Below are 56729 nucleotides of genomic sequence, written 5' to 3' on the forward strand. Positions count from 1 at the left end.
GCCTCCACCCGCGTGACGGGCGAGTTGAAGAAGGACGTGTCCAGCGGGTGGGTGTTGTTGTTCAGGTCGATGCGGCTGTTCTCCAACTCCAGCACCACCGCGTTGCCCTGCTCGCTCACCGTGTAGCGCGCCGGCTCGTTGGTGCGGATGAAGACGCGCGAGACTCCCGGCTGCTGCTGGAAGCCCACCAGCGTCATCGTCTTGCGCCGCGACGACACCTCCGCGGACGAGTCCGAGCCGCTGGCCACCTCGCGACGCGGACGCGGCGTGGCGGAGGCCACCCGCTCCTGCTGGCGACGCTCGCGCTCGGCGCGGGCCTCTTCCTCACGCTGACGGCGGGCCTCGACGGCCTCGTCCGCGGCGGCCTTGGCGGCGGCCTGCTTCTCCTCGGCGGCGGCCTTCGCGGCGGCACGCGCCTCCTCCTTCTGGCGCTTCTTCTCCTCGGCGGCGGACTCGGAGGAGGCACGGCGCTCATCGGCGGCGGCCTGCGCGGAGGCACGGGCCTCCTCTTCCTGACGCTTGCGCTCGTCGGCGGCGGCCTGCGCGGAGGCACGGGCCTCCTCTTCCTGACGCTTGCGCTCGACGGCGGCGGCCTTCGCGGCGCGCTGCTCATCCTCTCGCTGGGACGTGGCGCGGGCCTCGGCCTCCTGCTGGCGCTGGCGCTCGGCATCCGCGTCCTGCTTGGCGCGGGCGCTTGCCTCGGCGGCGGCCTTCTCCTGCGCCTGACGGTCCGCTTCGGCGCGGGCGGTGGCTTCGGCGGCGGCCTTCTCCTGGGCCTGACGCTCGGTTTCGGCCGCGGCGGCGGCCTTCGCGGCGGTGCCGTCCGTGGTGGGCTGCGCGGCGGCGGGCTCCGGCTGTGTGGTGGGAGCCTGGGGAGCCTGGGCCACGGCCTGTCCGCCCCCGCCGACCACCTTGACGACGAGCTGCGTGTCGGTGGCCTGGATGTCCGTCTCCACCTCGCGCTCGAAGCCGATGAGCACGCGGGCGATGGCGGAGTCATCCGAGCCATAGCTGGCGGTGCGGATGCCCGTCACCGTGCCATTGCCCACCTGCGTCTCCTCGGGGACGCCGGAGAAGACGGCCTCCGCGATGTCGATGACGAGCCGGGGCGGGTCCGTCATGGTGAAGGTGGTGAAGTTCGCCTTCTTCGAGCCGGTGATGGTCACCGTCCCGCCATTCACCTGCACGCCGGTGATGGTGTTCAGGTTCGCCGGAGCCTGCGCGAGCGCCCAGAAGGGCACGAGCACCACACCGAGCAGCCACACCGCTGAGGCCTTCATCAACCACTCCCCTTCACGTTGACAGTGGGCGCGGATGCTAACACGCGCGCCTCACCCTCCAACTTTCCAGCCGTACGGCCCTCAGCGAAGGCGCGGCAGGGCCGGCGTGCGGTGACGGTGCGTCCGGGCGTACTCGATGAGGTTCTTGATGTCGTAGCAGATCTGCCGGATGTCGTGCCCCATCGTCAGCTCGATGTGGCTGTTGCCCTTCACCGGTCGCCAGAGGAGGTACTCGCTCTTGGCGGCGCGATACACGCTCCGGGTGGACTCCACCGACGCCAGCGGGTCCATGTCCCCGAAGATGATGGCCATGGGGATTTGAATCTTCTCGAAGCCGCGCTTGAAGTCGAAGCCGGTGCGGTAGCAGACCATCTCCCCGCGACGAATCCAGCGGGCGAACTGCTCCAGCACCTTGCGCGGCTCGCGCTCACCGCCCTCGCGCAACAACCAGCGGATGTCGTCGGAGCCCACGCGCTCCGGGTTGATGAGCCGGTTCATCCGCGTGGTGAGCTGTTGATACAGCGGCGAGTCCTCCGCCTTGCCAATCTGCCGCTCGACGAACTTGAGGATGAGGTCCACCGGCATCGCGTTGAAGCGCAGCTTGCGGCGCGCCTCGGGCTCCAGCCTCTTGCCCAGCTTCGCGTTCACCGTGCCCACGCCTCGCGCGAGCACCTTCCTGCCCAGCCCCTCCACCTCACCACCCAGATTCAGTCCCGCGAGCGTCAGGTCCACCATGCCGCCGAGCATCGGCGCGCCGCGCGCCACCATGCGCAGCAGCATGAAGCCCCGCCCCAGGTCCGCTGGAGCGCCGATGGTGATGAGGCCCTCGAAGTCGTCGTGGATGCCGGTGTAGCCGTAGCCCAGCATCCCGCCCATGGAGTGGCCGCAGTAGAAGATGCGCTCGCGACGGGTGATGCGCTTCACGCCGGAGACGGCGGCGGGCAGGTCGTAGAGGAAATAGCTGTCGATGTCCCAGCCGTAGTCCAGGTCTGGAGGCAGGGGGCGCTTGAAGCGCTCGGCCCGCTCCTTCTGGAAGGCGATGGAGCTCTTGCCGTGCCCTCGCAGCTCCAGGATGTGGATGTCCACGCCGAAGAAGAGGAGGTTCTTGACGAACTGTCCGCTCGTCCACGTGTGCCGGTTCTGGGAGAAGCCATGCACCAGCAGCAGGGGCTCACCGAACAGCGGCTGGGCGAAGGGTTGCTTCACCGGCCGGTAGCGAGTGATGACCAACGACCAGCCGTCCGCGGTCTCCACCACGTACTTCGTCTTCGAGTAAAGCGCCCGGAAGTCGACTTCATCGATGGAGGGGATGGCTGGTCCCGTGGTCGTCGCGGCTCTCCAGTCCGGCAGGCGCATATCTTGAATCTACGGCGGCTGATGCAGCGCGCCAAGGATTCAGTCCCTCTGCTCACCCGTCTTGCTCAGCGAAGACCGAAGGTCCACCCTACAAGGTCACCCCAACGAGCCTCGTCTGGTGAGCCCTGGTCCTTCTGGGTGAAACACCGTCGTCCAGGTGTCTCGCGGTGGCCCTTCAGGGCGTTCGGGTCCGGTCTTTCCGGGCTCGCACCATGCCGACCAGGAAGAGAGAACCCGTGCACAGCACGACGCCGTCCACGCCCGCTCGCCGCCGGGCTTCCGCCAGCGCGGCATCCACGTCGGGCCATGCGGCCACGTCGGCGGCCAGGGCGCGCGCTTCGTCCAGATAGGCCGCCGGTGACAACGAGCGCGGGGTGTCCAGGGGGGTGAGCTGTACGGAAGCACACGCGGGAAAGAGGGCCCGCATCATCGGCCCCCGGTCCTTGTCCGCCACCACGCCGAAGACGCAGTGGATGGGGCGACCCGCGTACAGCGCCCGCAGGGACGCCAGCAGCACCGCCACACCCGCGGGGTTGTGGGCTCCGTCCAACAGGACAGTGGGCCCCTGCCCTACTTCCTCCAGCCGTCCCGGCCAGCGCGCCGAGCCCAGGCCCGCTCGCGCCGCCTCGGGGGTGACGGCGATGCCTCGCGCGTCGAGGGCCTCCAGACAGGCCAGCGCCACTCCAGCGTTCTGGAGCTGATGCGGTCCGCGCAGCGAGGTCCGCAAACCGTCCAGCCTCCAGCCCGGTCCCCTGTAGGCCAGGCTGCCGTCGGCCTGAGTCTCGACGGAGAAGTCCCGGCCCTCCACCCAGAGCGGCACGGACAGGGCACGGGCACGGGCCTCGATCGCCTCCAGGGCTTCGGGCTCCTGACGGGCGACGACGCACGGCACGCCGGGCTTGAGGATGCCGGCCTTCTCACCGGCGATGGAGCCCAGGGTGTTGCCCAGGTACTCCATGTGGTCGAAGGAGACGGGGGTGATGGCGGTGACGAGCGACGGCGCGGCGGTGGTGGCGTCCAGCCGCCCACCCAGGCCCGTCTCCAGCACCACCACGTCCACGCCCGCTTGCGCGAAGTGCCACAGGGCGACGACGGTGCCGAACTCGAAGTACGTCATCGGCTCCGCGACGGCGGAGGGATAGCGCTCCAACACGTCGAGGATGGCGCGGCCGAAGTCCTCGTCGGAGATGTCCTCGCCGCCCACGCGGATGCGCTCGTTGACGCGCACCAGATGCGGGGACGTGTAGAGCCCCACGCGGTGGCCCGCGGCCTGGAGCGCGGTGGCGGCGAAGGCGCAGGTGCTGCCCTTGCCGTTGGTGCCCGCGACGTGGAGCACCGGATAGCGGCGCTCCGGGTGGCCCAGGGCCTCGAGCGCCTCGCGCACCCGCTCCAGCCCCAGCTTGATGCCGGAGGGGTTGAGCCGGGAGAGGAAGCCCAGGGCCTCCTCCGGTGTGCGGGGCGCGCTCATGCCAGGGACGCGAGCCGCGCGGACTCAGCCCAGCAGGCCGAGAATCTGCCCGAGCTTCGCGCGCAGGTCCTTGCGGTTGACGATGCTGTCGATCATCCCGTGCTCGAGCAGGAACTCCGAGCGCTGGAAGCCCTCCGGCAGCTTCTGGCGGATGGTCTGCTCGATAACGCGAGGGCCGGCGAAGCCGATGAGCGCCTTGGGCTCGGCGATGATGACGTCGCCCAGCCAGGAGAAGGACGCCGCCACGCCACCCGTCGTCGGGTGCAGCAGCACGGAGATGTACGGCTTGTTGCCGGTGCGGAAGCGGGCGATGGCCGCGGACGTCTTCGCCATCTGCATCAGGGAGAAGATGCCCTCCTGCATGCGAGCGCCGCCGGAGGCCGAGAAGATGAGCGCCGAGCACTTCAGCTCGTGCGCGCGCTCGAAGGTCCTCGCCACCTTCTCGCCCACCACCGAGCCCATGGAGCCGCCCATGAACTCGAAGATGAAAGCGCCCACGGAGACCTGGTGGCCGGCGATGCGGCCCACGCCCGAGACGAAGGCGTCGTTCTCCTCCAGGTTCTTGCGCGTGGACTTCAGCCGGTCCTTGTACTTCTTCGTGTCACTGAACCCGAGCGGGTCCTGCGGCTCCAGCTCCTTGTCGAACTCCTCGAAGCTGTCCGGGTCCAGCAGCGTCGCCAGCCGCGCGCGCGCGTTCCACGGATGATGGTGGTCGCAGTGCGGACACACCATCCAGTGCTTCTCCAGCTCCTGCCGGTAGATGATCTCGTCGCAGTTCTCGCACTTGGCCCACAAGCCCTCCATGCGAGACGGACCGGGCTCGGGTTGCTGCTGGGTGTCGACGGCGATGCGGGGCTTCTTCGAAAACCAGGCCATGAGGGGCCGGGGGTTAATCCGACCGTCTCCGCCCGTCAACCGTTCCGTGTGGCGCGCCGCGTCGTCCCTCTTGGGACGGGGCTAGAACTCGAAGGTGTCGTTCAGCTCCAGGACTTCCACCGGCATGCTCGCCAGCTCCTTCTTGAGCTGGGCCACGAAGGCTGGCTTGAGGTGGTAGAGCATCACGGAGGTCCCGTTGCGCTCGAACTTCTGGAGCTCCAGGCCCAGGGTGTGGGGCGTGAGGTGGCCGGAGATGTCGGCCAGCGACTGGAGGGCGTTGGGGAAGGACGTCTCCAACAGGAGCGCCTTGAGGTCGCGCGTCTGGTTGAGGGCCTTCCAGAGCTTGTCGGTGGGGCCGGTGTCGCCGCTCATGGCGAGCGACGTCTTCCCATTGGAGATGATGAAGCCGCAGGACTCCACGGGGTGGCTCACCGGCACGCTGCGCACGGTGTAGGGCCCCACCTCGAAGGTGCCGCCGGCGCGGAACGTCTTGATGCGCAGGACGGGGTTGGCCTTGGTCGGGATGCGGGTGAAGTCCGGCCAGAGCGCGTTGTTGAACATGTTGTCGCGCAGGGCCTTGGCGCACTCGCGCGAGGCGTGGATGGTGACGGGCTTGTCGCGGCGACCGATGACCAGGTCCGCCATCAGCGGCAGGTCCTTCACATGGTCGAAGTGACTGTGGCCCACGAGGACGTGGTCCACCCGACACAGCTCCTCCAACGAGAGCGTCCCCGTCAGTGCGCCCGCATCGAGCGCCAGCACGTCATCGACGAGAAAACACGTGCTCTTGCACGTGGGAAGCTCGCCACCGTGGCAGCCGAGGACTCGGAGCTTCACGCTAGAGGTCTCCGAACTTCCACTTCATCTCCAGGTATTGGAGGAAGTCGTGGAGTCTGGCCGTGTCATACACGGTGACTCTGTCACCACTGCGTGAGATGAGGCCGGCCCGGATCATCCGGTCCAGCACGTTGCGCACCGCGGGCTCGCCCACGCCAATCTGGCGGGGCATGTCGCGGACCACGAAATCCACCTCGGTGCCCTCTTCGGACGGGCGACTCCGGGTCTGGGACAGCAGGATGAGCTGGTGGACGACCCGGCTGGCCGGATCATTGTGGAGCAGGTTCTCAATCTGGGCGTCCGCCTCGGAGAGCCGCCCCGCCAGCGTCTTGATCATCCGGACGGCGATCTCGGCGTTGCCGCGGATCATCGCCTCGAACGTCTTGGGGTCGATGACCAGCAGGCGAGCGTCCTCGTTGACGACCGCGGACGCGTTGCGGGGCTTGTTGGAGATGATGGCCATCTCCCCGAAGAATTCTCCGGCGCCCAGCACGGCAAGCGTCTTCTCCACGTCGCGCACGCGCTTCGTGATGGAGACCTTGCCCGCCTGGATGACATACATCTCCCGGCCGGCCTCTCCCTCGCGGAAGAGCTCGGTGCCCTTTGAGAATTCCTTGCCGAAACGTTGAAAGAGGGTTTCCTCGGCGCCCATCCTGCGAGGAGTCAATCAGCCCCTCCCCCCCTGGTCAAATTCCATGTTGTGCGGATCAGTGGGACAGCGAGTGTGTGCAGGCGTCCGCGCCTCAAACCCGACACCCCCTTTTCGCTGGCCGAGACAACGGGCGCGCCGGCCGATAGAAGGCCGCCCGTGGGAACGACCTACAAGCAGTCCGGAGTGGATATCGAGGCCGGCGACGCCTTCGTCGACCGAATCAAGCCCTTCGCCGCGCGGACGATGCGTCCGGAGGTGTTGGCGGGCGTCGGCGGTTTCGGCGGGCTGTTCGCCCTGCCGCCGGGCAAGTACCGGGAGCCGGTGCTGGTGGCGGGCACTGACGGGGTGGGCACCAAGCTGAAGGTGGCCTTCTCCGCGGGCCGGCACGGCACGGTGGGCATCGACCTGGTGGCCATGTCGGTGAACGACATCCTCACCTGTGGCGCGGAGCCGCTGTTCTTCCTGGACTACTTCGCCACCGGGCGCCTGGAGGTGGACGCGGCGGCCGAGGTCGTCAAGGGCATCGCCCTGGGCTGCGAGCAGGCTGGCTGCGCGCTGTTGGGCGGCGAGACGGCGGAGATGCCGGGCTTCTACGCGCGGGGCGAGTACGACCTGGCGGGCTTCTGCGTGGGCGTGGTGGAGCGGTCGGCCATCATCGACGGCAAGAGCGTGAAGCCGGGTGACGCGCTCATCGGGCTGACGTCCTCGGGGCTGCACAGCAACGGGTACTCGCTGGCGCGCAAGGTGCTGCTGGAGGACTCGAAGCTCGCGCTGGACGCGACGCCCGAGGGCCTGGGGCGTCCGCTGGGCGACGCGCTGCTGGAGCCCACGCGCATCTACGTGAAGGACGCGTTGGCGCTGCTGGCCGAGGTGAAGGTGAAGGGCATGGCGCACATCACCGGCAGCGGGATTCCGGGCAACCTGCCCCGGTGCCTGCCGGATGGGACGCGCGCGGTGCTGAGCGAGAAGTCCTGGGTGAAGCCGCCCATCTTCGACCTCATCGCGAAGCTGGGCAGCGTGGCCCGGGACGAGATGTTCAACACGTTCAACATGGGCCTGGGCCTCATCGTCGTGGTGGCACAGGAGGACGTCGCGAAGGCGCTGGAGGTGCTGCGCGGACGGGGCGTGGAGGCCAGCGAGGTGGGCCGCGTGGAAGCGGGCCAGGGCGAGGCCACGGCGGTCATCGAGCCATGAGCGGACGGCGGGTCCGGCTGGGCGTGCTCGTCAGCGGCAGCGGGAGCAATCTCCAGGCGCTGCTCGACGCGTGCGCCCGGGAGGACTTCCCGGCCGAGGTGGCCTGCGTCGTTTCGAACATGCCTGGCGCCTACGCGCTCAAGCGGGCCCGCGCGGCGGGAGTTCCGGCCGTGGTGGTGGACCACAAGGCCCACGCGTCGAAGGTGGAGTTCGAGGCGGCGCTGTTGGAGGCGCTGCGCGCGGCGGGCGTGGAGTGGGTGTGCCTTGCGGGGTTCATGCGCCTGCTCAGCGCGGACTTCCTGGGGCGCTTCACGGGCAAGGTGCTGAACGTCCACCCTTCCCTGTTGCCGTCATTCCCAGGGCTGCATGCGCAGCGGCAGGCCTTGGAGCGTGGCGTGAAGGTGGCCGGGTGCACGGTGCACTTCGTGGACGCGGGCACGGACACCGGGCCCATCATCGGACAGGCGGCCGTGCCGGTGCTGCCGGATGACGATGAGAAGAGCCTGAGCGCTCGCATCCTCGTCGAGGAGCATCGGCTCTATCCGTTGGCCGTGCGGCTCGCGGTGACGGGACAGGTCGCGCTGGATGGGATGTGCACTCGCGTGACGGCGGTGGCGACGGCGGGAGAGCTGTCGCTGCGCAGCCCCGGAGCCGTGAAGTGACGGGCTCGCGAGGGCCAGGAAGCACCTGCGAGGACCCGTCAAAGGACGACAGGCGCACGGCGCTTCGCGAGGCATCCACGGTGCTCGTGAGCGCGTGCCTGCTCGGGGAAGCCTGCCGGTACGACGGTCGCTCGCAGCGCTCTGAGAGAGTGCTCGCGGCGCTGGAGGGCAAGGCCGTCGTTCCCGTCTGCCCCGAAGTGGGCTCGGGCCTTCCCATCCCTCGTCCTCCCGTGGACCTCTGCGGTGGCTCGGGTGTCGACGTCTGGGCGGGACAGGCGCGGGCGCTGGAACGAGAAGCTCGCGTCGACCGGACCGAGGACTTCAAGCGAGGCGCCCGGCTGGCCCTGGACGCCGCGCGCAACTTCGGTGCTTCGGTAGCGCTGTTGAAGGAGAAGAGCCCCTCCTGCGGAAGCCAGCGCGTCTACGAGTCCGGGACACTGCGGCCCGGTGAGGGCATCACCACGGCGCTGCTCCGCTCCGAGGGCGTCACCGTTGTCAGTGACGAGGACCTGTAGCCTGTCGCGCCAGAGCCCCTCCATGTCCGTGCTCTCGCCATGCCCCGAGGAGATTCGCCGCAGGGGCGGAGAGGTGCTCGGCGACGAGGACTTCGAGCTCGTCCGCTGCGCCTCGTGCGAGACGCAGTACCTGCACGACTCGGAAACCGAGGCGCTCTACCTCGACCCGGCGGACCTCACCGTCGTCTGGCGCAACGTCGGCGGCCTGCCTCCTCCATGCCGAGGCTGCGGCCGCCTGGACTGGGACTTCCAGGTCCTCCCCAATCCCGGCGACGAAGCCGCCCGCCAGGGCCCGTGGAGCTGGGCGCTCTCATCTAGTTCGACGACACGACGAACTCGTCACCCGCCCGTGGCGCGAAGCACGCCTCCACGTCCGCCTCGGTGACATCGCCCAGAGTGCCCGGGTGCCAGCGCGGCTTGTTGTCCTTGTCCACGAGCACCGCGCGAATGCCCTCGCGGAAGTCCGCGCGCGCCGTCATCGACTGGCTCAGCCGGTACTCCACCGCCACCATCTCGTCGTAGTCCCGCGTGCGCCCCATCCGCAGCTGGCGCAGTGACACCTTGAGACTCGTCGGACACATGCGCACCAGCGTCGCCCACGTCTCCTGGGCCCACGCCGTGCCCTCCGCCTCGAGCGCCTGCTGGATGTCCTCCACCCGCTCCGCCGCGAAGCACCGGTCCATCGCCGCGTGCTGCGTGGCGAGCACCGACGTCCCCGCGTCCGCGTGGAAGCCCGCGAGGATCCGCTCCACCACCGAGCTCGCCGGCCCCGTCCCCCACTCCGCCTTCACCAGCGCCTCCAACACCGAGGCGAGCCGCGCGGACTCCACGTGGTGCGTCCCGTAGCCGAGCCACATCGCGTCCGCCGCGCTACACCGGGCCCCGGTGAGCCCCAGATACGTCCCCGACTCACCCGGGAAGCGCGGCAGGAACCAGCCGCCCCCCACGTCCGGGAACAACCCCAGCGCGGTCTCCGGCATCGCCAACACCAGCTTCTCCGTCACGACCCGGTACGCCCCGTGGATGGAGAGCCCCACCCCGCCGCCCATGCAGACGCCGTCCACCAGCGACACGTACGGCTTGCCGAAATGGTGAATGCGGTGGTTCAGCGCGTACTCGGCGCGGAAGAACTCACGCGACACCCGCTCCTGCTCGCCCCGAGGAGACTCGGCCACGGACGCCGCCACCGCGCGCACGTCGCCTCCCGCACAGAAGGCCCGGCCACCCGCGCCCTGGATGACCACGGCCTTCACCGCCGGGTCCGCCGCCCACGCATCCAACTGGGGATGCAGCTGTCGGCACATCTCCAGATTCAGCGCGTTCAGCGCCTTCGGACGGTTCAGCGTCACCACGCCCACCGCCCCACGCGTCTCCATCAGCACGCCATCACTCATGTGGAGCCCCGAATATCAGTCATGTCGGCCTGACGCGCGCGATTCGTGGACCGCCCCGTCCCCCGCCGCGCTATGGGTGGGAAACCATGACACCTTCCGACACGCCCCTGCGCGCCGCCGTGTTCGACATGGACGGTACCCTCGTCGACAACATGGTGTTCCACAACCAGGCCTGGGTGGCGCTCGCGCGCAAGCTCGGCCTGTCCCTCACCGCCGACGACTTCCAGACCCGCTTCGCCGGCAAGAAGAACGAAGAAATCCTCCCGGAACTGCTCGGCCGCGCGCTCGCCCCCGACGAACTGGAGCGGCTCGCGGACGAGAAGGAGAACCACTACCGCACCCTCTACCGGCCCCACCTGCGGCTGCACCGGGGCGCCGAAGCCTTCATCTCCCGCCTGCGCGCGGCCGGCATCCCCATGGCCATCGCCACCGCGGCCCCCCACGGCAACCGGGAGCTGGTGATTGACGGGCTGGGCCTGCGCCCCGTCTTCCACCGCATCGTCGGCGCCGAGGAGGTCTCCCGGGGCAAGCCCTTCCCGGACATCTTCCTCGCGGCCGCCCAGGGCCTGGGCGTCGACCCCTCCCAGTGCCTGGCCTTCGAGGACGCCATCCTTGGCGTCATGTCCGCGCACGACGCTGGAATGCCCGTGGTGGGAATCACCACCACGACGTCCTCGACGCAGCTGCGACAGGCCGGCGCCCTCTGGACGCTCCCGGACTTCACCACCCTTCCGCCCGAGCTGGAGGCGCGCCTCTTCGGCGTGGGGAGCTGAGCCCGGGGCCGGGTCACTCCGCCCCCACCGGCCTTCACGGCGCGCCAAAAGGGAGCCAGCGGCGCGGGACGTTGTGTAGTGTTGCCCGCCTCATGACGTCCGCAGCCAAACTCAAGCTTCCCTCGGGTCCATCCCGGCACGTGTATGACGTCATCGTGCTGGGCAGTCAGCTGGGTGGTGCGCTCTCGGCCGCGTTGCTCGCCAAGCGCGGCCACCGCGTCCTGCTGGTGGAGCACGACGGCATGGGCCCGGGTTACGAGCACGGCGGCTACGTGCTCCCCTACGCGCCCTTCGTCGCGCCGCCCCTCAAGGCCATGCCCGCCGTGGAGGAGGCCCTCACCGAGCTGGGCCTCACCACCACCGTGCAGCGCGCGCTGCGCCCCCACTCCCCCGAGCTGCAGCTCGTCCTGCCAAGAAACCGCATGGACCTGCACTCCGACGCCACGCGCCGCAAGGCCGAGGTGACGCGCGAGCTGGGCGAGGAAGGCGAGGCGCTGCTGGGCGCGCTGGTCGGCACCACCGCGCAGCACGAGGCGAGCGACGCCTTCTTCAAGGCCCGCCCCGCCCTGCCCCCGGATGGATTCTTCGAGGGATGGGGCCTCAAGAAGCTCATCAAGGCCCACCCCGGGCTGGAGACTCCGCTCCGGCTGGCCTCGGACGCCCCCGCGGCCTCCCTGGTGCGCGGGCTGCGCCCCTTCATCAACCACCTGGAGAAGCCGGAGTCGCCGCTCGCGCTCACCCGGACCTTGTCCCAGGTGCTGGCGGCGCCCTCCTTCTTCGCCGGCGGTCACGACGGCCTGCGCGAGATGCTCACCCGGCGGCTGGCGGAGCTGGGCGGCGACGTGCTCGGACGCGACAGCCCCACCGGCTTCATCGTCGAGGAGCTATCCTTTGACGGCAGCAAGTTCGCCGGCGTGAAGCTGGTCCGCTCGGACACCATCTACCGCGCGGCCTGCCTGGTAGCCGCCACCGACTCCGGCGCGCTGCGGCGGCTGGTGACGGACAAGAAGCACCACCGTGGCCTGATGGAGCACCTGGATCAGTCCACGACCAAATCCATCCTCTTCACCGTCAACTGGGTGGTGCCGGAGACAGCGCTCCCTCGTGGCCTGGGCGAGCTGACGCTCGTGGACACCCAGGACGCGGAGCTGGGCGCCATGCTGCTCCAGCTCCACCCCGCGCGCGCCTCGGCCACGGGTGGCAAGGAGAGCAAGGACGCGGAGGCCCTGCGTGTCGTGTGCGCCGGCGTCTTCATCCCCGCGTCCGCTCGGGAGCTGGGCGAGGAGCACCTTCAGGCCCTGGCCACCCGCATCGACGCGCAGCTGGACGCCGTGATGCCCTTCACCGCGCAGCACCGGCTCTTGCGCTCCGTGCCCTACCTCGACGCCAGCGGCTCGCGCGGCACGCGGCTGATGCCGCACCCGCTCTACAGCTTCGAGTCGGAAGCAGTGCTGGGCGTCACCGGTTTGAGTCAGCGAACCCCGGTGAAGAACCTGCTGCTCGCGGGCCGCGAGGTGCTTCCCGGCCTCGGCCTGGAGGGCGAGCTGCTCGCCGGAGTGCGCGCCGCACGCCTGGTTCAGGACATGTTGAACAAGAAGGATCCGCTCAAGGGCTGATCCAAACGGCTGAAAGGCTGGATTTCCAAGCGGCTTTCTGGCAGGTTCCGCCGCTCTTTATCGGCAGGCGTCCAACGCCCCAGTTTTCAAGGAGTTAGAGGTCATGGCGTGGAAGTGTGACATCTGTGGCAAGCGTCCGCTCGTCGGCAACAACGTCAGCCACGCGAACAACAAGACCAAGAAGCGAACCCTCCCGAACCTGCAGAAGGTCCGGGCCAGCGTCGAGGGCCGCACGGAGCGCGTTCTCGCCTGCACCCGCTGCATCAAAGCGGGCAAGGTGACGAAGGCGGCTTGAAGTAATGCGCTCGGGGGTGGGGTCCTCACGCGCTTCATCCAAGAAACTCCCTCCCACCGAGCGGCTTCATCCCCGCGCGGACGACCTTGATCTACGCTCCATCGGGTCGGTCGTCCGCCGGTTACATGACGAGGACGTCGTTGCCGTCCGTGCGGTTCGCCCCGCGTTGCCCGCTGTCACCCAGGCAGCGACGGCCGTGGCGAATGCGTTGCGGGCGGGCGGCAGATTTCTCTACGTAGGTGCTGGCACCAGTGGACGTCTGGGCGTGCTCGACGCCAGCGAGTGTCCTCCTACGTTCGGCAGCCCTCCTTCCCAGGTCCAGGCTCGCATCGCCGGTGGACGCCGGGCGTTGACTCGCGCCGTGGAAGGCGCCGAGGACGACGCCGACGCGGGCGCCTCCGACGTGCGCGCCTTCGACGCGGGCCCTCTCGACGTCGTGTGCGGCATCTCCGCCAGCTCCTCCACGCCGTACGTCCGGGGCGCGCTGCGTGAAGCGAAGCGGCGTGGGGCGCACACGGTGCTGGTGTGCTGCAACCCTCCCAGAGCTCGCGCGGACGTGGACACCCTGGTGCTGGCGCGCACGGGGCCGGAGCTGGTGGCGGGCTCGACGCGGCTGAAGGCCGGCACGGCGACGAAGCTGATCCTCAACGCCATCACCACCGCGGCCTTCGTGGCGCTGGGCAAGGTGTACCGGGGCCGCATGGTGGACGTGCGCCCCGCCAACGCGAAGCTGCGAGCCCGCGCCGCGCGAATGGTGGCCGAGCTGACGCACCTGCCCGCTCCAGAAGCCTCGCGTCTGCTGGAGGCCTCCGGCGGCGAGGTGAAGGTGGCCGTGGCCATGCACTTCACGGGGCTGGACGCCCGGGGGGCCCGGAAGCGTCTCCAGGAGAACGGCTTGCGTGCGCTTGGCGGCCCGGGACGTAAGGGCGCGCACGCACGGAGCCCCCGCTCGCCCGGCCGCTGACGGCGCGGCGTGGGGGGCGAGTCTTAGACTTGGAGGCATGCGCCTCCAACCTCCCCTCCCTGACTCCCAGCGCCCGCGCCTGTGCGTCGGGTTGCTGTCCGGCACCAGCGCGGATGCGGTGGAGGCCGCGCTGTGCGAGGTGACGGGCACGGGCGGCGGAGCCCGGCTGCGCCTGCTGTCCCACGTCTCCGCGCCCTTTCCTCCAGAGCTGGTGGTCCGGATGCTGGGGCCCCAGGACGCCCGCTCCCTGAGTCAGCTCGACTTCGAGTTGGCCGAGCACTTCGCCCGCGCCGCGCTCCAGGCGATTGAGCGGGCCGGGGTGGCGCTCTCGGACGTGAGCGCCATCGGCTCTCACGGGCAGACGATGGCGCACCTGCCGCCGGGGACCTCGGCCTTCCCCTCCACCCTGCAGATTGGCGAACCCTCCGTCATCGCCGAGCGCACGGGCCTGCCCGTCGTCAGCGACTTCCGCACAAGGGACGTGGCCGCCGGAGGCCATGGCGCGCCGCTGGTGCCCTACTTCGACTGGGTGGCCTTCCGAAGCCCCGAGGCCCCTCGCGCCCTGCAGAACATCGGCGGTATCGCCAACGTGTCCGTCATCAGCGCGCGACTGGATGACACCCTCGCCTTCGACACCGGGCCTGGCAACATGGTGATGGACGGGCTGGCGCGGCGCGTTACCCAGGGAAAACTGGCGTGCGATCTGGACGGGAGCCTGTCGCGACAGGGCCAGGTGATTCCGGAGCTGCTGGCGGAGCTGCTCACGGACGCGTTCCTCGCGCAGCCTCCTCCCAAGAGCACCGGGCGCGAGCGCTACGGTGACGTGATGGTGGAGCGCCTGTGGGCGCGCTACGCGGACCGCCCCCATGATTTGATGGCCACCGCGCTGGAGTTCACCGTGGAGAGCACCGCACGGGCGTACGAGACGTGGGTCCTGCCTCGCACTCCAGGTCTGGAGGCGATGTACGCCTCGGGAGGGGGTACCCGGAATCCCCGGTTGATGGAGCGGCTCGAGGAGCGGCTGGCCCCCCTTCCCGTCCGCCGGCTTGATACCCTGGGATTTCCGGAAGGAGCGAAGGAAGCGGCCCTGTTCGCGTTGCTGGCCGCCGAATTCCTCGTGGGAACCCCCGCGAATGTCCCGTCCGCAACTGGCGCGAAGCGTCGAGTCGTTCTAGGAAAGCTGACACCGTGAGCAGCGTGAACCTGATGGCCCGCGAGGTGGCCGCCAAAATCGTCTTTTACGGACCTGGCTTGTCCGGCAAGACGACCTCGCTGCGGAAAATCTACGAAACCGTCCGGCCCGCGCACCGGGGCGAGATGATGTCCATCGCCACCGAAGGCGACCGGACGCTCTTCTTCGACTTCCTCCCCGTGAAGGTGGAGCGCGTCGGGGACTGCTCGGTGCGGCTGGCGCTGTACACCGTGCCCGGCCAGGTCTTCTACAACGCGACGCGGAAGCTGGTGCTCCAGGGCGCCGACGGCGTCGTCTTCGTGGCGGACTCGCAGCCGGACGCGATGGACGCCAACCGCGAGTCGCTGGCGAACCTGGAAGAGAACCTCTTCGAGCACGGCATCCGGCTGGACCGCTTCCCGCTGGTGATGCAGTGGAACAAGCGCGACCTGGAGAATGTGCTGCCCGTGGAGCAGCTCCGTCAGGAGCTCAACCCGCGCAACGTGCCGGACTTCGAGACCGCCGCCACCAACGGGCGCGGGGTGCTCGACACGCTCAAGGCCATCACCCGGCTGGTCATCAAGGACCTGCGCGCCAAGCGCATCGTCCCGCCGCCGCGCCCGGTGGCCCCCGTCGGTGGCGTGCAGCCCGCGGGACTGGAAGCGCAGCTCGCCCAGCACCTCCAGCACCGGCAGCCGCCCCCTTCGTCGCATCTGGCCCCGCCCTCGGGCCATGGCCCCGCCGTGGCGATGATGCCGACGCCGGTGCCCCATCGTCCTTCGGGCTCGTTCCCCGCGATTGCTCCCCCGCCCCGGGTGGAGCCCATGGTGGCGCCGCCTCCGCCTCCCATCGCGGCCCCCATCTCGCAGGCCACCTCCGCCAAATTGCTCGGCGCGGTGAGCGCGCTGGCGCCGGGAGACCTGTTCGACCACGCGCGCGCGGCCGAGGCCGCGTTCATGGCGGGCAACTACTCCACCTGCGTCACGGCCTGCACGGACGCCATCCGGCGCTCGCTGGCGTTCGCGGGTGAGGGCACGCTGGCGCAACAGGCGTTCCTGCTCCGCGTGGATGGGGCGGATCTGCTGCGCATCCAGGGACTTGCCACCCAGCAACACCTGCGCGTCGATGACGCGGCGTTCGCGCTCTATGTGCTGATGCAGACCTTCGTCCGCCTCAACGCGGTGGGCCTCCCCGCCTCGGAGTAGCAGCGCGGACGGCAGCGCGCCCCGGCACTTCGCACGGGGCGCGGAGCCGACTCGGGCGCCTCCGCCAGCACGGAGCCAACTCCTGCACCTCGGTCCGTGTGGAGCCGACTCCGCCGCCTCGAGCAGCGCGGAGCCGACTCGGGCGCACCGGTCAGCGCGGCGCGGTGAGCTGCAGCAAGCCCATGCGGTGCAACTTCGCGAGCGTCTTGAGCGTCTCCAGCTCCCTCGCGGGACTCGCCAGGACGATGGTGGACACATCCCACGTCCCACTCACCAGGCCCGCGATCTGCCGCTCCTCGGGTTTGAGCAGCGACATGCCCTGCGGGTCGTGAATCACGAGGGGAACCAGCAGCGGCGGCATGTCCGAGTACAGCGCCGCGACGTGCTCACGCTGCACCAGCCGGGCGAACTCGCGCACGCGCCGGTCCGCGGGGTCGCTCGCCAGCAAGGACGCGCAGACGATGCCCGCCGCGTCGAACTGGCCCTCGCGCATCAGCACCGCGCCCTTCTCCAGCATCTCCGCCACCGGGTCCGCCTCCACCTGCGGCGCCCCATCCACCTCCACCAGCTTCGCCCGGAGCAACTCGTACACCCGCCGCGTCACCGACGAGCGGGACACGCCCATCGACAGCCGCAGACGTCCCAGGTTCTGCGGCGTCGCGCACAACCCCAGGATGATTCGATGCATCAGCGGCTGGCTCGGGCTGGGCGGCGTCAACGCGCGGACGCTGAGCGCGTCGATGGGCAGCGCCTTGTCCACGTCCGGCTGCTCATCCACCCAGCGCAGCGATTCGAACAACAGCTCGCGGATGCTCATGTCGGACGGCACCCAGTCCTCGCCCGAGCGGTCCGCGTCCTCCGTCCAGTGGAACGTCCCCCGCTCGGCAATCGTCAGGTCCGTCATCGCCGCGAACAGCTCCTCGCGGCCCAAATCCCGAATCCACCGCGACTGGAGCCCGTGCACGTCGAACGCGGCGTCCACGTCCGGCGTGCGCGACAGCTCGTCGAAGGCGGCGAGCACCTTGGCGCCGGAGGCGAGTTTCGCCAACGCGAGGAGCCGGGCCACCCTCCCACGCAGGCCTTCGGAGGCCGTGGCCCCGACCTGACCGGAGAGAAGGAAGAGCTTCCGCTCGCCGGCCTCCCAGGAGAGCTGGAGCGTCCCCGTCTTGCGGGAGCTGTCCAACCATTGAAGGAACTCGGGAAGCGGATAGCTGAAGAGGTCGCCGTGGAGGGCCATGCGTTCTGTTTCGAGGATACAGTCGCGAGCCGTGCGCGTCGCGCTCCTGTTCATCGATGGTGTGGGCATTGGCCGGAAGGACCCGGCCATCAACCCGCTCGCCCACCGTGAACACCTGCTTTCCTTCTTCCAGGACGCCCCAGGCCCCACCCTGCCGGACGGAGGGCGCTGTAGCCCCGTGGACACGACGTTCGGCGTGTCCGGAAGGCCCCAGTCCGCCTCGAACCAGACGGCCATCCTCACGGGAGACCCGGCCCCCGCCCTCATCGGCCAGCACGTGCTGGGCTACCCCAACGCCCCCTTGCGCGGAATGCTCGCGGACCGCTCCATCGTCAAGCGCCTGCTCGCGGCCGGCCGCACCGCCACCTTCGCCAACGCCTACCCCGCGCCCTACCTGGACGCGCTCGGCGTCCCCCGGCGCCCCACCACCCTGCCTCCGGAGTTCACTCCGACCCCCGAGGCCCGGCGCCGCATGAAGCCCTCCGCCTCGAAGCTGGCCTTCGCCGCGGGCCCCGTGCCCCTGCGCACGCTGGAGGACGCCCGGGCCGGAGACGGCCTCACCCCGGACATCACCGGCGCCAACGCTCGCGCCTACGGCCTGCCCGCCCCCGAGCGCACGCCCGAGGAGGCCGCCGACATCTTCTGGCGCGTGGCCGCGGGCGCGGACTTCACCTTCTTCGAGCACTACCTCGCGGACGAGGCCGGCCACGCGCAGGACTTCGTCGCGGCCCATGCCGCGCTGGACACCTTCGACGCCTTCCTGCGCGCCGTGGTGGCACACCGTCCCGCCGATGCCCGGGTGATGGTGTGCAGCGACCACGGCAACGTCGAGGACCTGTCCACGCGAGGACACACCCTGCACCGCGTCCCCGTGCTCTACTTCGGCCCCCCCGCGCCGGACGTCGACGGCTTCACCACCGTCGCGGACGTGGGGCGCGCGGTGCTGCGCTGGCTCGGGGTGGAGTGAGGCTCGTGACGAGGGGATGGATGCGAAGACAGGGGAGCCTCGGCCACGCCCTGGTCCTGCTGGTGCTGGGCTTTCTCGCCGGCTGCTCCGCGCCGCGACGAACCACCATGGACGTTCCGACGGACGCCATGCGAAGGCCCGGCACGCCCACCGCCAGCGGAGCGCGCATCACCCTGGAGTTCCAGCCGCGAGACTCCGACGCCGCCACCCAGGTCCGCCTCGCCGTCGAACGCGCCCTGCCGCGCATGGCCCGCTGGGGCACATTCGACGACTCCGTCGCCATCATCATCCACCCCAACCACGCCGCCCTGGAGCGCGCCGCCAACCGCCCGGACCATGACTTCCTGCGCGCGTGGGCCCGCTATGAGCAGATCGAACTCCAGAGCCCCCGCACCTGGACGCTCCTGGGCGCAAGCCAGGCCCAGGTGGACGAGCTGCTGTTGCACGAGCTCACCCACAGCCTGATGTATCAGGTGGCCTCGGACCGCCTGGGCTGGACGCGCAAGCGCATCCCCCTGTGGTTCCGCGAGGGCATGGCCTCGTACACCGCCGAGCAGGGCTACCGCGTCACCTCCCTCGAGGACCTCGCCCGCTACTGGAGCACCCATCCCCGCGCGGACCCGCTGGCCCAGGCCGACACCCTCTACCGACGCGAGAGCGACATCGTCTACGGGGCCGCCCACCACGCCTTCACCTTCCTGGCCCGCCGCTACGGCGAGCCCGTGGTGCGGGGCATCCTCCACGCCATGAGCCAGGGGCCCGACTTCGCCGAGGCCTTCACCCAGGCCGTGGGCCTCTCCCCCGACACCTTCCTCCAGGACTTCCGCCGCTACATCCAATGGCGCGGATTCAAGGGCGGCAGGCAACTTCGCCTCGCGCCCCCTCCTACTCCGGAGCCGCTGGGCATCCCTCCCCCCACCTCCCCCTGAGTCGCCGCCACCACCTGTTGCCCGGTTGCATTTTTTAAAACTGCACACTGGATGCAGAGAACAAACTGGTGGCACAATTTCGGCCGAGCTGAAATCCGCGCCACAGGTTGGGGAAGCCTGTGCGGGGACGGGAGGGGGTAATCAATGGCCGAGCAGCAGCGGAGCAGCCCAGCGCTGTCCGCCGAGGCAACGGACTCTCGGACACTGCTGGAGCGACTCCAGCAGTCCGCCGACGTCCTGGATCAACTCAGCGTGACGCGAGCCCCGGGGCTTCCCGAGGGCGCGCAGGTGACATTGCGCCAGGAAGCCGAGGCCCTGCGGGAGATGCGCGGGGAGTTGGGGCTCCTGCTCAAGAGCTGGTCGCTGCTCACCGACACGTCCCAGAAGCTGCTCAACCTGCCACCCGACGAATTGGAGGCTGGCGTCCGCGCCGCGCTGGAAGTGCTTGGCCGGCAGATCGACGCGCAGCGCGGTTACGTCAACCTGCTCTCCGACGACGGCGAGCACCTGTCGGACTCCTACGAGTGGTGCACTCACGGCATGCAGCCCCACGGACTGGCGACCCACCGGGGACGCTCCGTGGTGGACTTCCGCTGGTCGCTGGACGAGCTGCGCGCGGGCCGCATGGTGACGGTGACGGACGCGGCGAAGCTTCCCCTCGAGGCCACCGAGGAGCGTCGCCTCTGCGCCCTGCTGTCCATCCGCTCCTACATCAACGCGCCGCTGCTGCTCGCGGGCCGGTTGATCGGCTGGATGGGGTTCGACGCCATGGACCAGCCGCGGGAGTGGAAGCCGGAAGAGCGGCACCTGATGCGCCTGACGGGCCACGTGCTGGTCAACGCGGTGGAGCGCAAGCGCCGGGATGCGCAGCTCCTCCAGGAGAAGGAGCGGGAGCAGCGCGCGCAGTCCCTCGGCATCCTCGCGGCGGGGCTGGCGCACGAAATCAACAACCCGCTCGCGTACACGGCGGGCAATCTCGAATACCTGCGCGAGCGACTGCCCGGCCCCAACGAGCCCACCGACGAGGAATGTCGCCAGGTCCTCGACGAAGCCCTGGAGGGCACGCTGCGAATCCAGCGCATCGTCGCGGACCTCAAGGCCCTCTCTGCCACGAGCGCCGAGGCCATGGAGCCGGTGGACCTCAAGGCCGTCACGGAGAGCACGCTCCGGATGGCGGCCAACCAACTGCGCCACCGGGCGCAAGTCGTGCGCGACTACGACACGGAAGTGCCCCGGGTGCGTGGCACCGCGACGAAGCTGGGCCAGGTGCTGCTCAACCTGGTGCTCAACGCCGCCCACGCCATCCCCGACGGGCACGCCTCCCAGCACCGCATCACCGTCGCCTTGCGCGCCGAGGCCGATGAGGTGCGGCTCTCCATCAGCGACACCGGCTGCGGCATCGCCGCGGACGTCATGCCCCGCATCTTCGACCCGCTCTTCACCACGCGTCGCTCGGGCGAAGGCATGGGCATGGGCCTGGCCATCTGTCGCGACATCATCTCCGCGCTGGGGGGACGCATTGGCGTGAGCAGTGAGCCGGGCCAGGGGACCACCGTGGAGGTGTTCCTGCCCCGTGCGGAGCATGACGCCTTCGTCGCGCCGGTCCCCCGGGTCGGCCCTCCGTCCCTGGGGCGACGCGTGCTGGTGGTGGATGACGAGCCTCGCGTGCTCGACTTGATGCGCAGGCTGCTGCGAGGCCACGAGCTGGTCACCGTCGCCAATGGCCGCGAGGCACTGGCGCACCTGGGCCAGGACAGGGCCTTCGATGTCATCCTCTGCGACTTGATGATGCCGGAGCTGACGGGCATGGACGTGTACCACTCCGTCCGCGACACCTGGCCGGGGCTGCATGACCGCATCGTCTTCATCAGCGGCGGCGCGTTCACCCCGGAGACGAAGCGCTTCCTCCAGGAAGTGCGCAACCCGGTGCTCGCCAAGCCCTTCGAGGCGCAGCACCTGCGCGACATGGTGATGACGGTGGGCTCCGCGCGGCTGGAGTGAGCGCCAGGCGGAGGCTCGCGACTCAGAGAGGCGACGGCTCCGCGACCAACTCCACGCGGCGGCTGCGCGCGAAGCACCCTGGAGTCCCGTCATCACACGGAGGCTGGTCCGCGCCGTGCGTCTCCAGCAGCAGGCGGCTTCCCTCCACGCCGAGCGCCTCGAGCCTCGCTGCCACGGACTGAGCGCGCCCCAAGCCCAGCGACGCGTTGACGGACTCGGTCCCCAGCACATCCGCGTGGCCCCGCAGCCGGACGCGCAGGCTCGGACGCTCACGAAGACAGTCCGCCGCGCGCAGCAGCGAGGCTTCCCCGTCCGGGGAGAGTCGGGTGTCGAAGAAGGCGAAGAAGATGGGCTCCAGTTCGCAGGTGCCAGGAGGCTCGGCACCAGAGGACACGGAGGCCGTGGCCACGGATTGAATGGGAGACAGCCGTCGAGCCTCCGCGAGCACCTCATCGACGACCCGCGCCGCCACGTCCTCCGGGAGCGGCCTGTTCGCAGCGGCGCCGTACTCGATTCCCACCACCGCTGACTGGGGCTGCCCCATGAGCAGGAAGGCGGGACGTTGCTGCCACTGCACGGTGACGCCGTCGCGCTCATACGCCGTGGAGGTGATGCGCACCGTGTCGCCGGGCCGCGCGTCGAGCGTCACGCGCCCGCGCATCACGAAGCGATAGCCCTCCACGTACGAGAAGACGTCCGAGCGTCCCTCATACACCGTCGTCACGTCGAGCCAGTGCAGCCCGAGCGGCAGCTCATGCCGGGGACCGCCCGACGCGCTCCGCGCGCCATCTTCTGGGGCCGATGGCAGGGGGCGTCCATCCAACGTGGACTCCACCGAGATGAGCTCCCAGTTACCACCCGGGCTCAGCCTGTCCTCATGCACCAACTCCAACCACGCTTCGCCCGTGGGCAGGGGTTCCGCGCCTCCGACACCGCCCACGAGGAGCACGAACAGGACACCCAACGCGGACAGCAGACTCCTCGCGACACGACCTTCGTCATGAGACGTCGCACGACTCCACGCAACGCCAGTCCTTGCTCGCGGCGCCATGCGGCTCAACAGACTCCTCGCGACGCAACTTACGTCCCGGGACTTCGCATGACTCCACACGACGCCAGTCCTCGCTCGCGGCACAGCGAGGCTCCAACCAGGCCAGTTGCCCTCCGCGCCTGAATCAGCGGCTCGAGCCGACAACAGACGCCACACGACGCGGGCTCCCCTCAGGAGCACCGCGCCGCTCTCCGGCCATCCGCCCGGCGGTGCCGGACGTTCTTTGTGCCAGGCCCCCCGCATTGGCGAATCAGGGCTTCTCGCGAGCCGGCGACGCCTGCAGTGTCGTCGGGCTGGGGAGGATGGGCGGACGGTCCTTGCCTTCGACCGCGCGCTGGAGCTCGATCTCCTGAAGCAGCGCCGCGGGCGCCACCGTGGACACGGGCACATTGCCGCTCTCCGCGCCGCAGAAGCCGTTGAAGATGCCCCGCTTCTCGCCGGTGGCCATGATGCGGTTCACCGCTGACAGCGGCGTGCCCACAATCTCCACGCCACGCACCAGCGACTCCTTTCCCGTCTTCACATCCACCCGGTACACCATGCGCGGAACCCCCTTGAAGGCCTGGTAGCCGTAGCTGGACGTGTTGGTGTTGCCCCCGGTGATGTCGCGGATGATGAGGCCATAGGGCTTGTTCTGCCGCTTCGCCTCGTCGATGAGCATCTGCTTCAGCTTCGCATCGCTCACCTGCCGCGTGCTCTCCACCATCAGATTCGCCATGCGCGCCACCGGCTTCAGCGTGCCCTGGCTGCGCCCGTGTCCGTTGGAGTTGAGGAACCCATCCACCGGACGTCGACCCAGCAGGTAGTTTCGCAGCACGCCCTTCTCCACCAGCGTCACCCGCTGCCCCTTCACTCCCTCTTCGTCATAGAGGTAGTACCCGTTGAGCGGCTCCCCGGCCAGTGCACGTTGGGACGGGTCATCGTGGATGGACAGGAACGCGGGCAGCACCAGCTTCCCGATCTGCCCCTTGAAGGTCTTCCCCTCGTTGTCCCCATCCTGCCTGTCGCCCTCCAGCCGGTGCCCCACCGTCTCGTGGAAGAGCACGCCCGAGGCCTCCGGCGCGAGAATGGCGGGCCCCGAGTACGGGTCGATGGCGGGAGCCTGCCGCAGAGCGAGCAGCTCCTCGATGACCTTCGCCGCCGCCGCGCGCACACGCTCATCGTCCGGGAGCCCCGCCTCCGTGGGCGCGTAGAAGTCCCGCGAGTCATCCAGGAGCTGCCCGTCCGGCGCCCGCGTCACCGCCGTGACATGGAGCCCATACAACGTCTCCTCCGTCACCAGCCGCGTGCCCTCCGTGGACACGAACAGCCGAGTCACCTTGTCCGAGGTGACTCGGACCTCCGAATCGAAGATCTCCGGATGCGCGTTGAACTGCGCGGACACCTCACGCGACAGCTTCACCCAGCGCTCGCGGTTGAACGGGTTCGCCACCGGCGGCTGGACGAAGCTGCTCGCCTTCTCCTTCGTGAAGGAGGCCGGACGCTTCGGGTCCTCCACCGAGTAGACGTCCTCGCCCTTCTTCTTCAGGAACTGGAAGAGCGCCGACTTGTACTTCTCGTCGGTGATGAGCCACAGCGCGGTGCGCAGCGCCAGCGGCGAGTCATCCAGCGGGCCTTCCTTGCGCGAGGTGTAGCTGGTGCCCTTGGTGGAGAAGGAGAACTCCAGCCCCTCCTCGACCGAGCTGTCGAAGGCATAGTCGCCCACCCGCGTGTCGACGTAGAGCCGACGCTCGCGGTAGCCGTCGTCCAGGAAGACGGCGCCATAACGCGCGGCCACGACCTCCTGCGCGTAGTCCTTGAGCTGGTAGCTCATGAAGTACGGCGGCTCGTGGCTCTGGAGCTTGAGCTGCTGTTGGTTGCGCGACAGCTCGCTCGACATCGCATCGAGCAGCGTCAGTCGCGAGTCCTGCGCGGGCGTCGCCGCCAGCAACACGGCCGAGGCCGCCAGCAAGGGGAGAACGGGTCGGGTGAGGGAATTCACGGCCCCCACTGTACCCAAACCACCCCGCAAGACGAGCAGGTCCGCCGACCCCAGGTGCCCCTCCCGACACCTGGAGTCGTGGACCCCTGCCCGGAGGGTCGGCTTCCGGGCCCCTGCTTACGCCTTGGTCACCTTCTCGCGGCCCAGGGACACGCCCTTGGTCGCGTTGCGGGTGTCAATCACACACGACGAATTCGCCACCACCGCCGCGTAGTCGATGTTGGAGTGGTCCGTGAGGATGATGACGACGTCGTAGTCGCCCAGCTTCTCCGGCACCAACGGGACGGACTTCATCTCCATGTTGAAGCCGTGGCCCTTGTGCAGCTCGGGCACGTACGGGTCATGGTAGCTGATGTCCGCGCCCTTCTCCGCCAGGAGCGTCATGATGCGCAGGGAAGGACTCTCGCGCATGTCGTCGATGTCCTTCTTGTACGCGGCGCCCAGGCAGAGCACGCGCGCGCCGTTGAGCGTCTTGCGGCTCTTGTTGAGCGCTTCCATGGTGCGCTGCACCACGTAGTACGGCATCTGCCAGTTCACCTCGCCGGCCAGCTCGATGAACTTGGTGTGGAACTCGTACTCGCGCGCCTTCCACGTCAGGTAGAACGGGTCGATGGGGATGCAGTGCCCACCGAGACCCGGGCCCGGGTAGAACGGCTGGAAGCCGAAGGGCTTGGTGCTGGCGGCCTGGATGACCTCCCACACGTCCACGTTCATCCGGTCGCAGAGCATCTTCATCTCGTTGACCATGGCGATGTTCACGCAGCGGTAGATGTTCTCCAGCAGCTTGGCGAGCTCCGCCACGCGGGTGGAGGACACCGGCACCACTTCCTTCAGCGCGCTGCCGTACAGCGCGGCCGCCACCTCGGAGCACTCCGGGGTGTAGCCACCGACAATCTTCGGAATCGTCTTCGTGTTGAAGTTCTTGTTGCCCGGGTCCTCGCGCTCGGGGCTGAAGGCCAGGTGGAAGTCCACGCCCGCCTTGAGGCCGTTCTTCTCGAGCAGGGGCTTGAGCACCTCCTCGGTGGTGCCCGGGTACGTCGTGGACTCCAGGATGAAGAGCTGTCCCCGGCGCACGTGCGGCGCGAGCGACTCACCCGTCTGGATGATGTAGCTCATGTCCGGCTCACGCGAAGCCGTCAACGGCGTGGGCACGCAGATGATGACGCAGTCCAGGTCCTTCGCCTTCGCGAAGTCGTTCGTCGCCTTCAGCTTGCCGGACTTCGTGAGCTCCGCCAGCGGCCCGCTGGGGATGTGCTTGATGTAGCTCTCGCCCTTCTCAATCTTGTCGAGTTTGCGCTTGTCGACGTCGAGCCCCAACACCGGGAAGCCCGCCTCCGCGAACGCCATACCCAAAGGAAGACCGACGTACCCCAACCCCACCACACCGACCTTCGCCTCCCGCCGACGAATACGCTCCAACAGCGGGCTGCCGACCATCACCCTCATCGTCCTCACCTCTCCTGATGCGACGTGCCGTCAAGACGGTCACGCCCCGACCCGAAACTCACCTGAAGACAACCAACCACCTCAAACCCGTCGGAGGCTTCACCTGCCTCCGGAACTCCACCGTCATCGCCGGCACCACCCGCCCGTAGCCGGGTGAATACCCAGACGCCACCAGTCCAGACTCCAGTCCGCGCTCCAGCAGAATCCATGCGAGCGGCGCGCCCGCGGGGCCCAGCTCCACCGCGAGGGGCTCGAACTCCAGCGGTTCCTCCGCCGCGCGCTGCGCCCGGGCGAGCACCTGCGCATCCGGCGTCACGCGCCGCGCCTGCTCGTCGGGGAGATGAAAGCGTCCAATGACTTCGTGCTGCCCGGTGCCGATGAAGCTGTCGCACCCCGCCAACGCGCGCTCGTGCCGGTTCAACCGGAACGTGCGCTCGATGCCCACCGGCGCGGGGAGCATGCGGTACCCATCATGACGGACACGCAATCTGTCCACGCTCGAGCCAGGAAGGAAGGCCACCACGCGCGCCTTCGCACCCTCGGGCAGCGCGAACAACCGCGCGGGGTCCAACGGGGCCTGCTCCGCCCCATCCACCTGCACGGTGTTGTGCGCGGCCGTGCCACGAAACGCGTTCCGCATCGCCGGCTCTCTCGTGTACGAGCCCGTGCCAGGGTCGACGATGAGAGGACGGCCGCCCAGGTGCAACTCGAAGGACAGCTTGTCGTTGTGGCTGTGCCCGCCCACTCCGCGCTGCCCCTGCTTGCCCGCGCTCACCGTGACGACGGCTCCCGCGCCCCGCAGCACGTGGAAGCCTCCCTCGGGAAAGCTCACGGACAGAGAAGGCGCCGCGGGCGACAGCCGACGGTGACGCTCCATGCCCGCCTGGCCCAGGAGCCACGCCGCCTCGTCCGGCGGCTCGCCGCCTCCCAGGCCCGCGTCTCCGAAGAGGGCCGCGCCCAGGCCCACCAGATAGCCCTGCTCCAGGTCGCCCCGCTCCCGCAGGGGGAAGACGCGACCGGAGTCGTTGTCACCCAACTGCGGCGCCAGCCCCGTCTCCGAGCACCACGCGCGCACGACATGGAACATCCTGCGCAGGCGCGTCTCATAGGCCGTGCCGAGCGCCACGCCCGAGCCCCGCGCCACCAGCAGCGCCAGGGTGAACAGCTCCACCGACAGCCGGTGGTAGGGAATGGAGCCCTCGAAGGACGTGCCCTCGACATGCACCTGCGCGGACATCTGCTCGCACAGGCCCGACACCGCCACCGACACCTGGCGCGACGTGTCCGGCAGTTGGGGGAAGAGCAGCCCCACCACGAGCAGGCCGACGTAGTTGGAGACGAGGTGGTTGTTGGGCACCGCGCCCCGGTCCTCGAGATGCGCCTCCACCCAGGACAGATGGTCCGCGAGCGAGCCCAGCACCGGCACCAGGAACTCCGGACGGCGCACCACGGCGGCATCGGAGAACATGACCAGCGCCTGCGCGAGATTGGCCGCGCGCAGCGCCACCTCCATGGCGCACGTCCAGTGGACGCCCTGCCCCACGGGATTGGCCTGCAGGAAGTCGAGCACCTGCATGGCGAAGGCGGAGGAGAGCCTGTCGCGCTCGTCCGGTGACTTCTCCACCCAGTAGCCCTGGGCCAGCGCGATGGCGCTGTCGAGCCGCCCCATCACCCAGGGGTACTTCGGGTCATTCCCCTTCGAGTGGAGCGGCATCCGATCCACGGGGGCCAGCGGATATCGGTGGCCACTGAGCGCGTCCAGCGACCAGTCCACCGGGCGGCCCTCACCAAAGGCGACGCGCGTTCCAAAGACGTCCCATTCCTGACGGAGCGCGGCCTGGGCGCGGGCCCTGGCACGCTCACGCGCTCCGGGAATGGCCGCGAGCGCCTCCAGCACGGAGTCACGCTGGGACAGCTCACACCAGACACGGGAGGCTCGATTGCCGAGGGCTCTTTCCGCCAGCTCCTCCGCACGGGCCGCGCCGAAGGCTTGAAGCAGCAACACCTCATCGGTGCGCTCGCGCCTTCGATATCGCGCCTGCCGTGCCACGCCTTGCACTCGCCGCATCGCACTGAGGGCCAGGGCCCCCGGAGCGAGTCTTGCGATTGCCGCGTAGTAGTCGAGAGTCCCCATTCGTCCCTTCCGCCGCCCGTCGCAGTGGCCGTTAGCAAGGGTCCGGCCAAGGGGTGCATGCGAGGAGTTGGGCGGGTTTGGGCGATCACCCTGCCCCGCGGGACAGTAAAAAGTCGGGAGCCCGTCGGCGGACGTGGGTAAAGGATTGCCGGTAGGCGTCCCTTTCTTTGCCCTCCGTGGGCAGTGTTGCGCCCTGACCGAGGCGTGCCCATACCTCTGCGCGTGCAAGCCGGTGCTTGGAGTGGGCGGAGCGTGGACCTCACGCTCGACGCAGGGGTGGAGCAGGCGCTCGCGGCGGTGGCCGAGCGCGCGCTGCGCTGTGGCTCCCATGCGGGGATGGAGTTGCTGCTGCGCGAGACGCTCCGGCTGACGGAGGCCTCCGGCGCGGCCCTCTATGATGGGCGCACCTGCGTGGCCAGGGCGGGCACGGGCGTCGCCGGTCCATCGTCGGGAGGCGGACGGCTCCTGAAGGTGTGGCCCGAGCGAACAGGACGCTCGGACGAGCGGGTGCTCGAACGACTGTCCGCCTTCGCGAGCGCCCTGCTCGCCGCGCATGCCCGCGAGTCCGCCGCCGAAGCCCGCCACGCGCGCCTGTTGGCCTCACGACGCGAACAGGAACGCAACGCGGCCAGTTGGGAGCAGCGCCGCTCGCTCGCGGCACATGACCTGCGAACCCCGTTGATGGTCATCAAGGGCTACCTGGACATGATGATGAAGGGCACCGCCGGTCCCTTGAGCGCGACGATGCAGCGCTATCTGGACCGGATGATGCGCTCGGCCCAGGACCAGCGGGCCCTCATCGACTTCCGGCTGGGACGAGGCAGCGCCACGGACCTGTGTCCACTGCTCCACTCGGCGTTCGGCCCCGATACGAAGCGGGCGTCCCGGTGGAGTGTCGCGCTGGCGGTGCCGGACCGGGCGGTGATGGTGAAGGCAAGCCCGGCGCAGTTGGAGGCCTGGGTGCGAGCCCTGGTGCGCGGGCTCGCGTCGACGCATGCCACGTCCGTGACACTTCAACTGGAGTTGCTCGAACCCATGCGCTGCTGGCGACTGGCCGCATCGACAGAAGGAGGACGCGAGCCAGGTGAGCGCCCGTTCATGTTGCTGGGAGAACTCACGCGGCGACTCGGCGGCAGCGTGCGCTCCCCTGCCCCGGGCGTACACCCTTGGGTCCTCCAGCTCCCGGCGGAGCTGGGACCTCCGGGAGCCTCTAGTTCCTGAGCGACTTCAGCGGGTCGGCAGGAGCTGCCGCACGAGTTCGAGCAGCTTGCCGCGCTCCACCTCGCGCTTGACGAGGTAGCCGTCCGCGCCCGCCTCGAGCCCCGCGGCGCGGTCCTCCGGACTGTCGAGCGAGGTGACGAGGATGACGGGTGTGGAGTGCAGCGTCGGGTGGGACTTGATGCGTCGGGCGAGCCCCACGCCATCCAGTCGCGGCATCTGCCAGTCACTCACGACGAGCTGACACGGCGTGCGCTCCAGGATGCCCCACGCTTCTTCACCGTCCGCCGCCGTCACCACCGGGAAGCCGGCAATCTCGAGCAGCGACTTCATGGCGAAGCGCGTGGTGAGCGCGTCGTCGCACACGAGGATGCGCGGACGCCGCACCTCCGCCGCCATCGAGCGCGTCTCCGGCCGGGCCACGCGAACGAGCTCCGGCGCGTTGAGCACCGGCACCACGCGACCGTCATCCAGCACCGCCGCGCCGGCGAGGTGCCGCACGGTTTGGAGATGTTTACCCAGGGAGCGCACGACGATTTCCTGCTGCCCCACCACCTCGTCGATGGCGTACAGCACCTTGTCGCCGCCAACGACAATCAGCGCCGCCGTCTGCACGTTCCCCGACTCGATGGCCAGGGGAAGCCGGGGCAGGCCAATGGCCTCCGCCAGCGGCAGGAAGGTCAGCTGCGAGCCGTCCACGCGGGCCACCACGCGCCCCGCCACCGTGCCCACGTCCTCGGGCTTCAGGCGCAGCACGCGCTCCACGCTGTCGGAAGGAATGGCGGACACCGTCGTGCCCGTGCGAACCAGGAGCCCCAGCGCGGAGGCCAGCGTCAGCGGCAGGTCCACCGTGAAGCGCGTGCCCCGGCCGGCCCAGAACTCCACGTCGACGGAGCCCTGGAGCCGCGCCGCCATGGCCTGCACCACGTCCAGCCCCACGCCGCGTCCCGAGGTCGCCGTCACCTGCTCTCGCGTGGAGAAGCCCGGCTGGAACACCAGCCGCGCGGCCTGCGCGTCGGAGAGCCGGGCGGCCTCTTCTTCCGACAGCAGCCCCCGTCGCACGGCCGTGGCGCGCACGCGCTCCGGTGACAGGCCGTAGCCATCGTCCTCCACCACCACGCCAATGCGCGCGCCTCGAGGCTCCACTCGCACCGTCAGGCGGCCCGTCTCCAGCTTGCCCGCGGCACGCCGCTCCGCCGGCGACTCCAGCCCGTGGTCGATGGCGTTGCGCACCAGGTGCAGCAGTGGGTCCTTGAGCGCATCGAGGATGCGCCGGTCCAACCGCACATCGCCGCCGGTGAGTTCCAGCGCCACGTCCTTGCCCAGTCGCGTGGCCACCTCGCGCACGGTGCGGCGCAGCGGCTCCAGGAGCTGGGACGCGGGCACCATGCGCAAATCGCGCAGGTCATCGCGCGCCACCTGCGCCACCAGCGCCAGCTGCTCGCCGTCGCGGTGCGCCTCGCGCGACACCTCCAGCAGACGCTTCTGCATCGTCCGCATCAGCGCCACGCCGGAGCGCAGCGACTCCAGCGCCGGCCCGCCACCCGCCAGCGTGAGCTGCGACGACGCGCGCTCCAGGTGTCGCAGCACCTCATGCGTCCCGTCCGACAGCGCGCGATAGCCCTCGGAGCGCCGCGCCTGCTGCGCGCGCCCCGCCACGAGCAGCTCCACCTGGAGCGCCAGTGACTCGAGCGTCTTCACCGCCACGCGCACCGTGTGGTCGGCCGTGGTACCTCGCACCTCCGGCTGCGGCGCGGTCGTCTGCGCGCCTGGGGTGCCCGAGTCAGCGGGAGTCGGCGCGGGCACGGCACGCAGCGCATCCACCGTGCGCGCCATGTTGCCCTGCGCGCCACCCTCTTCCAGTTGGGCCCGCAGCTCCACCAGCGTACCGGCCACGTCGGAAGCGGCCAGGCTCGCCGCGTCACCTCCGGGCTCCATGCGCGCGAAGCCCAGCGCGGCGGACTCGGCCAGCGTCGCCAGTCGCGTGGCGCCGGACTCCTGCGCCGCGCCTCGCAGCGTGCGCGCCCGCTCCATCGCCTTGCGCACGACGGCCGCCCTGTCCGGGACGTCCGGAGAGCAGAGCGCGCCGAGCGAGGCCTCGAGGAAGTCCAGCGCCTCCATCCCCTGGGCGGACAGGCCCGAGGCCACCGTCGTCGACTGGGGAATGGAGACGTCGCGCCCCAGCAGCTTCAGGAGCGCGCTCAGGCCCTCCACTTCGGGAGACTGTCCGGCGTCACCCCGGGCCATGGCCGCTTCGATGCCGGACAGGCCGCGCAGCATGGACTCCACGGCGGCGCGAGGCAGGCCTGTATCCGGCTCGATGTGGGTCAGCCCGTCTTCGATGGCGTGCACCACCTGCTCGATGTCGTCCAGCCCCAGGCTCGCCGCCGAGCCCTTGAGGCTGTGCACCAGTCGCTTGAGCGAGGGCAACAGGTCCGCCTCGCGCTCGCGAGCCGGGCCCTCCAACCCGAGCACCTTCGCTCCAATGGCTTGGATCTGCTCACGCGTCTCCGCGGAGAACACCGGCCAGATGCTGCGCAAGAGCTGCGGGTCCATGTCGCGCCTCTATTCCCGCGCCTGGCCGGCCGGGCCTCCGAGCTGCTCCAACTCCAGCACCGTCAGCCGGTCCGGAGTCAGGTACAAGAAGGGTCCCGGCGGAGGCTCCGAGAGCTCGGACTTCGGCAACTCCTTGCGGCCCTCCACCAACTCCGCCGCCAGGCCGAACGTCTCCTCACCGACCTCCACCACCACGATTTTTCCCAGGTCCGACATGCCGCCGCCCTCCAGCCCGAGCAACTGGCGGAGGTCCAACACCGGCACCACCCGCGAGCGGCTGGCCAGCGCGCCCAGCACATGCGGCGGCGCGCCAGGCAACGGGGAGATGCCGCGCGCTTCCAGCACATGGTCCACGTGCTCGATGCGCACCGCGTAGCGCTCGCCTCCCACCTGGAAGGCGAGCACCGACAGCACCTCGTGGTGCTCCTCGTGACGAGATTCGGCCAGGGCACGCGCGCGGGCGCCGAGCACCTCGCGGCGCTTGTCCGCGCTCACCCCGGGCGCGTGGGAAACGTCGAGCTGGGGCTGGGGGCCCAAGGAGTCGTTCACCTTGACCTCGTCACTCGGCATGCGGGCATCACCGGGTCTTCGCGGGCAGCTTCAACATGTCACTCACCTTCGAGCGCAGGTCATCCACCGACACCGGCTTGTTGAGGAACGCGTTGGCACCCACAAGTTTGCCCTTCTGGCGACTCGCGTCGTCCTTCAGGGAGGTGAGCATCATGAAGGGAATGTTGTGCAACTGGGTGTCCGCGCGGACGGCCGCGCACAGGGCGAACCCGTCCATCAGCGGCATCTGCACGTCGGAGATGATGAGATCGGGCTTGAGGTCTCTTGCCTTGCTCAAACCCTCCACGCCGTTGGGCGCGTCGAAGAACTCCAATCCCCATCCCATCAGGTAGACCTGGAGCAAGTTGGTGATGGTCCTTGTGTCCTCGACGATGAGGACCTTCAAGGCCTGTCGTGACGTCGCCACGTTCGCGTTCATAGCTGGTACCTACCCACCAGGTCCGAGAAGCGCTTCGAGAGATTGGTCAGGTTTCCAGCCACCTGTTCGATGCGTCGCGTCCCTATGACGGAGTCTCCCATGGCGGACGTCAGCTCGCCCATCGCCGCGGCGATTTGCTCGACGCCAATCGTCTGCTGCCGGGTATTGCCGGCGATCTGTCGGGCCGCTCCGGACGACTCGCGAATGACTTCGGACAGTCCGAGGATGGCCGAGCCCGCGCCGCGCGCCAGCTCCATCGCGGCCTGTGCCCGCCGGCTTCCCTCTTCCGTCGCGCTGACGGCCGCGCGCGTTCCCTTCTGCACTTCGTTGAGCAGTCCGCGCACCTGCTCCGCGGCCAATCGGGACTGCTCCGCCAGGGTGCGCATCTCGGTGGCCACCACCGCGAAGCCGCGCCCGTGTTCACCCGCCTTGGCCGCCTCGATGGAGGCGTTGAGCGCCAGCAGGTTGGACTGTTCAGCGACGTCCTTCACGGTGCTGATGATGTCGCCAATCTGAAGGGTGCGCTCACTCAGGTCGGTAATGGACAGGGCGATGGCTTTCACCTGCTCGCCCAGCTTCTCCATTCCGGCCACGCTCTCCGAGACGACCTTCTGGCCCTCGGTGCTGAGCACCTCCGACTTCTGCGTCTGGGAGATGACGGAGTCCGCGTAGGCGGTCGCCTGCTTGGACGTCTGGGCGATTTCGGCCACGGTGGTGCTCGTCTCGCTGATGGCGGAGGCCTGCTGGTGCGCCATGGCCGACTGCTGCGTGGACGTGGTCAGCACCCCGACGGCTTCCTTCTCCATCTCCGCCGCCGCGCCGCGCAGGTCCTCCAGCAGGTGCGCCAGGCCCTCGGACATGGCCGCGAAGCTGCGCGACACCTCGCCAATCTCATCCGAGGCCACCGTGTCGAACTGCTGGCGCAGGTTTCCGCCCGCGATGCCCGACGCCGCGCGCGCCAGCCGCTCCAGCGGGACGACGAGCAGGCCCGACATGAACCACGACGCCAGCAGGCACGCGGACAGGATGAAGAGGCCGAGCACCAGGGTGAAGCGCGTGGTGCCCTTCAGCGCGTTGGTGAGCGCCTCCTCGTGGAGCGCCACCTGCACGGTGCCCACGCGGCGGTTGGAGCCCCCCTGCGGCGCGAGCACGGGCACGGTGGACTCCAGCACCGACTCGCCGTGGATGACGAGCCTGCGCTCCACCGCGTCCTCGCCCTCGGCGGACGGCTGGTCCGCGCCCGCGAAGCGCTCCGCGGCGACCTCCGCCAACAGCTCGCCCTTCGCGTCGCGCACCAGCACGTAGGCCACGTCGGGCACGTGGCGCAGCACGCCGTGCGCCGTGGCCTGGATGCGGCTTGCGTCCTGGTTGGCCACCAGCATGGGCGCCAGCGTCCTGGACAGCTCCGAGCTCACCGAGCGCGAGCGCCGCGCCAGGTCCTCCCGCTGCGCACCGCTCATCTGCACCCAGAAGGCGAGGATGAGGATGCCGGCCACCAGCACGCCCGTCACGCCCGTCACGGCGACAATCTTGAAACGCAGGCTGAGGCGTCCCACCGCGAGCCGTCCCGGCAGCGTCAGCTTCGTCTCTTTGTCGTCCACGTTGCCTCCCACCGGTGAAGGACGCGCGCCATCAGCGCACACCCTGCCAGCCGGACTGCGTTCTTGGAGCCAGGGCCTGCCTCAGGCCTCCGGCGGTCATCGTTTCCACTCCGCGCAACGGCTGCTCGTCGTCCAGCCCCTCGAGCGCGCGCAGCGCATTCTGTCGTGCGCGCTCCGCGTCCTCGGGCCGGTCCATGCGCCCATAGAGCGCCACCAGCGTCGCGTGACCGAGCGCCAACCTCGGGTCCAGATACAGCGCCTTGCGCACCGCCTCCACCGCCCCGTTCAGCTCTCCGCGCCCCTCCGCCACCATCGCCAGCAGCAGGTACGCCTCCGGCACCAGCGCCTTCGCGGCCTCGCGCGCCAGCGCCTCCGCTTCCTCGAACTGTCCGGCCCGCGCCGCGTCCACCGCGCGCGCCATCGGGTCCTTGAGGGCGGAGACGGGGGGCGTCGCCGTCGGGGCCACGACGACGGGCTTCGGCGGAGGCTCCACGGGGGGCGGAGGACGAGGCGGCAGCGCGCGCGCCGCGGCACGCAGGGCGGTGGCGGCGTCGCGAACGGCGCGCGGAGTGGGCGGCGCGGGACGCGTCCATCCGGGAGGAGGAACCCTCAGCGCCACGCTGCCCTCGGCGTCCACCGCCTCCAGGCCCAGCCCGTTGGTGAGGGGCACCTCGGCGGGCGAGACGAAGAGCAGTCCCCCCGGCGCGAGCACGGAGACGAAGTGCTCCAGCACCCGCCGCACCAGCTCCGGTGGGAAGTAGATGAGGACATTGCGGCAGAAGATGGCGCTCGGTGCGCTCAGGGGTGGCGGCTCCGTGGCCAGGTTGTGACGACGGAACTCCACCATACGCCGCACCTGGGCCACGACGGAGAGCTGTTCGCCCCGAGGCTCCAGGAAGCGCCGCTCCAATTCCGGCTCGATGTGGCGCAGGGACCAGGGGCCATACAGCCCGTCCCGCGCGCGCTCCAACGCCCGGCCCGACACGTCCGTGGCCAGCACGTGGAACTGCCCCTCCGGCACGCCCGCCGCGAGCAACGCCATGGCGATGCTATAGGGCTCCTCGCCGCTGGCGCAGCCCGCGCTCCACACCTGGAAGAACGGGCCGGCCTGGGGAAGCGCCAGCCGCGCGAGCGAGCGAAGGTGCTCCGGGTGACGGAAGAAGTACGTCTCGCCGATGACGGCGTACTCGATGAAGGTCTCCACCGCCTGCGCGTCCCGCCGCAAGAGGCCGCGCAGGAAGGACTCGGGCTCCAGGCCGCGAGACTCCGCGGAGCGCGCCAGCGCCGTCTCCAATGAGCGTCGCAGGCTGTGCGCGAGCGTCAGGCCGCAGGCGGCCCGGAGGACCTCCTCGACCTTCACGAGCGTCGCGTCGTCGAGGACGGCCTCGCTCACGTCTCCTCCGACCCCACCAGCACCGCGGAGATGCGCAGCAGCGGGCGAATCCCCTCGGGCGTCCGGCACAGGCCCGCCATCAACCCGGTGCCATCCCACGGCAGGGCCACGTCACCATCCGGAGTGCCCTCCACGAGCACCGGCGCCTCGACAAGGTCGCGGACCCTGTCCACCAGCACGGCGACCGGCCGAGCGCCCTTGCAGATGACCAGGTGCGCATCCAGCGCCGGCTCGCGCGTCACGCCCAGCAGCACGGCCAGGTCCACGGCGACAGCGGGGCTTCCTCTGTAGATGAAGGTCCCCGCGACATGAGGGGGGGCTCCCGGCAGCGGCTCCAGCTCCACCAGACGGACCACCTCCTGGACCGCGTCCGCCACCAGCAGCGCGCTGGTGCCCGCCGCGTCCAGGGTGAGATAGAGGCCCGGCAGTCGCAGCTCTCCCGACAGGGAGACCAGCTCCTGGCGCAGTCGCGCCTGCTCGACCTCCAGCGCGCCAAGACGCTCCTGAACGGAGGCGCGGCGAAGCTGTGCATCCACGACGGGGGAGTTGGGGGTGTCTGCCATGGGGGGCGTCCCCGCCCGCTTCAGCCCTGGCGCGCGGGTGGACTCACGGTAGTCCGGGCCGTGAAGGAGTTCAATGCGGGGTGAAATGGACCGTCCCACACCCGACGGCCCAGGTGTGTGCTGTCAGCCGCCTTGGTACGTCGTGGATCCGCGAGGCCGGGAGTGCGTCCGGAAGTGGAGATATGGTTTGATGCGTACCCGGCACACTCCTGGAGAATCCATGTTGCTTGTAGTCAGGGGGTACGAATGATCAAGGGCGACTCGCCGAACCCCGAGACGCCCGCCGCGACGGGCGCGGATCCGCTCATCGGCCGGACCCTGAACGGTCGATTCAGCATCCTGGATCCCCTGGGTATCGGCGGCATGGGAAAGGTCTACCGAGCCCTCCAGGCCCCCCTGGAGCGAGTCGTCGCGCTCAAGGTCCTCAACCCCAGCTACTCCAGCACCCGGGACCCCGGCTTCCAGAAGCGCTTCCTGCGCGAGGCCTCCCTCACCTCGAAGCTGCGCCATCCCAACACCGTCACCGTCATCGACTACGGGCAGACGGACGATGGCATCTTCTACATCGCCATGGAGTACCTGGACGGCCGCACGCTGGCCCAGGTGCTCGGGCAGGTGGGGCCGCTGTCGTGGTCGCGCGCCATCGCCATCACCCAGCAGATCTGCCGCTCGCTGCGCGAGGCGCACAGCCTGGGCATCATCCACCGGGACCTGAAGCCCGCGAACATCATGCTGCTCAACGAGCAGGATCAGGACCTGGTCAAGGTCCTGGACTTCGGGCTCGTGAAGTCGGTGGCCGAGCCGCAGGAAGGGCAGATCGCCCCGGAGATCACCCAGAACGGCACGTTCCTCGGCTCGCCGCAGTACATGGCGCCGGAGCAGGCGCGCAACGCGACGGACGCGCGCAGCGACGTGTACTCGCTGGGCATCGTCCTCTTCCAGATGCTGATGGGGCGCCCGCCGTTCATCGCGCGGGACCACATCGAACTCATCTTCGCTCATTACAAGGAAGCCCCGCCCACCTTCCAGCAGCTGCGCCCGGACATCGCGGTGCCGCCGGAAATCGAGGCGGTGGTGCGCCGCTGCCTGGAGAAGGACCCGGCGCGTCGCTTCCAGACGATGGACGAGCTGCTGGAGGGCCTGCGCGAGGCGAGCATGTCCGCGGGCGGCAACAGCGGCATCTTCAAGCGCCCCGGTGGCGCGACGACGACGGGCCCCTACCCCTCCCCGCTGTTCTCCAGCGCCGGCAGCTCGGGGACGGACTCTGGTGACACGCTCGCGGTGGACATCAGCGTGGAGGTGCCGGTGGCCGTCCAGCGCGCCCGTCAGCGCACGCTGGCCATCGGCGGACTGGGCGGACTGGCGGTGGCGGGACTCGTCGCCGTGGGCGCCGTCTTCTTCATGAGCAACAAGGACCCCGTCAAGCCGCCGGAGACGAAGCCGGAGGCGGTGGCGCAGGCCCCCGTGCAGGCTCCGCCCACGGCGCCCGCGCAGGAGGCGCCCATTCCCGCCGGCGCGCACAAGGTCCGCTTCAAGCTGATGAGCCAGCCCAGCGGCGCGCGCGTCTTCTACCGGGGCAAGGAGCGCGGCACGACGCCCTTCACCCTGGAGCTGCCGGCGGGACAGGACGGCTCCATCACCGTGGAGCTCACCTTCGCGATGGAGGGCTACCAGATGGAGACCGTCGTCACGGGCGGCTCCGGTGACGTGGTGCTGTCGCAGAAGCTCCAGAAGCGCCGGGGTGGCGCGGGTCGGGGCGGTGGCGTGGAGGTGGCGTCCGCCTCCGCCGCCACGGACGAAGTCGAAGTGGCCGAGCCCGTGGCGACGCCGGGTGGAATGTCCGCGCCGGTGCTGCTCTCGCCCACCCAGGCGATTGCCGCCGAGCCGGCGGCTCCGCAGACCGCGGGCGGCGTGGGTGCGGCGGCGGCGACGCAGGCCAAGGGCGTGTCGGGTGGGCTGGCGGTGCCGGTGCTGCCCACCGCGGCGCTCGCCTCCGCGCGCGGCGACGTGCTGCCCTACAACGAGGACATGTCCCGCCCGGAGATGGTCGACCAGAGCAAGGACCTCGTCTACACGCGCGAGGCGATGGCGGCGAAGGCCGAGGGCGTGATGATTGTCCGCTGCACCATCACCACCAAGGGCCGCGTGGAGAAGTGCCGCGTCATCAAGTCCGTCACGTACATGGAGAAGCCGGTGCTGGATTCGCTCCAGTCCCGCACCTACAAGCCCATCATGTACCAGGGCCATCCGGTGAACGTGGACTACACCTTCAGCATGCGGTTGGTCGCGCCGCGCCGCTGAGGTCCGCGCGACTCGCCGGGCCTTGGGCGTCGCGCGCTCAGGGCCCGGTGGAAGGCACCACCGGAGGCGCGGGCGGCAAGGACATGGCGCCCCCTCCGGACGGAACACCCCAGCTCACCACCGGCCAGCCTCGCTTCCGGGCCTCGCGCTTGAGCCGGTGGTCGGGATGCACGGCCACCGGCCGCCCCACCACCTCCAGCACGGACAAGTCGGAGTACGAGTCCGTGTAGAAGGCACACGCGGCCAGCGGCACGCCCACTTCGCGAGCGTAGCCCTCCGCGTACGTGAGCTTGCCCTCGCCGAAGCAGATGGGCCCCAGCGGACGGCCCGTGTGCAGACCTTCGGCATCCACCTCGAAGCGGTTGCAGAGCACCGCGTCCAGCCGCAGCTCGCGCGCCACCCACTCCGACAGGTAGCCCGACGAGGACGTCAAGAGCGCCAGCCTGTCACCGGCGCGGCGGTGCTCCTCCACGGCGACGAGCGCACCCGGGCGATAGAGCGACCGCACCGTCTGCTCGTAGAAGTCCGCGGTGCGCTGCTGGATGGGACGGGCCCGCGAGCCCGCGAGCAGAGCGACCGCGCGCTCCAGCGCGTCCTGCATGGACACGAAGCCCAGGTGGTAGCGGGCAATCCACAGGCTCGCGCGCACGGCCTGCCACCGGGTGATGTGCCCCAGCTCCAGCTCGCGGCGGACCCACAGCGAGCCGGAGTTGGCGGCAATCAACGTCTTGTCGAGGTCGAAGAAAGCGACAGCCACGCTCTTCGTTCTAAGTCCGCTCGCGTGTGGACGCAGTGCCATCCCGACGTCCGCCCGTCCGCCGCCTCCCGCGCAAGAAGGCCACGGCAGCCAGCCAGGCCCCCATGACACCCGCGCCAGGAGCGGCGGCGCAACCGGTGCCCCGCCCGTCCGCCAGGAGCACGATGCCCGCCTCCGCGCGCATGAGGCACTGATTGGGCGGAAGGCCCCGGGGATAGATGGAGCAGAAGCCGGCGGCGGAGCCCGCGTCGATGATGCGCTTGCGCGTCTCGCCCGGCGGCGCGGTGGGCTCCATGGTGGCCCCGGAGATGGGCACGTGGTCCAGCCCCACGACGTGGCCAATCTCGTGCGTCATGGTGTTCTGCAGGTCCGTGGCCACGCAGTTCGTGGCCGGGACGCCCAGGCACGGCGGCGAGTCCACCGTGGTGAAGAGGAAGCCCGTGCTGCCTCCGGGCTGGGACGCGTTCAGCTCGATGTCCGAGTCGAGCACACGGCCGTCGGTGAAGCTGAACGTGGAGGTGGTGAGGCCGATGGTGCCATCGCCGTGCTCCCAGCACGTGTACTGGTTTCCGCACGTCTCCGCGTCCCAGCACGGGTCGTCCGCCGCGACGACGTCATCACACGACGTCTCGCGGAACGTGACGATGTTGTAGTTGGCGAAGGGCCGCTCCTGGTCGTAGCCCACGACCACGGGAAGGCTCCAGTCGTCACCGCGCTTGAAGGCGTAGTCGCTGCACGTCTTCGACACCTGTCGCCAGGACTCGAAGGACGCCTCGATGGCGGCGACCTCGGTGTCCCCTGGCGTGCGCGCGCTGCCGTCCGCGTCCAGGTGGTAGATGTACTCGCGCACCGGCCACAGCAGACACAAGGGCCTGCCCGGAACGACGGTGCGACGATAGGGGAACTCCTCCTGCGCCAGGGCGGGCGAGGAGGCGAGGAGCACAAGGCCCAGCAGCCACCGCGTCCTCATGAGCGGCCCTCCCGCGCACGACGTCGCCGCCACAGCACCCAGGCCATCAGCGCGGGGCCGAGCGACGAAGCGCCTGTCGCGGAGCAGCCCCCACCCTTGGGGCCCAGTTCGTCGTTCATCACCGGATGCAGACACGCCTGACTGGCGCCGCCCTTGGCGTAGACAGAGCAGACGAAGTCGCGGGAGCCGGAGTCGATGGTCCGCTTGGACACTTCTCCGGCCTGAGCGCTCGGGAACATCGTGGAGCTCGCGAGGCGCGTGTGGTCCAGGCCGACGAAGTGACCAATCTCGTGCGTGGCGGTGTTCTGCACGTCGGTGGAGACACAGTTCGTCGTCACGGGAGGAAAGCAGGTGGGCCCATTCGCCGTGGTGAAGACGTACTGGCTCGCGTTGAAGGAGATATCCGAGTCGTAGATGATGCCCGAGCGCTTGTCGTACGTCGTCAGGGTGATGGCGAGGGTGCTCTCGTCGTCATCCCAGCAGTCGTATTGATTGCCGCACGTCTCCGCCTTCCAACACGCGTCCGTGGCCGCCACCAACCCGCTACAGACCTTCGTGCGGAAGAGCACCACGTTCTGGTTCTGCTGTCCGCGCAGATAGCCCGCCTTGCGCTCGTCGATGACGGGGCCCTGCCGCAGCGTCAGGTTGCCGCAGGCGGCGAAGATGTCCTCCCAGCTCTGGAAGGCGACGCGGATGGCCTCGAACTCCGTGTCGCTCGTCGTGTCCGGATTGCCGAAGCTGCTCTGGTTCCAGGTGATGCTCGGCTGCGTCCAGTACAGACACTGGGTGGCGTCATCGCCCGGAGTCACCCGACTGCGGACATAGGGGTCGAACTGTCCCAGCACGAGGACCGCGAGCAGGGTTGCCGCGGGCGTCACGGCGCCGGCTCCGTCAGCGCGGCGCGGATGGCCGCCTTGAGCTCCGCGAGGGTCCTCGGCTTCTCCACCACCGTGCTCGGCTGACGCGTGACGGGGTCCAGCAGGAGCGCCTCCGAGGGCTCCGGGACGGCCATCGCGGGCTTGCCCGCCTCCTCGCGCACCACCTGATACTTGCCCTGGGCCTGACCGGAGAGACGGAAGGCCTGCGTGCCGCGCTTGCGCAGGAAGATGACGACCTCCTCGCCCGTTTTGAACGATGCGAGCCCGTGCACCACCTGTCCGATATCGCCCACCTGACCGCCGGGCTGCGTCACGAGCACCGTGCCCCCAGGCTGTCCCTTGAGTGGCTCCTTCACCTCGACTTCGACGTCGGTGACGATGCGCCGACCATCACCGCTCCATCGGCTCTCCACTCGACGCACGACCCCGTGGATGACGGCGTCCGAGTCCCGGGAGAGCTGCGACAGGTCCACCCGGAGCTGCGTGGTGGCGGCCGCGGGCAGGGCGCCCAACAGCGCCACCGTCACCATCCCCATGCGAAATAGCTGACGAATCGACATACGCTTTCTCTCCTCGGCGCGCACCATACCTCAGCGTGCCCATCCGCGTTGACCCCCTACCGCCTCCCTGCTAATCCGCGCGCCCGTATGCCCACTGCCCCACGCGTCCGCTTCGCTCCCTCGCCCACCGGCTACCTCCACATTGGCGGTGCCCGTACGGCGCTGATGAACTACCTCCAGGCCCGGAGGTTCGGCGGCACGTTCATTGTTCGCATGGAGGACACCGACCGCGTGCGTTCCACCGCCGAGTCGGTGCAGGCCATCCTCGACGGGTTGGTGTGGCTGGGCATCGACTGGACCGAGGGCCCTGGCAAGGAGGGCCCGCACGCGCCCTACTTCCAGACGCAGCGCCTGGACACCTATCGCGAGCACTCCCAGCGGCTGCTCGCCGAGGGCAAGGCCTACCGCTGCTACTGCACGAAGCAGGACCTGGAGGCCCAGCGCGAGTCGATGGAGAAGTCCGGCGGCTTCTACAAGTACCCGGGCACGTGCCGCGACTTGAAGGGTCCTCCGGCGGGCCGTCGCGAGGTGGAGGCCGTCATCCGCTTCAAGATGCCCTCCACCGAGGGCACCGTGTCGTTCGACGACAAGGCGCTGGGTGTCATCACCAAGCCGTACTCGGACCTGGACGACTGGGTCATGCTGCGCGCGGACGGCATCCCGCTCTACAACTTCGGCTGCGTCATCGATGACCACCTGATGGAGATCACCCTGGTGGCGCGCGGGCAGGAGCACGTCAACTCCACCTTCCCGCAGCTGATGCTCTACCAGGCACTGGGCTGGCAGCCGCCCGAGTTCGCGCACCTGCCGCTCATCCTCGGGCCGGACCGCGAGAAGCTCTCCAAGCGCAAGCACCCGGAGGCGGATGTGATGCTGCACAAGCGCACCGGCATCATGCCGGAGGCGCTGAGCAACTTCGTCATCCGCCTGGGTTGGAGCCACGGCAACGACGAGGTCATCACCCGCGAGCAGATGGAGGAGTGGTTCGACTTCTCCGATGTCGGCACGACGTCCGGCGTGTGGAACCCGGAGAAGCTGCTGTGGCTCAACCAGCAGTGGATGAAGCTTCTGCCGGAGGCCACCGTCGCCGAGCGACTGGTGCCCTTCCTCGAGGCCAAGGGCTTCCAGGCGAAGGGCGACTCGCGGCTGGTTCCGCTGGTGCATGCGCTCAAGGAGCGCGCTCGCACGCTGGAGGAGATGGCCACCACGGCGGCGCTCTACTTCGGCACGGGCGTCACGCTCGACGAGAAGGCCGCGGCCAAGCACCTCGTCGGTGATTCGCTCGTGCTGCTGCGCAAGGTGCGCGACGGCGTCGCCGCGCTGTCCGAGTGGACGGTGGAGTCGCTGGACGGCGTGGTGAAGGCCGTCAGCGAGTCCTCCAGCGTGGGCATGGGCAAGGTGGCGCAGCCGGTGCGGGTCGCCATCACCGGCAACACCACGAGCCCGGGCATCGGAGAGACGCTGCTGCTCGCGGGGCGGGACGAGGCCCTGCGTCGCATCGACGCCGCGCTCACGCGGGGCGGGTGACGTACCGCCCGACGAAGCGGTGGACGTCCGCCGCTTCGGCACCTATCTTCACCACCCATGATGCGTGCACTTGACACCATGAAACGGCATTTCTATAAGGCGCGCCCGCTCGGTGCGGCGCTGTGTGCGCTCTGGGTGGCGGGGGCGAGTGCCGACGTGGTCAGCGGCGCGCAGCTTCCGGACGGTGCTCAGAAGGTGGGGGAGAACCGTTACAGGGTGCCGAAGGACTTCGAGGCGACGCTGGACTACTACCGCTCGGTCTATTCGACGAGCAGCTATCCACGACGGCAGATCGTCAACCAGCCGGGCGTGAAAGCGGTCCACATCACCAACCCCTCGGGGAAGAACTTCGCGGGGCTGAATATTTACGAGGCGAACGAGGAAGTTCGCATCTACATCGTCCCGACCCAGCAGGCGGTCAAGCCGGTGAAAAAGCCGGAGACGAAGTCGGGGAAGAAGAAGTAGAAGTCGCAGCAGCAGCCGCCCACCGAAGTTGTTGCAGTCGCTGGGCGGTGTTGGTAGTAGAGGCAGCCGCAGTGATTGGGGAATCGTCTAACGGCAGGACAGCAGACTCTGACTCTGCTTATCTAGGTTCGAATCCTAGTTCCCCAGCTCGCAGCACCGCAGTCCGCAGCACCTCAGGAAGCTCGAAATCAGAAGGTTGACGAGAGCAAAACGAGAATGTAGGAAGCAGCAGCAGAAACACGGTGGTTGCAGCGAAATGTCGGCCCTGTCGTCTAGCGGTTAGGACGGAGCCCTCTCACGGCTCAAACTCGGGTTCGAATCCCGGCAGGGTCACTCCGACGCCGCCTTCTGAAAAGAAGGCGGCGTTTTGTTTTTCCGGGGCACGGTGGCTCGCCATGCGGACGTTGCAGGAGCTGCTCGACGCAACCTCGCCGGCCTGGCCCCTCGTGCAGGAGTGGCTCGCCTCCGCGAGCAGCCCCGTCGAGGTTCTGCCTCGGGATGAAGTGGCTGCGGGCGAGGTGCTCCAGCAGCTTCAAGTGACGACCCGCTCCACCTTGGGCGCGGTGGCCTATGAAACAGGTGGGCTGCTCGTCGACCAGGGCTGGCTCCGAGTCCTGGGCAGCGGTGGTGTGCGGATGCGCGGGAGCCTGGCGAATTGGAATGCCCTGGGCGCGCATCTGGCGGTGGCACCGACACAAGGGATGCTACTCGTCGCCCACGACGTCCTCGGTGGCCACTTCGCACTCGACGGCGGGGCGCTCGGCGAAGGACGTGGCGGCGCGTTCTACTTCGCCCCCGACTCGCTCAAGTGGGAGGACCTGGGACGCGGCTACTCGGACCTGCTCGCCTTCTTTCTTGAAGGAGATCTCTCCGAGTTCTACGGCGCGTACCGCTGGTCCGGCTGGAGCGAGGATGTCTCACGCCTCTCCCCGGATGAGGGTTTCTCCCTCCACCCTCCGCTATGGACAGCGGAGGGCAAGGACCCTGCCCTCGTGTCTCGGCGCGCGGTCCCCATGACGGAGTTGCTGAACGTCCAACTCGAGTTCGCGCGTCAGCTCGACGGCACTGCCCCCTGAGGGCGCTCGCGCCCCGTCCCCTCCCCTGTTGTACCGACTCAAGCCGACGGCGTGGGGATGCTCCGGCGGAACACGGAGAGCGCGGCGGCGAGCCGGTCCTGTGCCCGCTGCACGCCCCGGCGCAGGAGCAGCATCCGCACCTTCTCCGGAAGCGCGCTCGCGCCCTGCGTGCTGCCAAATCCCACCAGGTCCATGCGCAGGGTGATGGCCTCCAGCAGGTCCCCCAGGTCCGCCTGCGGACTGGCCAGCAGCAGCACGTCCGGAGGCCGTCGCTGGAGGCGCTCCGCCAGCGTGCGCCACTGCGGATCGCCCGTCTCGACAACGACGACGTCCACCGTCTCCAGCTCAGGCGCGTACGGCGCCACCTCCCGCACCTCGAAGCCCGCCTCCCTCAGCGCGCGGAGCGCATCCTCGCTGCCCACCACCGCCACCTTCCCCTCCAGCACCGTGCGAGAGGACTCCTCGTAGGCCCGCAGCTCCACCTCCAGCGCCACATGCGCCGGCTCCGGTGCGTCCTGCCCTGCCGCCAACAGCGCGGCCGCTTCCCGGGCCTGTTCCCGCGCCTGCTCCCGCACCTGCGTCCCGGACGTCCGCCGCTCCAGCGCCGCCCGTACCTTGGCGCGCAGCACACGCAAGTCGTCGAAAGGCTTGAGGATGTAGTCACTCGCCCCCGCGGCGAACGCGGCGATGACGGACTCGCTGCTCGCGTAGGCCGTAATCATCAGCGCCTCCATCGTGGGCTGGAGGTTGCGCGCCTCCGCGACGAGCTCCACCCCACCCATGCCGGGCAGGTTCTTGTCCGTCACCAGCACGTCGACGCGCTGCTCGCGAAGAATGGGCAGCGCATCCTCCGCGCTCGCCGCCACCAACACCACCAGGTCCGACTCGCGCTCCAATAGCCGCGCGCAGATGTCGAGCACGACGGGCTCGTCGTCCACCACCAACACCGTCGAGGCGAGCGTTCCCCCCTCCCCACCGCCGCCCTCACCGGTCTCGAACGGGAGATCCATGACTTGGGAGATTCGCACAGCTTCACGCGGACTTCGAGGCTCGCATGCGAGGGCCGCTATGCTGCCGTCCGTGGCGAGCTTCGAGGACGCGTTGCTGGAGAACCGGGTGCCCCCGCTGCTGGGGGACGTGCGCCTGCGTTACGACGGGGGGCGGCTGCTGGGCGAATCCCTCCCTCCGCGCTGGGAGCGGAGAATGCTGCCGGGACTGTGTGTGGGTGTCGCCGTGGGCTGCGCGCTGGGCGCCGCCGTCATGGTGGGCCTCGAGAAGGGCGCCTTCCCCATCACAGCCGGGACGCTGGCCCTCGTCGCCGCGGCCCTCGTCGGAGTGGCCCTGCGATTCGAGGCCCGGCTGGGACGCCGCCGATTCGTGCTGCACTTCCGCTCGGAGACGCTGCGCCTGGAGCGGCTGGCCTGGACCCCCGGCGCCACCCGCTCGGAGCTGGTGCCCTTCGACGCCGTGCGCGCGGTGCACCTCGTCGAGCGTCCCGGGCCCCGCTACGCGCTCGTCGTGGAGTACGCCCGAGAAGGGGCGCAGCCCCAGCGCGCGGTGCTGGTGGAGGACGTGCGCCGCTCGGAAGGCGAGTCACTCCACCGGATGTGGCGCGTGCTCAGCAACGCCTTCGGCCTCAGGGGAGCGGGGCTCGCCGGAGGGTGATTTCGATGTCCGTGCCCTCGCCCGGCGTGGACGACAGCCGCAGGTTGCCACCCGCCTGCGTCACCAGCTCCCGGCAGATGGACAGGCCCAGGCCCGTGCCGATGCCCACCGGCTTCGTGGTGAACAGCGGCTGGAAGACGCGCTCCTGCAGGTCCATGGGGATGCCGCAGCCGTTGTCCGCCACCGTGAGGACCACGTCCTCGGGGCGTACGGACCAGCGCACCTCGATGCGCCCCTGACGTCCCGTGCCACCCATGGCCTGCGCCGCGTTGACCACGAGGTTGAGCAACACCTGGCACAACTTCACCGGACCGAAGACGACCCGCACCGGCTCGCCGTTGCTCGTCAGCCGCGCCCTGTCTCGAACCTCCGCCCGCGCCAGCTTCACCGCGAAGGAGACCACTTCGGCCACGTCCGCCGTGCCCTCCATGTCCTCGCCACGCGCCTGCGCGCGCAGCCCGAGCGCCACCTGCCGCAGATGCTCCGCGCCGTCCGCCAGGTCCTTGATGAGCGCGGGCAGGTCCTCCACCGTCTCCGCGACAGGAGGACTCGGGTCCGCCGGCAGATGCTTCGACACGTACTGGATGACGCTGGTCAGGTCGCGCTGCAGCGACGCCACGTTCTGCGACAGGTAGCCCACCGGGCCCATCAGCTCGTGGGCGATGCCCGCCGTCACCTGGCCCAGCGTGGCCAGACGCTCCGACTTCATCATCCGCCCTTCCACCTCGCGGATGCGCAGCTCCAGCCGGGCAATCTTCAGCGCGTCGTCCAGCGCCGCCTGAAGCTCCGAGCGGTCCCACGGCTTGACGAAGTAGCGCGTCACCTGGCCGCGGTTCACCGCGTCGATGACGGCCTGCATGTCCGCATACGCCGTGACGAGCATGCGCTTGGCGTCGGGCGCAATCGAACGCGCCCGCTCCAGCAGCTCCACGCCCGTCATCCCCGGCATGCGCTGGTCGGAGAGGATGACGCCAATCTCTCCCTTGCGCTGCTCGAGCAGCGTCAACGCCTCGCTTGGCGATGCGCTGCGGAAGATGCGGAAGCGTTGTCCGAAGTTCGCGTCGAAGACCCGCAGGTTCAGGGCGTCGTCGTCGACGTACAGCACCGCGGGTAGCTCAGACGGGTTCATGACGCTCCTCCTGGCCGGCTATCCCACGACGAGGCCAGGCTGGTGACGCCTAGGATAGCGCCTCCTCCGACTCCCTTTCTTCTGGGTGCCGACGGAACCGTCCCCCCGGGACGCAATGCCTCCTCAACTCTAGAGCAACCAGACAGGTTTGACCCCCAGGAAAATCCAGACGACCGCATGGTTCCCTGCCTGGGCACGGAGGTGCCAGGCGGCTTTGCATGGACACGCCGGGAGAGCGCCCGGCGCGCCTGGGAGGGAGGATTCAGCGGGGAGATGTGAGGGTGGAGTCGCGCGTCTCGGGGAGCTGCTCCGCGTGGGCGGCATCCTGCTCGAGGGCCACGGCCACCGCGTCCACGGAGGGGAAGCTGCCCCTGGGCAGCACGCCCAGCAGCGAGAGCACCGTGGGCGGGGCCTCGTTCTCCCGGGCCACCCAGGTGAGCTCTTCAGCGGTGAGGGGGAACACCGCGCCGAGCAGGGCCTGGTGCAGCGACTGCGCGAGAGGCAGCGGCTGGCCCACCCGCTCCTCCAACTCCGACACACCCTGGACGAGCCGTTCGCGTGTCATGTCGTCGTTCATTTGGACGAAGTTAAGCAGCGAACCGACGCGGCTGCCGGCCTTTTTTTCGTGCCTGCTCAGCAAGCGAGGGAACGGGCCTTGCGGCGGGGCCTCGGGGTGGACGCCTATCGCCTCGCGTCACACCGTTAACGGAGGGACTCCGCACGAGTCTCCACCCCCAGGAGGACAGCGCCATGGCGCACCAGGACAAGCCGGACGACGTGCCGCGCAATGCGGCCAGTGACAGTGATTACGTGGAGCACATCGAACACGTAGAGGCCACGCGCCCCGAGCCCTGGCCGGGCATGAGGGGCCGTTCGCTGGGAGACGAGCATGACCTGCCCACGGGCACGAGCCGCGAGCAGCAGGCGAGCGTGACGTGCGAGCAGCGACGACTGGAAGAGGAAGCGCGCCGCGAAGAGCCGACGCGCCAGTGACGAAGCGGCCCGCTCCCGTGCGCCCCTGAGAATGGGGCACGACGAGGAGCGGGCCACGAGAACGGCCTAGAAGAGCAGCCGCGTCGGGTGCTCGAGCAGGCCGCGCAGCTCCCGCAGGAACTCCGCGCCGATGGCACCGTCGATGATGCGGTGGTCGCACGACAGCGTCGCCGTCATCATCTTGCGAATCACCATCTGCCCGTCCCGCGCCACCACCTTGTCCGCCACCGCGCCCACCGCGAGGATGGACGCCTGCGGCGGGTTGATGATGGCGACGAACTGGTCGATGCCGTACATGCCCAGGTTGCTCACGGTGATGGAGCCGCCCGTGTACTCCTCGGGCTTGAGGGCGCGCTTGCGGGCGCGCTCCGCCAGCTCACGCACCTCCGTGGAGATCGCCTGGAGCCCCTTGGTGTCCGCGTCGCGGATGACGGGCGTGATGAGCCCCTGCTCCAGCGCCACGGCGATACCCACGTCCACCGAGCCGTGGTGGACCACCTGGTCCCCCTGGAGCGAGACGTTGATCTTCGGGTAGCGACGCACGGCCATCGCCACGGCCTTCACGATGAGGTCGTTGACGGAGACCTTGAGCTCCATCGCCTTCGCCTCCTCGCGCACCTTCACCGCGGCATCCATCTCCACCTCGAGGGTGAGATAGAAGTGCGGCACGCCGGGCTTCACCTCCGTCATCCGCTGCGCGATGACCTTGCGCATGGACGACAGCGGCTCGGACCGCGCCTCGGGCCGGGCCACCGTCGCCGCGGACGGAGCCTTGCGCGCGGCGGGCGCCGAGGGAGCGGCCGCCGGAGCCTTCACGCCCCGAGCCAGCGCCTCCTCGATGTCGCGCTTCACCACGCGACCCGACGGGCCGGAGCCCTGCACCTGGGCGATGTCCAGGCCCCGGTCCTTGGCGATCTTCTTCGCCAGCGGGCTGGCCCGGACGCGTCGTCCTCCGGAGGCCACCGGTGCCGACGCGGCAGGCGTGGCCTGTGCGGCGGGCGCTGGGGGCCTGGGCGCGGCGGCCTCGACGGGCTTCGGCACGGCGGCCGGAGTCGGAGCAGCGGCGGCCTTGCCACCCTTGGGCGTGAGGTAGGCGATGGGCGAGCCGACGGGCGCCGACTGGTTCTCCCCGACGACGATCTCCGCCAGCGTCCCGTCGTCATAGGCTTCGATTTCGAGGTTGGACTTGTCCGTCTCCAGCTCGGCGAGCGCCTCGCCAGAGGAGACCTTGTCCCCCACCTTCTTCAGCCACTTGACGATCTTCCCCTCCGTCATCGTCGGGGAGAGGCTCGGCAACTGGATGGCGATGCGACCACCGCCCGTCGCGGGAGCGGCGGCCGGGGCCACGGGGGCCTCGACCTTCGCGGCGGGAGCAGGCGTGGGAGCGGAGGCGGGCGCGGCGGCCTTGGGCGCCGGAGCGCCACCCGCCGCCACCTTCTCGCCCTGCGCGCCGATATAGGCGATGGGCGCGCCGACGGGGGCCGACTGGTCCTCGCCGACGAGAATCTGAAGCAGGTAGCCGTCGTCGTAGGCTTCGATTTCGAGGTTGGACTTGTCCGTCTCCAGCTCGGCGAGTGCCTCACCGGAGGAGACCTTGTCCCCCACCTTCTTCAGCCACTTGACGATCTTCCCCTCCGTCATCGTCGGGGAGAGGCTCGGCATTTGAATGGGCGTGGCCATACGGGTCAGGCTCCCTGGCGGTACAACACCTTCTTCACGGCCGCGATGATCTTGGGCGCGTCCGGCTGGGTCGCGTTCTCCAGGTTCGCCGCATAGGACATGTTCACATCGAGCCCCGTCACGCGCTCCACCGGCGCGTCCAGCTCGTCGAACGCCTTGGACTGGATGATGTCCACCACGGAAGCGCCGATACCCGCAAGCGCCCAGCCCTCCTCGACGATGACGGCGCGGTTCGTCTTGCGCACGCTCGCCAGGATGGCCTCCTCATCCAGGGGCCGCAGCGTGCGCAGGTCCAGGACCTCCACGCTGATGCCCTCCTTCGCCAACTCCTCGGCCGCCTGCATGCAGAAGTAATACATGCGGCTCCAGGTGATGACGGTGACGTCCGTTCCCTCGCGCTTCACGTCCGCCTTGCCCAGCGGCACGACGTGCTCGCCCTCGGGCACCTCGCCCTTGAGCGCGTAGAGCCGCTCGCCCTCGAACATGATGACGGGGTTCTCGTCGCGGATGGCCGCCTTGAGCATCCCCTTGGCGTCCGCGGGCGTCGCGGGCGCAATCACCTTCAGGCCCGGGAAGTGCGCGTAGTTGGACTCCAGCGCCTGGCTGTGCTGGCTGGACAGCCGGCCACCGGCGCCGCCCGGTCCCCGGAAGACGATGGGGCAGCGCAGCTGACCGCCGGACATGTGGCGCAGCTTGGCCGCGTTGTTGACGATCTGGTCCATCGCGAGAATCGCGAAGTTCCAGGTCATCATCTCCACCACGGGACGCAGGCCCACCATGGCCGCGCCCACGCTCATGCCGCCGAAGCCCAGCTCGGAGATGGGCGCGTCGATGATGCGCGCGCTCCCGAACTTGTCCAGCAGCCCCTGCGACACCTTGAAGGCGCCGTTGTAGCGACCCACTTCCTCGCCAATCAGGAAGACGTTGGCGTCGCGCTCCATCTCCTCGGCGAGCGCCTGGTTCAGGGCCTCGCGGTACATCAACTCGGGCATCGTCGGCTCCGACTCGAAATCAAAAAGGTTGGTTTGGTCAGGGGGCGGGGGGACTAGCGGGTCAGGCCCGCCTTCTTGTCCGCAAGCTCCGCCTGCTCACGCGGCTCCAGGTCCCACGTCACCTTCAGCTCCTGGCCGCTCGGGTACGACGGCCAGTTCGTCACCTTCGTGCCCAGCACCCGCTCACGGGGACGCACGTCCGGCTCACCCGGCTCGACGATGGTGTCGCGCCACAGCTCTTCCAGGCTCGGCTCCGGGGACTCGTCCGCGAACTTCACCGCGGCGTCCACCTGCGCCTTCACCTCTTCTTCGATTCGCTCGAAGTCCGCGTCCGCGCCCAGGCCGTTCTTGATGGCGTAGTCGCGCAGCTTGGGGATGGGGTCGCCCTTGCGCTCCTCCTCCACCTCCTGCTTGGAGCGGTAGGTCGCCGGGTCCGCCATGGAGTGGCCACGGAAGCGGTACGTGTTCGCCTCCAGCAGCACGGGGCCCTTGCCCGCGCGGCACCACGCGGCCGCGTCCTTCACGGCCTCGTACATCTTCAGCACGTCCATGCCGTCCACCGGCTCGCCGCGCATGTCGTAGGCGGCGGCGCGCTTGTAGATCTCCGGCACCGCCGACGTGCGGGAGATGGCCGTGCCCATGCCGTAGCGGTTGTTCTCGCAGATGTAGATGACCGGCAGCTTCCACTTCGACGCCATGTTGAACGTCTCGTGGAGCGCGCCCTGGTTGGCCGCCGCGTCGCCGAAGTAGCAGACCGTCACGCGGTCCTCGTTGCGATAACGGCTGGCGAAGGCCATGCCGGCCGCCAGCGGAATCTGCCCGCCGACGATGCCGTAGCCTCCGTAGAACTGGTGCTCGATGTCGAAGATGTGCATCGAGCCGCCCTTGCCCTTGCTGTAGCCGGTGCCCCGGCCGAACAGCTCCGCCATCACCATGCCCGCGTCGCTGCCGCGCGCCAGGGGCTGGCCGTGGTCGCGGTACGCGCTGAGCATGTAATCTTCCTTCCGGATGGCCTCGATGGGGCCCACCGCCACGGCTTCCTGGCCAATGTACAGATGGCAGAAGCCGGCGATCTTCCCCAGCGTGTACTGCTGGCCCGCGCGCTCCTCGAAACGGCGGATGAGGTACATCTTCCGGTACATCGTCAACAGCAAGTCTTTCGAGTACGGGCTGGCCACCGCGGGTGCCTCCATGCTGTCCGCCCCTCCTCACCCGGGGCGGCAAACGCCGTGCGCCTCATAGCGCGCGGCAGGGGGACTTCAAAGCCTTTCAAACCCCTCAGGGCCGCACCTGTGTTCCAGGCGCGGTGCGTCAGGAAACGAGGGTGAAATGCGGGACGCTGATGATGCCGTCCAACAGCGTCACCGGTCGACCGGAATGATCCGTGGCCAGGTGAATCACGGTGGCCTCGGGGAAGCGCACCCGGTAGTCGTTGGCGTGGGTGGGCTCGTTGTCGAAGGCGGCCACCACGGTGCCCAGCCGACCCAGCCTCGCGTGCGCCTCTCGCTTGAACGCGTCGTCGTCCTCGCGCAGCGTGGGCTTCATCAAGAGCAGCACCCGCGCGTCGTCCGGCACCGCCATGCCGTGGCGCCGCATGCAGGCGACGGAGCCCTCGCGCATGCCCTCGTGGCGCCCGGTGACGTAGACGAGCCGCGCGCCCGTCGCCACCACGGCGTGGGTGAAGGCCGCCGCGCCGTCGATGGCCTCGTCCACCTCGCAGTACTCGCTGGTGAAGAAGCGCTCGCCCCAGAAGCGGCGGGCCTCTGGGAAGTGGGCCTGCACCTGGACTTCCTCCAGGCCACAGGCACGCATCGCGTCACGCATGTCCCAGCCGGAGGTCCAGTGCTCGGGGCCGCAGGCGGCGAGGCTCGCCACGGCCTGCGCCTCGCCATATTCCCGGAGGATGCGGGCCTGCCGGTGCCGGTTGTCGAGCAGGGTGGAGTCCAGGTCGAACGCCAGCACCGCCCGCTCGCCGAGGGAGCGGGCCCGAGCCAGGATGGCGTTCAGGCTGTCGCGCCAGTCGTCGCGGATGCGCTTCTTGAAGTCTTCGTGGGCCATGGGCGCGGCGAAGACTACCCGCGCGCGCCCGCCCGTGCCGCCGAAACCGCCTGTGTCAGGCGGCTGACTGCCAGGGCATGGGGCCAGGGGGCGCGCCCGGCACCGTGTCCGCGAAGCGCAGCATGCGCTGGATGCCGTTGCGGTCCAGCACCAGCCGCACCAGCTGCGTGCTCTCCTGGCGGCGGTCCGTCTCCTCCTCCTCCACCGTGAAGCGGAACACCACGTCCACGGGGTAGCGCTTGGCGCCCCGGATGTGCCCCACCGACAGGTCCGCCAGGTCCACGTACTCCAGCGCCAGTTCGGGCTCGTCCATGTCCCGCAGGAAGCGCTCCACGTTGAGCCGGAGGATGTCCGTGACGCCCGACAGGCCCCGGTCCGAGCGCGGCAGGAGGCGCGCGTCCAGGATGATGTGCTTGCGGTAGCGGATGACCGTCTCCGTCAGCTCGCCCTGGGACACGGTGAGGAAGTCGTCCTGGTGCCGCAGCGCCGCCACCGAGTCCGGCACCTTGGGCCCGTAGTCCACGCGCTCCTCGCACCTGCCGATGGTGCGCCCCGTCACCGGGTCCACCAGGTCCGCGGTGCGGTCCGACAGGTGCGTGGCCGCCACGCGGCTCGACAGCCGCCGCAGGCCCTCCTTGATGCGGTCCTTCATCATGTAGCCGACCACGGCGATGAGGAAGAAGTTGAGGCTCACCTGGGTGAAGCGGATCTGCGCCCACAGCGCCACCGCCGTGGCGAACGCCATCGCGATGCCCGCAGCCAGCGCGAACAGCACCTCTTCCCACCCCTGCCGCTTCTGCAGGCGGCGCGAGGACAGGAAGAGCACGTTCATGCAGAACTTCTTCAGCATGCCCAGCCGCAGGATGTACTCCTCGTTGTCGCCCGTGGGGCTCAGCACGCTGCGCAGCCGGTGCTCCTTGCGGTAGGACTCCTCGCGCAGCACCGCCTCCATCAGCCCCTTGCGCAGCCCCAGCCACGGCTCTCCGCGCGGCAGCGACTTCATGTCCGCCACCGAACGCCGGAAGCCGTTCTCCACCAGCAGGCTGACGTACTCGTCCACCAGCCGCAGCGACGCGCGGGAGCGCTCCTGCAGGCGCAGCTCCCCCACCGAGCGCAGCCACTGACGGAAGCGCGCCAGCACCTGCGTCACCCCCGCCTGCATCGCCACGACTTCCGACTCCAGCGTCGCGCACGCGTCGGTGGGCAGCGCCACCGGCCCCTCGCAGCGGGACTCCACGCCCGTGGCGAAGCGGCGCAGCGCCCCGCGCAGCACGCACGACAGGAGCTTCGCCTGGTAGACGACATCCCGCTCCGAGCCCAACCCCGTGCGCAACCACGCCTCCAGCCGCACCAGCGGCGAGGTGTCCGACGAGAGCAGCTCCTGCACCGCCATCACCGGCGTCTTGAAGCGCACGTAGTTGTGGATGTCCGCGTAGAAGTCCGCGCGGGGGTACGTCTCCTGGTCGATGTTCAAGCTGCCAGGGAGGAACAGATGCGCCTCCACGAGGTAGCGCGTCTCGTCCACGCCCGAGGGCTGGTACTCGAGCTTGATCTCGAACTGCTTCCGGTCGTGAACCTCGAAGCGGCTATGGAGCGGTGCGGGTGCCTGGGACACACCGCCACTCTACGTTACAACCCTGTCACGGGGGAGTGACGCCCCCGTGACGTCCAGCGGTCCACAGGGGGCTCAGCCCCCGGTACCAGTCTTGGGAGCTGCAACTGTCTGCGTCACAGCGGAAGCGCCCGAGGCGGGGGCGGCCTTGGACTGGGGCCGGGCGTTCCAGACCTTGGTGGCCAGCAGCAGGCCCGCGAAGGACAGGGGCAGCATGGCCAGGGGCCAGTTGCCCCAGTTGTGGGGGTCCTTGGCCACCTCCCCCGCCGGCAGGATGCGCCCGAGCAGCAACGACTGGAGCGCCGTGCCCGCATACACCGCGCCGTCGATGATGCCCACCGCGAGGCCCGCGTTCTTCTTGCCACCGAAGTCCATGCTGGCGGTGCCGGACAACATGCCGTGCACGCCGATGACACACAGGGACATGAAGATGACCGTCCACCCCAGCGCGGGGCTGCCCAGGAGGAACAGCGTGGCCACCGCGCCCACGCTCATGCCCGCGTAGAGCACCGCGGAGACAGGACCCCGGCGCGAGTCGAACACGCGGTCGCTGATGACGCCGGCGAACATGCCGCCAGTGATGCCCGCCACGCAGAGCAGCATGCCCCAGTTGGCCGCGACGAAACCGTCGGCGATGCCCGTCGCCTTCGCGAACTTGGGGTACCACTGCATGATGGCGTTGCGCATGAAGCCGCTGCAGAACTCCACCATCAGGATGATGATGGTGCGGTTGGTGATCATCTTCTTGAAGACGGGCCACACGCCCAGGCCCGCCTGGGACTCTCCGCTGGATGCGTCCGCGGTGTCGAAGTCCGGATGGCCCGTGTGGCTGGGCGTGTCGCGGATGACGAAGTAGTCCACCACCACGAAGGCCGCGAGGATGGCCGCGGGCACGAAGAACACCCAGTACGTGGGCGCCGCCTTGGCGATGAAGCGGCTCCAGTCGTAGGCGAAGTACACGCCCAGGGAGATGAGGATGCCGAACACGCCGCCCAGCTGGCCGCGCTCGCGCACGTGGAACCAGGACGCGTTCACCTTGACGATGGAGACCGCGCCAAAGCTCTGGAAGTACATGTTGACGGCGTAGAGGAACGACAGCGTCCCCACGATTCCACCCGGCGGCTGCCAGCCGTCCGTGAGCACCTTGTAGACGACGATGCCCATCAGCACGTTCGCCACGGACGAGCCCGCGGCCGACAGCAGGATGGTCTTCCGCCCGCCGAGCCGGTCCGTCAGCGGACCGTTGAGCAGGAAGGCGCAGCCGTACACGAGCGTGCCCCAGAAGAAGATGGTGCCGAAGTCCGCGTTGGACGTGTGGCCCTTCATCGCGCTGGTGGCTTCGTTGAGGTTGTAGCGCCCCATGTAGAGGAACGCGTACGTCATCCCCAGTGGGAACCAGTTGAAGAAGCGGCGGCGACGGAACGCGTCCGTGTGACCCAGCTCCACCTTGGGCAGGCGGGCCAGCACGAGCGAGATGGCCCCCAGCAGGATGAGAATGGGCAACAGGTTGGCCAGCCACGGGGGCAGCGACGACATGCAGCGACCTCGTCAGTGGAGTGCGGAAACGCCGCGCACCCTACCCTGGCACGCGGCCCGCGAGAAACCCCACGGACATGTCTCAGCCCAGTCGGGCGAGCAGCCTCGTCAGCGACACCTCCGTCTTCGCATCCGGGATGTCACCGCGCCGGCACGCATCGAGGACCTCCTGGAGCGGTCGCCACTGAAGCAGCGTCCCCTCTTCCA

51 protein-coding genes, 2 tRNA genes and 1 pseudogene (2 of these 54 cut by a window edge) are annotated in these 56729 nt (G+C 69.4%); 22 read left to right on the forward strand and 32 right to left on the reverse strand.

Annotated elements, in window-relative coordinates; all coding sequences use genetic code 11:
• The 6 genes from HUA78_RS14930 to HUA78_RS14955 all read right to left on the reverse strand — a co-directional run.
• Positions 1-1280: the 5' portion of an AMIN domain-containing protein gene (locus HUA78_RS14930; protein ID WP_174476532.1), read on the reverse strand. The gene continues 115 nt to the left of window position 1, outside the view; the window shows 1280 of its 1395 coding nt (coding positions 1-1280); it begins with the start codon at positions 1278-1280; its stop codon lies off the left edge, out of view.
• Between the two features lie 81 nt (positions 1281-1361).
• Positions 1362-2636: an alpha/beta hydrolase gene (locus HUA78_RS14935; RefSeq protein ID WP_174454997.1), complete on the reverse strand. Its 1275-nt coding sequence runs from the start codon at positions 2634-2636 to the stop codon at positions 1362-1364.
• Between the two features lie 175 nt (positions 2637-2811).
• Positions 2812-4104 carry a folylpolyglutamate synthase/dihydrofolate synthase family protein gene (locus HUA78_RS14940; protein WP_174476533.1) on the reverse strand — a complete coding sequence of 431 codons (1293 nt, stop codon included), beginning with the start codon at positions 4102-4104 and terminating at the stop codon, positions 2812-2814.
• A gap of 24 nt (positions 4105-4128) precedes the next feature.
• Positions 4129-4980 carry an acetyl-CoA carboxylase, carboxyltransferase subunit beta gene (gene accD / locus HUA78_RS14945; protein ID WP_141648190.1) on the reverse strand — a complete coding sequence of 284 codons (852 nt, stop codon included), beginning with the start codon at positions 4978-4980 and terminating at the stop codon, positions 4129-4131.
• Positions 4981-5061: 81 nt separating this feature from the next.
• Positions 5062-5817: an MBL fold metallo-hydrolase gene (locus HUA78_RS14950; protein ID WP_141648191.1), complete on the reverse strand. Its 756-nt coding sequence runs from the start codon at positions 5815-5817 to the stop codon at positions 5062-5064.
• A gap of 1 nt (position 5818) precedes the next feature.
• Positions 5819-6469 (reverse strand): Crp/Fnr family transcriptional regulator, encoded by a 651-nt coding sequence (locus HUA78_RS14955; protein ID WP_141648199.1) that lies wholly within the window; start codon positions 6467-6469, stop codon positions 5819-5821.
• A 156-nt stretch (positions 6470-6625) separates the two neighbouring features.
• Between HUA78_RS14955 and purM the strand changes: the two genes are divergently transcribed.
• From purM to HUA78_RS14975, 4 genes are read left to right on the forward strand one after another with little or no spacing between them, the layout of a single operon-like run.
• Positions 6626-7663 carry a phosphoribosylformylglycinamidine cyclo-ligase gene (gene purM / locus HUA78_RS14960; protein ID WP_141648192.1) on the forward strand — a complete coding sequence of 346 codons (1038 nt, stop codon included), beginning with the start codon at positions 6626-6628 and terminating at the stop codon, positions 7661-7663.
• Positions 7660-8325: a phosphoribosylglycinamide formyltransferase gene (gene purN / locus HUA78_RS14965; RefSeq protein WP_174476534.1), complete on the forward strand. Its 666-nt coding sequence runs from the start codon at positions 7660-7662 to the stop codon at positions 8323-8325. Before purM ends, purN begins: the two co-directional genes overlap by 4 nt.
• Complete coding sequence (locus HUA78_RS14970) at positions 8322-8840, forward strand: DUF523 domain-containing protein (RefSeq protein WP_174476535.1); 519 nt, start codon at positions 8322-8324, stop codon at positions 8838-8840. Before purN ends, HUA78_RS14970 begins: the two co-directional genes overlap by 4 nt.
• Before the next feature lie 22 nt (positions 8841-8862).
• Positions 8863-9225 carry a hypothetical protein gene (locus HUA78_RS14975; protein WP_174476536.1) on the forward strand — a complete coding sequence of 121 codons (363 nt, stop codon included), beginning with the start codon at positions 8863-8865 and terminating at the stop codon, positions 9223-9225.
• Here the strand turns inward: HUA78_RS14975 and HUA78_RS14980 are convergent.
• Entirely contained in the window at positions 9155-10234 is a 1080-nt protein-coding gene (locus HUA78_RS14980; protein ID WP_174476537.1) for an enoyl-CoA hydratase/isomerase family protein, read from the reverse strand. The genes HUA78_RS14975 and HUA78_RS14980 overlap by 71 nt on opposite strands.
• An 86-nt stretch (positions 10235-10320) precedes the next feature.
• Here HUA78_RS14980 and HUA78_RS14985 point away from each other — a divergent pair, with 86 nt between their 5' ends.
• From HUA78_RS14985 to HUA78_RS15010, 6 genes are all read left to right on the forward strand, one after another.
• The gene (locus tag HUA78_RS14985; protein ID WP_141648197.1) at positions 10321-11007 is read left to right on the forward strand and encodes an HAD family phosphatase; all 687 of its coding nucleotides are present in this window, start codon (positions 10321-10323) and stop codon (positions 11005-11007) included.
• A gap of 92 nt (positions 11008-11099) precedes the next feature.
• A complete protein-coding gene (locus tag HUA78_RS14990) occupies positions 11100-12623 on the forward strand; it encodes an NAD(P)-binding protein (protein WP_174476538.1) in 1524 nt (507 codons plus the stop codon).
• 103 nt (positions 12624-12726) lie between these two features.
• The gene (gene rpmB / locus HUA78_RS14995) at positions 12727-12918 is read left to right on the forward strand and encodes a 50S ribosomal protein L28 (protein ID WP_015348676.1); all 192 of its coding nucleotides are present in this window, start codon (positions 12727-12729) and stop codon (positions 12916-12918) included.
• 4 nt (positions 12919-12922) lie between these two features.
• Complete coding sequence (locus HUA78_RS15000) at positions 12923-13882, forward strand: N-acetylmuramic acid 6-phosphate etherase (protein ID WP_174476539.1); 960 nt, start codon at positions 12923-12925, stop codon at positions 13880-13882.
• Between the two features lie 37 nt (positions 13883-13919).
• Positions 13920-15074 (forward strand): anhydro-N-acetylmuramic acid kinase, encoded by a 1155-nt coding sequence (locus HUA78_RS15005; RefSeq protein WP_174476540.1) that lies wholly within the window; start codon positions 13920-13922, stop codon positions 15072-15074.
• Positions 15071-16258: a GTP-binding protein gene (locus HUA78_RS15010; protein WP_174476541.1), complete on the forward strand. Its 1188-nt coding sequence runs from the start codon at positions 15071-15073 to the stop codon at positions 16256-16258. Before HUA78_RS15005 ends, HUA78_RS15010 begins: the two co-directional genes overlap by 4 nt.
• A 151-nt stretch (positions 16259-16409) precedes the next feature.
• Here the strand turns inward: HUA78_RS15010 and HUA78_RS15015 are convergent, their stop codons facing one another.
• A complete protein-coding gene (locus HUA78_RS15015) occupies positions 16410-17495 on the reverse strand; it encodes a DUF4388 domain-containing protein (protein ID WP_141649099.1) in 1086 nt (361 codons plus the stop codon).
• 31 nt (positions 17496-17526) lie between these two features.
• Between HUA78_RS15015 and HUA78_RS15020 the strand changes: the two genes are divergently transcribed.
• From HUA78_RS15020 to HUA78_RS15030, 3 genes are all read left to right on the forward strand, one after another.
• Positions 17527-18462 carry a metalloenzyme gene (locus HUA78_RS15020; RefSeq protein ID WP_174476542.1) on the forward strand — a complete coding sequence of 312 codons (936 nt, stop codon included), beginning with the start codon at positions 17527-17529 and terminating at the stop codon, positions 18460-18462.
• 20 nt (positions 18463-18482) lie between these two features.
• Complete coding sequence (locus tag HUA78_RS15025) at positions 18483-19391, forward strand: hypothetical protein (protein WP_174454987.1); 909 nt, start codon at positions 18483-18485, stop codon at positions 19389-19391.
• 144 nt (positions 19392-19535) lie between these two features.
• Positions 19536-21392 (forward strand): ATP-binding protein, encoded by a 1857-nt coding sequence (locus tag HUA78_RS15030; protein WP_174476543.1) that lies wholly within the window; start codon positions 19536-19538, stop codon positions 21390-21392.
• Between the two features lie 22 nt (positions 21393-21414).
• Here HUA78_RS15030 and HUA78_RS15035 read toward each other — a convergent pair whose 3' ends face one another.
• The 4 genes from HUA78_RS15035 to HUA78_RS15050 form a co-directional block, all read right to left on the reverse strand.
• Positions 21415-22356 carry an OmpA family protein gene (locus HUA78_RS15035; RefSeq protein WP_174476544.1) on the reverse strand — a complete coding sequence of 314 codons (942 nt, stop codon included), beginning with the start codon at positions 22354-22356 and terminating at the stop codon, positions 21415-21417.
• A 337-nt stretch (positions 22357-22693) separates the two neighbouring features.
• Entirely contained in the window at positions 22694-24424 is a 1731-nt protein-coding gene (locus tag HUA78_RS15040) for a TldD/PmbA family protein (RefSeq protein WP_246137863.1), read from the reverse strand.
• Positions 24425-24541: 117 nt separating this feature from the next.
• Entirely contained in the window at positions 24542-25861 is a 1320-nt protein-coding gene (locus tag HUA78_RS15045) for a nucleotide sugar dehydrogenase (RefSeq protein WP_174455257.1), read from the reverse strand.
• Positions 25862-25928: 67 nt separating this feature from the next.
• A complete protein-coding gene (locus HUA78_RS15050; RefSeq protein ID WP_371745580.1) occupies positions 25929-27938 on the reverse strand; it encodes an alginate lyase family protein in 2010 nt (669 codons plus the stop codon).
• A gap of 318 nt (positions 27939-28256) precedes the next feature.
• On the opposite strand from HUA78_RS15050, the gene HUA78_RS47265 reads away from it, so the two are divergent.
• A complete protein-coding gene (locus tag HUA78_RS47265; RefSeq protein ID WP_174454983.1) occupies positions 28257-29225 on the forward strand; it encodes a histidine kinase dimerization/phospho-acceptor domain-containing protein in 969 nt (322 codons plus the stop codon).
• 6 nt (positions 29226-29231) lie between these two features.
• On the opposite strand, the gene HUA78_RS15060 is transcribed toward HUA78_RS47265, so the two are convergent.
• The 6 genes from HUA78_RS15060 to HUA78_RS15085 are packed head-to-tail and all read right to left on the reverse strand — an operon-like array spanning position 29232 to position 36323.
• Positions 29232-31778 (reverse strand): response regulator, encoded by a 2547-nt coding sequence (locus HUA78_RS15060; RefSeq protein WP_174461914.1) that lies wholly within the window; start codon positions 31776-31778, stop codon positions 29232-29234.
• A 9-nt stretch (positions 31779-31787) separates the two neighbouring features.
• Positions 31788-32348 (reverse strand): chemotaxis protein CheW, encoded by a 561-nt coding sequence (locus tag HUA78_RS15065; protein ID WP_141644718.1) that lies wholly within the window; start codon positions 32346-32348, stop codon positions 31788-31790.
• 7 nt (positions 32349-32355) lie between these two features.
• Positions 32356-32766: a PleD family two-component system response regulator gene (locus HUA78_RS15070; RefSeq protein ID WP_141644719.1), complete on the reverse strand. Its 411-nt coding sequence runs from the start codon at positions 32764-32766 to the stop codon at positions 32356-32358.
• Positions 32763-34367, reverse strand: coding sequence for a methyl-accepting chemotaxis protein (locus HUA78_RS15075; RefSeq protein WP_371745583.1), 1605 nt, complete (start codon positions 34365-34367; stop codon positions 32763-32765). The genes HUA78_RS15070 and HUA78_RS15075 overlap by 4 nt, the downstream gene beginning before the upstream one ends.
• Positions 34368-34398: 31 nt before the next feature.
• On the reverse strand, positions 34399-35760 hold the full coding sequence (locus HUA78_RS15080; RefSeq protein ID WP_174476545.1) for a protein-glutamate O-methyltransferase CheR: 1362 nt from the start codon (positions 35758-35760) through the stop codon (positions 34399-34401).
• Positions 35757-36323 carry a chemotaxis protein CheW gene (locus HUA78_RS15085; RefSeq protein WP_141644722.1) on the reverse strand — a complete coding sequence of 189 codons (567 nt, stop codon included), beginning with the start codon at positions 36321-36323 and terminating at the stop codon, positions 35757-35759. Before HUA78_RS15085 ends, HUA78_RS15080 begins: the two co-directional genes overlap by 4 nt.
• Positions 36324-36569: 246 nt before the next feature.
• On the opposite strand from HUA78_RS15085, the gene HUA78_RS15090 reads away from it, so the two are divergent.
• Entirely contained in the window at positions 36570-38624 is a 2055-nt protein-coding gene (locus tag HUA78_RS15090; protein WP_174465993.1) for a TonB family protein, read from the forward strand.
• A 37-nt stretch (positions 38625-38661) separates the two neighbouring features.
• On the opposite strand, the gene HUA78_RS15095 is transcribed toward HUA78_RS15090, so the two are convergent.
• From HUA78_RS15095 to HUA78_RS15110, 4 genes are read right to left on the reverse strand one after another with little or no spacing between them, the layout of a single operon-like run.
• Positions 38662-39381 carry an HAD family phosphatase gene (locus tag HUA78_RS15095; RefSeq protein WP_174461911.1) on the reverse strand — a complete coding sequence of 240 codons (720 nt, stop codon included), beginning with the start codon at positions 39379-39381 and terminating at the stop codon, positions 38662-38664.
• Positions 39382-39391: 10 nt separating this feature from the next.
• Positions 39392-40351 (reverse strand): myxosortase-dependent metalloprotease, MXAN_2677/MXAN_2678 family, encoded by a 960-nt coding sequence (locus tag HUA78_RS15100; RefSeq protein WP_174461910.1) that lies wholly within the window; start codon positions 40349-40351, stop codon positions 39392-39394.
• Positions 40348-41229: a myxosortase-dependent metalloprotease, MXAN_2677/MXAN_2678 family gene (locus tag HUA78_RS15105; protein ID WP_174476546.1), complete on the reverse strand. Its 882-nt coding sequence runs from the start codon at positions 41227-41229 to the stop codon at positions 40348-40350. Before HUA78_RS15105 ends, HUA78_RS15100 begins: the two co-directional genes overlap by 4 nt.
• Entirely contained in the window at positions 41226-41789 is a 564-nt protein-coding gene (locus tag HUA78_RS15110; protein ID WP_141644727.1) for a hypothetical protein, read from the reverse strand. The genes HUA78_RS15105 and HUA78_RS15110 overlap by 4 nt, the downstream gene beginning before the upstream one ends.
• Before the next feature lie 87 nt (positions 41790-41876).
• Between HUA78_RS15110 and gltX the strand changes: the two genes are divergently transcribed.
• The 5 genes from gltX (at position 41877) to HUA78_RS15135 (ending at position 44857) form a co-directional block, all read left to right on the forward strand.
• Entirely contained in the window at positions 41877-43316 is a 1440-nt protein-coding gene (gene gltX, locus HUA78_RS15115; RefSeq protein ID WP_174476547.1) for a glutamate--tRNA ligase, read from the forward strand.
• A gap of 57 nt (positions 43317-43373) precedes the next feature.
• A complete protein-coding gene (locus HUA78_RS15120; protein ID WP_174454975.1) occupies positions 43374-43781 on the forward strand; it encodes a hypothetical protein in 408 nt (135 codons plus the stop codon).
• 76 nt (positions 43782-43857) lie between these two features.
• Positions 43858-43928 (forward strand) — tRNA-Gln (locus tag HUA78_RS15125).
• Between the two features lie 114 nt (positions 43929-44042).
• Positions 44043-44114: transfer RNA gene (locus HUA78_RS15130), tRNA-Glu, on the forward strand.
• 62 nt (positions 44115-44176) lie between these two features.
• Positions 44177-44857 carry a DUF2625 family protein gene (locus tag HUA78_RS15135; RefSeq protein ID WP_174465990.1) on the forward strand — a complete coding sequence of 227 codons (681 nt, stop codon included), beginning with the start codon at positions 44177-44179 and terminating at the stop codon, positions 44855-44857.
• Between the two features lie 38 nt (positions 44858-44895).
• On the opposite strand, the gene HUA78_RS15140 is transcribed toward HUA78_RS15135, so the two are convergent.
• Positions 44896-45867, reverse strand: a complete 972-nt coding sequence (locus HUA78_RS15140; protein ID WP_174454974.1) for a response regulator transcription factor — start codon at positions 45865-45867, stop codon at positions 44896-44898.
• Positions 45868-45925: 58 nt separating this feature from the next.
• Between HUA78_RS15140 and HUA78_RS15145 the strand changes: the two genes are divergently transcribed.
• Positions 45926-46522, forward strand: coding sequence for a hypothetical protein (locus tag HUA78_RS15145; protein ID WP_174454973.1), 597 nt, complete (start codon positions 45926-45928; stop codon positions 46520-46522).
• On the opposite strand, the gene HUA78_RS15150 is transcribed toward HUA78_RS15145, so the two are convergent.
• Both HUA78_RS15150 and HUA78_RS15155 read right to left on the reverse strand, forming a co-directional pair.
• Entirely contained in the window at positions 46494-47651 is a 1158-nt protein-coding gene (locus HUA78_RS15150) for a sensor histidine kinase (RefSeq protein ID WP_141644733.1), read from the reverse strand. The two genes, HUA78_RS15145 and HUA78_RS15150, sit on opposite strands and share 29 nt — an antisense overlap.
• A 262-nt stretch (positions 47652-47913) precedes the next feature.
• Positions 47914-48228 carry a DUF2795 domain-containing protein gene (locus tag HUA78_RS15155; RefSeq protein WP_254614358.1) on the reverse strand — a complete coding sequence of 105 codons (315 nt, stop codon included), beginning with the start codon at positions 48226-48228 and terminating at the stop codon, positions 47914-47916.
• 173 nt (positions 48229-48401) lie between these two features.
• On the opposite strand from HUA78_RS15155, the gene HUA78_RS15160 reads away from it, so the two are divergent.
• Positions 48402-48644, forward strand: a complete 243-nt coding sequence (locus HUA78_RS15160) for a hypothetical protein (RefSeq protein ID WP_141644735.1) — start codon at positions 48402-48404, stop codon at positions 48642-48644.
• 66 nt (positions 48645-48710) lie between these two features.
• Here HUA78_RS15160 and HUA78_RS15165 read toward each other — a convergent pair whose 3' ends face one another.
• The 7 genes and pseudogenes from HUA78_RS15165 to HUA78_RS15195 all read right to left on the reverse strand — a co-directional run.
• The gene (locus tag HUA78_RS15165) at positions 48711-50324 is read right to left on the reverse strand and encodes a pyruvate dehydrogenase complex dihydrolipoamide acetyltransferase (protein ID WP_174461907.1); all 1614 of its coding nucleotides are present in this window, start codon (positions 50322-50324) and stop codon (positions 48711-48713) included.
• A 5-nt stretch (positions 50325-50329) separates the two neighbouring features.
• Positions 50330-51325 (reverse strand): annotated as a pseudogene (locus HUA78_RS15170) (pyruvate dehydrogenase complex E1 component subunit beta); the annotation flags it as partial.
• 44 nt (positions 51326-51369) lie between these two features.
• The gene (gene pdhA, locus HUA78_RS15175; RefSeq protein WP_141644746.1) at positions 51370-52494 is read right to left on the reverse strand and encodes a pyruvate dehydrogenase (acetyl-transferring) E1 component subunit alpha; all 1125 of its coding nucleotides are present in this window, start codon (positions 52492-52494) and stop codon (positions 51370-51372) included.
• Between the two features lie 133 nt (positions 52495-52627).
• Complete coding sequence (locus HUA78_RS15180; protein WP_174476548.1) at positions 52628-53374, reverse strand: hypothetical protein; 747 nt, start codon at positions 53372-53374, stop codon at positions 52628-52630.
• Between the two features lie 55 nt (positions 53375-53429).
• Positions 53430-54989, reverse strand: coding sequence for a hypothetical protein (locus HUA78_RS15185; RefSeq protein ID WP_174465988.1), 1560 nt, complete (start codon positions 54987-54989; stop codon positions 53430-53432).
• A 72-nt stretch (positions 54990-55061) separates the two neighbouring features.
• Positions 55062-56522, reverse strand: a complete 1461-nt coding sequence (locus HUA78_RS15190; RefSeq protein ID WP_174476549.1) for an MFS transporter — start codon at positions 56520-56522, stop codon at positions 55062-55064.
• An 82-nt stretch (positions 56523-56604) separates the two neighbouring features.
• Positions 56605-56729: the 3' portion of an NUDIX hydrolase gene (locus HUA78_RS15195; protein ID WP_174476550.1), read on the reverse strand. Its footprint extends 556 nt past the window's final position; only the last 125 of its 681 coding nucleotides appear in the window; the start codon falls outside the window, past its right edge; its stop codon occupies positions 56605-56607.

Source organism: Myxococcus sp. CA033 (assembly GCF_013336625.1).
Lineage (GTDB): Bacteria > Myxococcota > Myxococcia > Myxococcales > Myxococcaceae > Myxococcus > Myxococcus llanfairpwllgwyngyllgogerychwyrndrobwllllantysiliogogogochensis.

Bases quoted from the DNA above. Each gene is read 5' to 3' on its own strand.
- HUA78_RS15150 (WP_141644733.1), bottom strand. From the start codon at position 47,651: ATGAACCCGTCTGAGCTACCCGCGGTGCTGTACGTCGACGACGACGCC.
- HUA78_RS15070 (WP_141644719.1), bottom strand. From the start codon at position 32,766: ATGAACGCGAACGTGGCGACGTCACGACAGGCCTTGAAGGTCCTCATC.
- HUA78_RS15155 (WP_254614358.1), bottom strand. From the start codon at position 48,228: ATGAACGACGACATGACACGCGAACGGCTCGTCCAGGGTGTGTCGGAG.
- HUA78_RS15045 (WP_174455257.1), bottom strand. From the start codon at position 25,861: ATGGTCGGCAGCCCGCTGTTGGAGCGTATTCGTCGGCGGGAGGCGAAG.
- HUA78_RS15180 (WP_174476548.1), bottom strand. From the start codon at position 53,374: ATGGCCCACGAAGACTTCAAGAAGCGCATCCGCGACGACTGGCGCGAC.
- accD (WP_141648190.1), bottom strand. From the start codon at position 4,980: ATGGCCTGGTTTTCGAAGAAGCCCCGCATCGCCGTCGACACCCAGCAG.
- HUA78_RS14990 (WP_174476538.1), top strand. From the start codon at position 11,100: ATGACGTCCGCAGCCAAACTCAAGCTTCCCTCGGGTCCATCCCGGCAC.
- HUA78_RS15100 (WP_174461910.1), bottom strand. From the start codon at position 40,351: ATGAGGACGCGGTGGCTGCTGGGCCTTGTGCTCCTCGCCTCCTCGCCC.
- HUA78_RS15120 (WP_174454975.1), top strand. From the start codon at position 43,374: ATGATGCGTGCACTTGACACCATGAAACGGCATTTCTATAAGGCGCGC.
- HUA78_RS15085 (WP_141644722.1), bottom strand. From the start codon at position 36,323: ATGGCAGACACCCCCAACTCCCCCGTCGTGGATGCACAGCTTCGCCGC.
- HUA78_RS15030 (WP_174476543.1), top strand. From the start codon at position 19,536: ATGGCCGAGCAGCAGCGGAGCAGCCCAGCGCTGTCCGCCGAGGCAACG.
- HUA78_RS14980 (WP_174476537.1), bottom strand. From the start codon at position 10,234: ATGAGTGATGGCGTGCTGATGGAGACGCGTGGGGCGGTGGGCGTGGTG.
- HUA78_RS15050 (WP_371745580.1), bottom strand. From the start codon at position 27,938: ATGCGGCGAGTGCAAGGCGTGGCACGGCAGGCGCGATATCGAAGGCGC.
- HUA78_RS15065 (WP_141644718.1), bottom strand. From the start codon at position 32,348: ATGCCGAGTGACGAGGTCAAGGTGAACGACTCCTTGGGCCCCCAGCCC.
- HUA78_RS15165 (WP_174461907.1), bottom strand. From the start codon at position 50,324: ATGGCCACGCCCATTCAAATGCCGAGCCTCTCCCCGACGATGACGGAG.
- HUA78_RS15110 (WP_141644727.1), bottom strand. From the start codon at position 41,789: ATGTCGATTCGTCAGCTATTTCGCATGGGGATGGTGACGGTGGCGCTG.
- HUA78_RS15025 (WP_174454987.1), top strand. From the start codon at position 18,483: ATGCGAAGACAGGGGAGCCTCGGCCACGCCCTGGTCCTGCTGGTGCTG.
- HUA78_RS15160 (WP_141644735.1), top strand. From the start codon at position 48,402: ATGGCGCACCAGGACAAGCCGGACGACGTGCCGCGCAATGCGGCCAGT.
- gltX (WP_174476547.1), top strand. From the start codon at position 41,877: ATGCCCACTGCCCCACGCGTCCGCTTCGCTCCCTCGCCCACCGGCTAC.
- HUA78_RS15005 (WP_174476540.1), top strand. From the start codon at position 13,920: ATGCGCCTCCAACCTCCCCTCCCTGACTCCCAGCGCCCGCGCCTGTGC.
- HUA78_RS14985 (WP_141648197.1), top strand. From the start codon at position 10,321: ATGACACCTTCCGACACGCCCCTGCGCGCCGCCGTGTTCGACATGGAC.
- HUA78_RS14975 (WP_174476536.1), top strand. From the start codon at position 8,863: ATGTCCGTGCTCTCGCCATGCCCCGAGGAGATTCGCCGCAGGGGCGGA.
- HUA78_RS15135 (WP_174465990.1), top strand. From the start codon at position 44,177: ATGCGGACGTTGCAGGAGCTGCTCGACGCAACCTCGCCGGCCTGGCCC.
- HUA78_RS15190 (WP_174476549.1), bottom strand. From the start codon at position 56,522: ATGTCGTCGCTGCCCCCGTGGCTGGCCAACCTGTTGCCCATTCTCATC.
- purN (WP_174476534.1), top strand. From the start codon at position 7,660: ATGAGCGGACGGCGGGTCCGGCTGGGCGTGCTCGTCAGCGGCAGCGGG.
- HUA78_RS15015 (WP_141649099.1), bottom strand. From the start codon at position 17,495: ATGGCCCTCCACGGCGACCTCTTCAGCTATCCGCTTCCCGAGTTCCTT.
- HUA78_RS14935 (WP_174454997.1), bottom strand. From the start codon at position 2,636: ATGCGCCTGCCGGACTGGAGAGCCGCGACGACCACGGGACCAGCCATC.
- HUA78_RS15145 (WP_174454973.1), top strand. From the start codon at position 45,926: ATGCTGCCGTCCGTGGCGAGCTTCGAGGACGCGTTGCTGGAGAACCGG.
- HUA78_RS15060 (WP_174461914.1), bottom strand. From the start codon at position 31,778: ATGGACCCGCAGCTCTTGCGCAGCATCTGGCCGGTGTTCTCCGCGGAG.
- HUA78_RS15000 (WP_174476539.1), top strand. From the start codon at position 12,923: ATGCGCTCGGGGGTGGGGTCCTCACGCGCTTCATCCAAGAAACTCCCT.
- HUA78_RS15090 (WP_174465993.1), top strand. From the start codon at position 36,570: ATGATCAAGGGCGACTCGCCGAACCCCGAGACGCCCGCCGCGACGGGC.
- HUA78_RS14955 (WP_141648199.1), bottom strand. From the start codon at position 6,469: ATGGGCGCCGAGGAAACCCTCTTTCAACGTTTCGGCAAGGAATTCTCA.
- HUA78_RS15140 (WP_174454974.1), bottom strand. From the start codon at position 45,867: ATGGATCTCCCGTTCGAGACCGGTGAGGGCGGCGGTGGGGAGGGGGGA.
- HUA78_RS14940 (WP_174476533.1), bottom strand. From the start codon at position 4,104: ATGAGCGCGCCCCGCACACCGGAGGAGGCCCTGGGCTTCCTCTCCCGG.
- rpmB (WP_015348676.1), top strand. From the start codon at position 12,727: ATGGCGTGGAAGTGTGACATCTGTGGCAAGCGTCCGCTCGTCGGCAAC.